Origin of the sequence: Pseudomonas sp. NS1(2017), from assembly GCF_002269425.1 — a bacterium.
In the GTDB taxonomy this organism is placed as follows: Bacteria; Pseudomonadota; Gammaproteobacteria; order Pseudomonadales; family Pseudomonadaceae; genus Aquipseudomonas; species Aquipseudomonas reactans.
Window position 1 is genome coordinate 5732739 of sequence record NZ_CP022960.1, and the last position, 56081, is coordinate 5788819.

Genomic DNA, 56081 nt, shown 5'->3' on the forward strand with positions numbered 1-56081 from the left:
AGGTCGAGTTCCTTGCCCTGGATGCGCAGCATGATGCGCCCGTCCTGGGGCAGCCGACGTTCGGCGATGTCCAGCCGCGCCATGATCTTCACTCGCGAAATCACCGCCGCCGACGAACTGGCCGGCGGCGCTTCAGCATCGTGCAACACGCCGTCGATGCGGTAACGCACCTTGAGCTGGTTTTCGAAGGGTTCGATATGGATATCCGAGGCGCGCTGCTCCACGGCGCGTTGCAGGATCAAGTTCACCAGCCGGATCACCGGCGCCTCGGAGGCCATGTCCTTGAGGTGTTCGATGTCTTCCTGGGCGCCGCCCTGCTCATCGAGGTTCTCGATCAGGGTGCCCATGGCCGAGCGGCCCTGGCCGTAGTAGCGCTCGATCAGGGTGTCGACTTCATTGCGCGGGCCGATCGCCAGCCACACCGGCACCTGGCACGCATAGGCCAGGGCCTCGAACGGATACCGTTGCGCCGGGTTGGCCGCCAGCACCCGCAGGCCGTTCTGGTGCCAGCCCATAGGCACCACTTGATAGTGACGCATGAAGCGTTCGGTCAGTGCAGGCAAAGGATCGAGCAGCGGCGGCGCGGCGTCGGCCAGCAACAGCGGCGCGTCGAGCAACGCCGCCCAGGCACGCGCCAGTTCAACTTCGGAGATCAGGCCCAGACGCGTCAGCAGACTCAACAGATCGTCCGTGGACAGGCGTCGGGCGCGCTCCAGGTCCACCGTTTTCAGCCCGGCATGCTGCATCAGCCACGCACACACCTGCTCGGTGTGCGGGATCTGCATCTGGCAGGCATCGATAGGCGCTGACGACATAATGTTCAGGTATCTAGTGTTGCGAGAAAGTATGGCTATTTGAAACTACGGAAACATGCCATTAGTTAGCCATAACCCAGGGAAAAGTAAGCCGGGGTTATCGACTGGAAGTTATAGACCTAGTTCCTGAAACAGGGGAATAAAATAAACACAACCGCCAAGACACTTGCGCCAGAGCCTTAGCAGCTAATAGCCATCATCCCACTAGTTGCAATTAGCCACTTAGGCGCTTTCACGCGCAATCAAACGGCATTCCAATAAATTCAAACGCGTTACTTCGTCTTCTACAGGCAGCACACCCAAACTTTCAAGCACACGCGTAGCGGCCAACACACCTATTTCCAATGCGGGTGGTTTGATCGTACTCAGGCTCGGCAACAGCATTTCGGCGAACGGGTAATCGCCGAAACCGAGTACCGCGCACTGCTCGGGGATCTTCAGCCCGGCCCGCTGCCCAGCCAGCAGACCACCGGCCGCCAGGTTGTCATTGGCGAAAAATATCGCATCCGGCGGCGTCGCGTGACTCATCAGCGCTTCCATCGCCTGTTTGCCTGCGTCGAAAGGCGCGCGATCCGCGTCGGGAGCGAAGACCCAGGGCTGCACACCCAACGCGCTCAAGGTCGCGGCAAAGCCCTCACCCCGCTCCATGGCGCTGAAGTCCCCTGCGGCGCTGTTCTGCACGAAAGCAATGCGCCGATAACCCTGCCCATGCAGATAGCGCGCGGCGGTGACGCCCACTTCGTAGTGGGAAAAACCGATCTGTAAGGGCGCGCGCTCGGGCACGTAGTCCCAGGTCTCCACCACCGGGATATCCGCGTCGGTGATCATCTTTTCAGTCGCCGCGCTGTGGAAGCGGCTGGTCAGCACCAGCGCCGCCGGCGACCAGCCAAGGAACGCACGCACCGCGCTCTCTTCCTGCTCGGCGCTGAAGTAACTCGACGCCAACAACAGTTGATAGCCATGCCGGCTGAGGGTGTCGCTGAAGCCCTGGATGGTATTGGCAAAGATCGGCCCCGAGATGTTCGGGATCACCATCGCCACAATGCGCCCACGCGCCGACGCCAGCCCGCCGGCCACCAGGTTGGGCACGTAACCCAGCTCGGCCACCACCTCGGCGATGCGCTCGCGGCGTTCGGGTGACACCTGTTCCGGCTGGTTGAAGTAACGCGACACGGTAATCGCCGACACGCCGGCCTGGCGGGCCACGGTATTCAAGGTGACACGCCCGGCGCCACGGCGTTTGCGCGGTTTGTCTTCGCTCACGGGATGATCCTGTTAAAAACCAAAAAGAATATAGGACTAATTTTTCAGTATTTGACGTTCTAAACCAGACCTACCAATAATGCCGATGTTAGCGCTAACAAAGCGCGTTGTCTGCTACTCGCTCGAGCGAATGCCAAAGACATTTCACAGGCGCTGACGGTCGCAAGAACCGCAGCGGCTCAGGGCAATCTTTTCGAGCGGGCACAGCATGCACACCTTCCAACGCAGCACTTTTCTGATACTGGCCGGGTTGACCGCCCTGCCCGCCCCCAGTGCCTTTGCGGCCGATGCGCAGGAGCCGACACTCAAATCCGTGACCGTCACCGCCACCCGCCGCGAAGAATCGCTGCAAAAAGTCCCGGTGGCCGTCTCGGTCCTCGACGGCGAACAGCTGGAGCGCGATAACCGCAACGGCGTGGCGAGCATCGCGCAGCAGGTGCCGTCGCTGAACTTCCGCACCGGCGCCTCCAACAAGGACACCTCGCTGTTCGTGCGCGGCGTGGGCACCATTTCCACCTCTCCTGGCGTCGAGCCGACGGTGGCCACGGTGATCGACGGCGTGGTCTACGCCCGCCCCGGCCAGGCCACCCTCGACCTGCTCGACCTGGAACGCATCGAGGTACTGCGCGGCCCCCAAGGCACGCTGTTCGGCAAGAACGCCTCGGCCGGTGTGCTGAACATCACCAGCAAGGCGCCCACCGCCGAGACTCATGGCTATATCGATCAGTCGTACTACAGCGGCAACGAAAGCCGTACCCGGTTCGGCATCGGCGGCAGCCTGGTGCCGGATGTGCTCAAGGGTTCGATCAGTACGCTGTTCGGCAGCTACGACGGTAATGTCGACAACCAGCACAATGGCCAGGAGGTCAACGGCTACAACCACAAGGGCATTCGCGGCAAGTTGGAATTCACCCCCAACGACGACCTGAAACTGACCCTGATCGCCGACTACATGCAGTCCCACGACGACGCGCCGAACGGCGTGGTCAGCAAGTCCCTGACTCCGGCGTTCAGCAACGCGCTGAGCCCGGTGCGGGCCTCCAGCGACAACCGCGACATCAACACCGATACCCGCAGTCATGTGGAAGACACCAACAAGGGCCTGTCCGCCCAGTTGGACTGGAACCTCGGCGACTACACCCTGACGTCGATCACCGCCTGGCGCGGTTGGGACAACACCCAATACCAGGACGGCGACCGCCTTGGCACGGTGACCGCCGCGTTCCCCGGTACCGCCGACAAAGGCCAGTTGGAGTTCAACCAGTACTCCCAGGAACTGCGCCTGGCCTCGCCCAAAGGTGAGTTCTTGGAGTATGTCGGCGGCCTGTTCTACATGCATGGCAAGGACGAAGAAACCTACCAGCGCACCCTCACCACCACCACGCGCACCGACCGTGGCATCGCCGACTACAGCACCACCAACGACAGCTACGCGGTGTTCGGCGAGACGACGCTGAACTTCACCTCACGCTTTCGTGGCATCGCCGGCCTGCGCTACACCCACGATGACCTGAAATACGATCACCGCCGCGTCTCCACTTCTGCCACCACGGTCAGTGGGATTCAGCCGGCCACGTCCAGTTCCGGTTCCGTGGACGAAGACGGTTGGTCCGGTCGCCTGGGCGTGCAGTACGACATCAGCGACAGCGTCACCAGCTACCTGACCTATTCGCGCGGCTACAAAGGCCCGGCCTACAACGTGTTCTTCAATATGCAGCCGCGTGACACCGACGCGCTCAAGCCGGAAACCTCCAACACCTGGGAAGCCGGGATCAAGGCCAGTGCCTGGAACAACCGCCTGACCACCAACCTGGCGGTGTTCCACAGCAATTACGACAACTACCAGGCCAACTTTTTCGACACCGTCGCCGGGCAAGTGGTGACGCGCCTGATCAACGCCGGCAGCGTCAGCACCGAAGGCGTCGAGCTGGATTACGCCTTGCAGGCCACCCAGCAACTCAAGCTGTCCGGTGCCCTGGCCTACACCCGCGCGCGCATCGACGAATTCGCCTGCCCGGCCGGTGCCGCCGCGACCTGCAACGTGAATGGCAAGCCGCTGCCGTTCAGTCCGGACTGGAAAAGCTACGTGCGCGCCGACTACACCATCCCACTGGATAACGGCCTGGACATCGAACTGGGCACCGACTACAGCTGGCAGAGCGAAGTGCAGTACGACATCAGCCAGAACCTCGACACCAAACAAGGTGCCTACGGCATCTGGAACGCCAGCGTGGCCCTGGCCGACTACAGCAATGGCTGGCGCGTCGCATTCCTGGCGAAGAACCTCGCCGACAAATCCTACTCACCGCTGCTGGCCAGCGGCGGCAACTACATCTACCGCGCCGTGCCCCGTGACGATGAACGTTACTTCGGCGTGCAACTGCGCAAGGATTTCTAAGCATGAGCCGTCAACTGACACTCGGCGCCTTCCTCATGGCCACCGGGCACCACGTCGCCGCGTGGCGCCACCCGGACGTGCCGGCCAATGCCGGGCTGGATTTTGCCCAGTACAAGCACTTGGCACGGGTGGCTGAAGCGGCCAAGTTCGATACGCTGTTCGTGGCGGATAGCATTGCGGCAGCCACGGGTGAAATCGCCAGCCATATGGCGCGTTCGGATCACTTCGAACCGCTGACTTTGCTTTCGGCGTTGAGTGCGGTGACGGACCACATCGGCCTGATCGCCACGGCGACCACCACCTATAACGAGCCCTACCACGTGGCGCGCAAATTCGCCTCGCTGGATCACCTGTCCGGCGGCCGTGCCGGCTGGAACCTGGTGACCTCGGATGCCGCCGCTGAAGCGCAGAATTTCGGCCGCGATGAACACCTCGGCCACGCCGAGCGCTACAGCCGCGCCAGGGAGTTTCATCACGTCGTGACCGGGTTGTGGGACAGCTGGGAAGACGATGCCTTCGTGCGGGACAAGGCCAGCGGAAACTACTACGACCCGGCGAAACGGCATGTGCTGGACCATGTCGGCGAACACTTTCGCGTCAAAGGCCCGCTGAACGTGGCGCGCTCGCCCCAGGGCCAACCGGTGATCGTGCAGGCGGGCTCATCGGAAACCGGCCGTGAACTAGCCGCGCAAACCGCCGAGGTGGTGTTTACCGCGCAAACGTCGCTGGAGAACGCCCAGGCGTTTTATGCGGATCTCAAGGGCCGCCTTGAGAGATACGGGCGTGAGCCGGATTCGCTGAAAATCATGCCAGGGGTGTTTGTGGTGGTCGGCCAGACCGAGGTCGAAGCCCAGGCGAAATTCGAGGCGTTCCAGGACCTGGTCGAGCCCGAAGTGGGCGTCGCCCTGTTGGGCCGCATGCTGGGTAATTTCGACTTGTCCGGCTATCCGTTGGACGGGCCGTTGCCAGCGTTGCCGCTGACCGACAGCGGGCAACGCAGCCGTCAGCAATTGCTGAGTGACCTGGCCCACCGCGAACAACTGACCCTCGCTCAGTTGGGCCGACGGATTGCCGGGGGGCGCGGGCATTACAGCCTGATCGGCACGCCCGCGCAGATCGCCGATGAGCTGCAACGCTGGTTCGAAAACGGCGCTGCCGATGGCTTCAACATCCTGGTGCCGCACCTGCCGGGTGGGCTGGAGGATTTCGCCCAAGGGGTCGTGCCGGAGTTGCAACGGCGCGGCCTGTTCCGTACCGAATACACCGGCACTACCTTGCGTGAAAACCTCGGTTTGGCGCGCCCCGAAAACCGCTTCAAAAAGGACGATGCATGAAGATTCCGGCGCTGTTAGTGGCCCTGCTGGCCGTCACTCAAACCGCACTGGCGGCCGATCCCGCGACCCTGCGCATCGGCTACCAGAAAGGCTCCATAGCCCTGGTGCTCGCCAAGGAACATAGCCTGCTGGAAAAACGCTTCCCGCACACCGAAGTGAAGTGGATCGAATTCCCCGCCGGCCCGCAGATGCTGGAAGCACTGAACGTTGGCGCACTGGACGTGGGCTCGACCGGCGACATCCCGCCACTGTTCGCCCAGGCGGCGGGTGCGGACCTGGTCTACATCGGCGCCGAACCGCCCAAGCCCAGCGCCGAAACCATCCTGGTGCGCAACGATAGCCCGCTGCATTCAGTGGCGGACCTGAAGGGCAAGAAAGTCGCCTTCCAGAAGGGTTCCAGTTCCCACAACCTGATCCTGCGCGCCCTGAACAAGGCCGGGCTTAGCTACAAGGATATCCAGCCGGTGTACCTGCCCCCTGCCGACGCGCGCGCGGCGTTCGAACAAGGCAGCGTGGATGCCTGGGCCATCTGGGAGCCCTATTCATCCCTGGCATTGAGCCAAAGCCCCAGCCATGTGCTGGCCAATGGCGAAGGCCTGGGTTTGTCGGGGCCGGTGTATACCGCGCGGCGCGACTATGCGAAGGCCAATGGCGCGTTTGTACATGACCTGCTGGATGAGCTCAGTGCTGCCGAGTCGCTCACCCGCAGCCAGCGTGAAGACAGTTTGAACGTGCTGACGGGGTTTATGGGACTGCCTGCCGAGGTGATCGCGCGGTACATGGATAACCGCCCGCCTTCGCCGATTTTGCCGATTGACGACACGATCATCGCGGCGCAGCAGGCGACGGCGGATCTGTTCTATCAGAACCACCTGCTGCCCAAGGCAATCGACGTGCGCAAAGCCGCTTCCCTGTAGGAGCCGGCTTGCCGGCGAAAACCCCACAGGCAGCGCGTCCATTCCTGTTTCCCGCGTTATCGTTGGCGACCTTCGCCGGCAAGCCGGCTCCTACAAGGGTTTATCTGTGCCTCGCGTGCTCTTTTCCACGAGGCACATGGGTGTACCGGCGACCGGCTCCTGCATCACTTGCACCTGCACATCAAACACCTGCCTCATCAACTCGGCATTGATCACCGCCCCCGGCGCACCATCAGCCACCAACTTGCCGCCGTGCATTACCGCCAAATGGTCGGCGTAGCGGCAAGCCTGGTTGATGTCGTGCAGCACCGTGATCACAGTCTTGCCTTCGGCGGCCAGTTCACCCATCAAGTCCATGAGTTCGACTTGATGGCTGATGTCAAGGTAAGTGGTGGGTTCATCCAGCAACACCACCGGCGCATTCTGCGCCAACACCATCGCCAGCCAAGCCCGTTGGCGCTGGCCGCCGGACAGATCGGCCAATGCGCGATCAGCCAACACGTCCAGCTCCAGGCGCTGCATGGCTTGGGTCACGTGGGATTGATCACTGCCGCTCAAGCGTCCCCACAGCGAGTTATGCGGGCTGCGGCCATAGGCGACCAACTGGCGCACGCTGACACCTTCCGGCACCGGCAGCACCTGCGGCAAGAACGCGATCTGCCGCGCCAACTCGCGGGCGGACAGGCTGGCGTAGGCCTGGCCATCCAGGGTCAACTCGCCCTGGGTCGGCTTGAGGATGCGCGCGAAGGCCTTGAGCAAGGTCGACTTGCCGCAGCCATTGGGACCGATCAAGGCGGTCACCTTCCCGGTCGGCGGCGCAAAGGACAGGCCTTGCACGATGCGCGTGGTGCCGTAGCCAATGTCGAGCTGCCGTGCGTGAAGAATACTCATGTGATCAGCCCTTGAACCGTGCCAGCAACCAAAGAAAATACGGCGCGCCAATCACCGCCGTGAGCACCCCGGCGGGGATTTCGCTGGGCGCGATGAACGTGCGCCCCAACGTGTCGGCCAGCACCAGTAACAGCGCGCCAATCAGCATTGCCGCCGGCAGCAGGTACTGGTGATGCCCGCCCACCAACCGCCGCGCCATGTGCGGCGCGACCAGGCCGATAAAACCGATCGGCCCGATTACCCCCACGCCCAGGCTGGTCAGCAGCACCGCGCAGGCCATCGCCAGCCAGCGTGTGCGACTGAGTGGCGTGCCGAGGCTATGGGCCGCTTCATCGCCGAGGGCAATCAGGTTCAGCGGTTTGGCCAGGCACAACCCGACGGGAATCAGCAGCAGGAACGGCAACACCAGCGCCACATGGTGCCAGTTGCGGCTCCATAGGCTGCCGGTGAGGGCGAGCAAGGCGGTGTTGATATCCAGCGGATGGGACAGGATCAGAAACTCGGTGACGCTGGACAGCGTCACCGCAATCGCCACCCCGGACAACGCAAAACGCACCCCGGAAAAACTTACCCCGGTGTTGTACAGCGCCAGCAGCAACGCGCCGCCGGCCCCGCCCAGGCAGGCCACCAGCGGCAGCCACACGATCGGCAAATGCGGCCAACTGATGATCGCCACGGTCAGCGCCAGCCCGGCGCCTTGGGTCACGCCGAGGATTTCCGGTGAGGCCAGCGGGTTGCGGATCACGCCCTGCACAATCGCCCCGGCCAGGCCGAAGGCTGCACCTGCGAGAATCGCGATCAGGCTGCGTGGCAGGCGGTGATTCCAGACTTCGAAGTCGAGGGCGTCGTGGGCCAGCAGGCGGTCCAGCACGGTGTCTGGGGTGAGCCACACAGTGCCGGCGCTGAGGCTGATCAACGTCGCCAGCAGCAACAGGCCGAGCAGCAGCCATAAGCGCAAGGGTGGCCGGGTCATAGGGCGCGCCTGGCAAGAAAAAGGAAGAACGGTGCGCCAATCAACGCAGTGACCACACCCGCCGGGGTCTCCACCGGAAACGCCACGGCACGGCTGAGCAGGTCCGCGCCTAGCACGATCACCGCGCCCAATGCCGCGCTCAGCGGGATCAGCCAGCGGTAGTCATTACCAAGGAATTGGCGAAGGATATTCGGTGCGATCAGCCCGACAAACCCGATCGGCCCCACCGCGCAGACGCTCGCGCCCACCAGCAACAGGCTGGCGATGAACACCTGCAAACGCAGGCTGGCAATGCCCACGCCCAGGGAGCGTGCGGCGTCTTCGCCGAGGTTGATCAGGTTCAAACGCGGCGCGCACCACAGCGCCCACAGGCCGCCGATCAAGGTGCACGGCCACAGCAGTTGCACCTGCGCAGCGCCGACATTGGCCAGGGAACCGGCCAGCCAGTTGAGCACGCTTTGCGCCTGGGCCTCGACCAGAATCACCGTGAGCCGGGTCAATGCCGCGCACAACGCGGCCACGGCCACACCGGCCAATACCAGGCGTCCCTGGGCGGTGGTCGGCGACCAGGCGCCGCCGAGGCTGAACACCGTGACCCAAGCCAGCGCGCCACCCAGGCAGGTCATCAACAAGGCACCGCCAGCAAACGGCGGCGCGACCAATCCAGTGGAAAACAACGCCAGCCCCAACGCCGCACCCGCCGTCACACCAAACAAGGATGGCGAGGCCAGGCGGTTGCGGGTAATGCCCTGCATCAACGCACCGGCCAGGCCCAGGCAAGCACCGACCAACGCGGCACACAGCGCCCGTGGCACGCGCAACTGGGCGACGATGTAGGCCATATTGCCGCCCACGCTGCCTTGGTGAACCAGGCCATTCCACGCATCCGCCGCCGTGATCGTGAACGGTGACCAGCTATAGAGCGACAGCCAGAACAACCCGGCACCCAGCAGCACAATGCTTGCCGCCGCGAGACTTCGCCCCATGTTTATTGGCTCAGTACGGCTTTACCGCCCTTGAGAATTGCCAGTGCGTCTTCGGCGATCTGCTCCGAGGCCAGCACACCGCGATTGCGCGCCCAGCTGTCGCCGTCCACTTCAGCCACCTGTTTATTACGCACCGCGCCTAGCACTTGCCACAGCGGCTGCTTGCTCCAGTTGTCGACGATGCTGGGGCGACGGTAATGGCCGACCAGCAACCAACCGGGGTCGAGGGCGAGCAGTTGCTCCAGGCTGACAAACTCGGTGGGCGCCGCATTGGCGCGTACCGAGGGGACTTTCAGGCCAATGGCTTCGAGCACGCTGCCGGCGTAGGAGTCCGGGCCGTGCACGGAGAAGCTGTCTTCACGGGCGACGCCAAACAACACGCTGGCGCCGGCAGGGATCTGTTGCGCGACGGCCTTGAGGTTCTCGCGGTTCTTCTGGATTCGCGCTTCCATCTGCGCGCTCTTGCCCAGCGCCTTGCCGATCAACTCGGCGGATTTCAGGCTGCCCTGATAATCCTCGCCGCGCGATGGCAGCAACAGGGTCGGCGCGATGCTCGCCAGGTCGTTGTACAACGCTTGGTGACGGTTGAGGTCGGCGACGATCAGGTCCGGCTTGAGCCGGGCGATTTCCTCGATACTCGGCTGCGAGCGCAGGCCCACGGACTTCCACTGGCCGATGGCCTGGCGCACACGGGGCAACACGCGGTTGGCATCACCATCATCGGCGGCGCCGACGGGCGTTACCTCGACGGCGGCCAGGCTATCGAGAAAGGAGAATTCCAGCACCACCACACGCTTGGGCGCATCGGGCAGATGCACCGCGTGCTGGCCGTCGTTGAGGTCGATGGGGGCGGCGCTCAGCAGGCTTGAAGACAACGCCAGGACGCAGGCGGCAAGGGTGGGGATGGAGCGCAGCATTCGCATGACAAGGACCTCGGCGTTAAAACACCCCAGCTAGACAGGCCGGGGAAAACGGCGGGTACTATTCCATATCGGGGCGGCGTGATCAAAAAACATTCTCATTTATACCCCGCCTGTCACCTCCCACTGTAGGAGCGAGCTTGCTCGCGAAGAACCCAAGAACAACGCGTTCATCCAGGATGCCCGCGGCATCGTTGGCGTTTTCGCGGGCAAGCCCGCTCCTACAGGTTAGAAGTCGACGGTGGCCGACAGCAGGTAGGTACGCGGCGTCGACAAGGTCAGCCCCGGCTCGCTATCGTCCGACGCACCCGCCGAACTCCAGTAGCGCTTATCGGCGACGTTCTCCACATTCGCCCGCAAGGTGATGTGTTTATCGTCCACCTTGAACCCGTACCGCGCCCCCACGTCGAGGCGGTTCCAGGCGTCGATTTCCTTGACGTTGGACTGGTCCAGGTACTGCGAGCTGGAATAGATCCCACGGCTGGTCAGGGTTAGGCCTTCGAGGCCCGGCACATCCCATTCAGCGCCCAGGTTGACGTTGTACTTAGGCGTGGCCGGGGCGCGGTTGCCGTCCCAGGTGCCGTTGGAGGTGTCTTTCAGCTCACTGTCGATGTACATCACCCCACCAAGCAGGCGGAAGCCCTTGAGCGGTTCGCCGAACACGCTCAGTTCTACGCCTGAGTTCTCGCGCTTGCCGTTAGGCCCGAAGAGCCGCGTCGTGGCGTTGGTTTCGTAGGCTGGCTGCTTGATGCGGAACACCGCGGCGGTCACGGCGAACGCGCCAGCGTCGTATTTGGCGCCCACTTCCACCTGGCGACTGATGAACGGCGGGAAGATCTCGTCTTCGTTTCGCGAGGTGGACGGCGCGATCTTGCCCTGGCTCAGGCCTTCCATATAGTTGGCGTACAGCGACAATTTGTCGGTGGCCTTGAACAGCAGGCCGCCGGACGGCGAGACTTTTTCTTCGTCGTAGGCCGTGTCGCCTTTGACTCCGTCGCTCCAGTCATCGACCTTCACGCGCTGCCAGCGGGCACCGAGGGTGAGCAACAGGCGGTCGTCGAAGAAGCCCAGGGTGTCGGACAAGGCGACGCCGGTAAATTTGTTTTCGGTATAGACCTTGGGATCAAACCGCGTCGGCCGTGAAGGCGTCGGAGTTTGCACGGGATTGTAGAGGTTGCTTGAGGGTGACGTATAACGCGCTCCGCCGTTGGTGAAGTCCATGTCGAAGTAGCTGGCGGCCAGGTTGACCTCATGGCTCACCGGCCCGGTATGGAACCAGTTGCGCACGCCAGCGGTGTAGGTGCGCACGTTTTCATCGCGAGTGAAGTCGCGAGGCGACACTGCGAAATCACCGGCCGCATTGCTGACGGATACCGCGTGACGCAGGAAATCGTGGTTGCTTTTACGCGCGCCCACGCCGCCGTAGAGCATCACGTTGTCGCTGAGGTCGTACTCGGCATTGACCGTGCCGAAGGTGTCGTTGGTGCGGGCCTTGCTCCAGGATTGCGCATAGTTGCGGCGCACGTCATTGGCGCTGGGCACCGGCGCTGCGGCCGCCACCTGTACGCGCTCTTGCGGCGCATCGGTGTCGCGCTCGGTGTGGCCGATGTCGGTGGAAAGGCGCAAGCGTTCGCCACGGAAATCCAGGCCCAGCACGGCCATTTCGCGGTCGACGCTCTGGTGATCCCACTCGGTGTCGCCGGACTGCTTCACACCATTGAAGCGGATGCCGTACTGGTTGTCTTCGCCAAAGCGCCGGCCAATGTCCACCGCGCCGCCGGCCTGGCTGTCGGACGCCCAGTTGCCGGTAAACGAGTTGATGTCCTTGTCGGTGGCGCGCTTGGGCACCACGTTGATCCCGCCGCCCACGCTGCCACGCGGCGAGATGCCGTTGATCAACTGGCTCGGGCCCTTGAGGATGTCGACGCGGTCGGCCATTTCCATGTCGATGGTGTAGGTCGGCAGCACGCCATACAGGCCGTTGTAGGCCACGTCACTGTTGAACAGGCTGAAGCCGCGAATGGTGAATTGCTCGTAGCGCCCACCGGCCGGGTTGGTGGCGCGCACCGAGGGGTCGGCGGCGATCAGGTCGCCTAGGGTGCGGGCCTGTTGGTTCTTCACCGCGTCCGCAGTGTAGGTGGTGATACTGAACGGGGTTTCCATGAAGTCCCGCGTGCCGAGCATGCCCTGGGCCGTGCGGCGCGCTACCTGGCCGCCGGCGTAGGTGTCGCCGTCATACAGGCCGGTGGTGCCGAGGATCGACGTCGGGGCCAACTCCAGTGTGCTGCCCTCCGGCACCGGCACCAGCATGTACGCCTGCGCGCCCATCGGTTGCAGTTTCAGGCCAGAGCCTTGCAGCAAGCGCGCAAAGCCCTCCTCCACCCCATATTCGCCGGACAAGCCGCTGCTACTGCGCCCGCTGACCAACGCCGGGTCCACAGACAGATTGACGCCCGCCAACCCGGCAAAGCGGGTGAGCGCCGCACTCAGGCTGCCGGCGGGCACCTGGTAGCTGCGGCGGGTGGCGGTGTCTTCGGCGTAGCTGACGGCGGCGAAGAACGGGCTGGCGCTGAGGCTCAGCAGCAGGCTGAGTTTCAGCAAGGGGCGGACGACGGGCATTGGCGGAAGCTCTCAATAGTGTTCACTTGCCTGGAATGACAGGCGAGATGAAAAAAAGGGACAGGCTCCGCCAATTTTTTCGCTTACCACACTGCGATCGTTGAATCCGTCCTCGGCTCGGTGCCGCCGCACAATACACCACTGACCGGGTCGCGCAGGATGATCTGCCCGCGCCCGTAGTCAGTGAGGTCGCTGGCGATCTGCACCTGATGTCCGCGCCGTGCCAAGGCGTTGGCCAAGTCGCGGGAGGCGCCCTGTTCGATGCCCACGTTCATATCGCCCAGCCATTGCCAGCGCGGCGCATCCAGCGCCGCTTGCGGGTTGAGGCCGAAATCCACCAGGTTCATCACCATCTGCACGTGGCCCTGGGGCTGCATGTAGCCGCCCATCACACCGAACGGGCCAAGGGCCTGGCCGTCCTTGGTGAGAAAACCGGGGATGATGGTGTGGAAGGTTTTCTTGCCCGGCGCCAGGCAGTTGGCGTGCGTCGGGTCGAGGCTGAACTCCTGCCCACGGTTCTGCAGGGCGATGCCGCTGTCGGGCAGCACCACGCCGGAGCCGAAGCCGTGGTAGTTGCTCTGGATAAACGAAACCATATTGCCTTCGGCGTCGGCCGTGGCCAGGTACACGGTGCCGCTGGCGTGAGGGTCGCCGGGTTTGGGCGGCTGGGCCTGCTCGCCGATCTGCCCACGGCGACGCGCGCTGTAGTCATCGCTGAGCAGGTCAGCGACGGCCACGCGCATGTGCAGCGGGTCGGTAATGTAGTGCAGGCCGTCGCTGTAGGCGAGTTTCATTGCCTCCAATTGGCGGTGCCAGGTCTGCTGGCTGTCGCGGTGATCGAAGCTGAAACCTTCGAGGATTTTCAGCGCCATCAACGCCACCAGGCCTTGGCCGCTGGGTGGGATCTCCCACACGTCTACACCCCGGTAGTTGACGTGGATCGGCTCCACCCACTGCGCACGGTAATCCTGGAGATCGCTGGCGCGCAGGTAGCCGCCGCTGGCCTTGGAGTGCGTATCCAGGCGCTCGGCCAGGGCACCGCGATACAGGCTTTCGCAACGGGTGTTCGCCAGTTCTTCGAGGGTACGGGCCTGGGACGGGTTGCGAAACATCTCCCCGGCCCGTGGCGCGCGGCCGTCGATCAGGAAGGTGTCGAACCAGGCGTCCAAGGCCAGGTCACGGTGGGGGGCAAACTCATCCAGCGCGGCCTGCCACAGATGGGCGATCACCGGCGACAACGGGAAACCGTCACGCGCCAGGCGAATGGCCGGTTGCAGCAACTCGGCGAACGGCAATTTGCCGAAGCGTTGCGACAGCTCGGCCCAGGCCGACGGGCAGCCTGGCACGGTGACGGGTGTCCAGCCGTACAGCGGCATCTGGTCATGCCCCGCCGCCTTGACCGCCTCGATGCTCAAGGCAGCCGGCGCATGGCCGTTACCATTCAAACCGTGCAACTGGCCCTTGCTCCAAACCAGGGCAAACGCATCGCCGCCAAGGCCACAGCCGGTGGGTTCCACCACCGTCAAAGCGGCCGCCGTGGCAATGGCGGCGTCGATGGCGTTACCGCCCTTTTGCATGACCTCGATACCGGCCTGGGCGGCCAAGGGCTGGGACGCCGCGACCATTCCGCGTTGGGCAAACACGCTCTGGCGCTGCGAGGGATAAGGGTACTCGTGAGCAGAAAATTTCAACATGGCAGAGGCTCTTCAAAAAGGTCATAACACGCGACTGAGAAAGGCTCGGGTACGGGGATGGCTGGGGTGGCTGAAAATCTGTTCCGGTGGCCCTTGTTCGATGAGTTCGCCCTGGTCGAGCACCACCACGCGGTCCGCCACTTCACGGGCAAAGCCCATTTCGTGGGTGACCACCACCATGGTCATACCCTCCTCGGCCAGCTCCTTCATCACCTGCAGCACTTCGCCGACGGTTTCCGGGTCTAGGGCGCTGGTGGGTTCGTCGAACAGCATGGCCTGGGGTTTCATCGCCAGGGCACGGGCGATGGCCACCCGTTGCTGCTGGCCGCCGGAGAGCATCGACGGGTAGTGGTTGGCTTTGTCCGCCAGGCCGACCCGAGCGAGTAATCCACGGGCCTGTTCCAAGGCTTCGGCGCGTGGCGTACCGAGTACCTGGATCGGCGCTTCGATGATGTTTTCCAACGCGGTCATGTGGGGGAACAGGTTGAAGCGCTGGAACACCATGCCGATGTCGCGGCGCTGGCGGGCAATGTTGCGCTCCGAGTCGCGTACCAGGCTGCCGTCGCTGCGCTCGCGATAGCCCATGGCGCGGCCGTTGACGCGGATGCGCCCGCCCTGGATGTCTTCCAGCAGGTTGATGCAGCGGATAAAGGTGGTCTTGCCCGAACCCGAGGCGCCGATCAGCACCACCACTTCACCGCGCCGTACTTGCAGGGAAATCCCCTTGAGGATCTGCAGCGTGCCAAACGACTTGTGGATATCCAGCGCTTCGATGATCAGTTCTTCACTGTGGTGCGCCATGATTATCGTCCCCTCAGCAGTTTCAAAGTGCTGCGCCCGAACATGCGGCTGGACGCCGGTGGCGGCGCGGAAGGTCGGTCGGACTGGCCGAAGCGTGCCTCCAGCCAACGCTGGAAGAAGCCCCAGAGCGTGGTGAGCATCAGGAAGTAGATCGCCACTACCAGGTACAGCTCGAACACGCGGAACGTGGCCGAGGTGACCATCTGCGTGCTGAGCAGTAATTCCTGCACGCCGATCACGCTGACCAGGGTGGTGTTCTTGAGCATCACGTTGAACTCGTTGCCCAGCGGCGGCACGATCACGCGGAACGCCTGGGGTAGCACGATGCGTCGCATCAGCTTGGCAAAGCCCATGCCCAGGGAGCGCCCGGCTTCGTATTGACCCTTGTCGACCGCGCCGATGCCGGCGCGGATGATTTCGGCCATGTAGGCGCCTTCGTTAAGGCCCAGGGCGATGATCGCCGCCTGGATATTGCCGGGCACGACCAGGCCGAACAGGTCGATGTCCTCAAAGCGGAAAATCCCGCCCGCCGCCAGCGCGGTGTAGAGAAACACGATCTGCACCAGTAACGGCGTGCCGCGCATCAACCACACGTAAAAGCGTACCGGCAGGTGCAGCAGCGGGTTCTTTGACAGGCGCAACAGCGCCGCCGCCAAGCCCAGTACGCAGCCCAGCAACATCGCCGACACCGCGATCAGGCAAGTCAGCCACAGCCCGGTGAGGTACACCCCGCTGGGCTGCAACAGGTACTGCCAGAACACATCCCAATTGAAGTTCATTGCGGGCAACCTCAGTCGAGAGTGTCACTGCTGACATGCCATTTGTTCAGCAACGCCACATAGCTGCCATCGCTGCGCATGTCGCTGATCACTTGCTGCACGGCGGCGGTGAGTTGCGGGTCGTCCTTGCGCATGCCCAGGCCGGTGAGGATGCGGCTGAAGGCCGGCACGCCTTCCTCGAACAGGTCCGGGGCCATCGCGGCGTAGTAGCCGGCGGTTTCCACCGTGGTGCCATACGCGTCGACCTGGCTGATGCGCAGGGCCTGGAAGGCGTCGGTGTCGGTGTTGTACACCACCAGCTTCATCGGCGGTTTGCCGGCCTTGGTCAGGCTGTCGTTTTGCGCGTCCAGCAGGGTCTTGATGGTAGAACCGTTTAGCACCGCAACCTTGTGCCCGGACAAGTCATCCAGGGCCTTGATGCCTTTGGGATTGCCCTTGGGCACCACCACCGACTGGCTGGAATACATGTAGTTGACGATGTCGATCACCTGGCGCCGCTCGGGCTTGTCGAACAGCTGGTCGACGATCATGTCGCACTGCTGCGCAAGCAACGCCGGCACCAGGCTGGAGAACGGAATCACCCGCCACTGCACCTGCTTGTCGCCCAGGCGCTTGGCGATCTCGAGCCCGAGGTCGACGGTGAGCCCGCGCGGTTTCTGCGCTTCATCGAAGGACACCAGGGGCGGCGAATCCATCCCCGAGCAGTAGACGAGTTTATCGACGCTCTTCAGGCGCTCCGGCACCTGGGGCGCGGCAATGGCCCATTGGGTACAGAGGCCGAGGGAGACAGCCACCAGCAAGGCGCGGCGTTTATGCATGACCAGACACTCCAGTTCGTTGGTTAACGGGGCAGGACTCAAAGTCAACACACAGCAGGTCTTTCTTATTGTTCGGTTTGCAGGAATTGGATCAGCGCAGGCACGGTCCCCTCGATGTGCTCGCGCACCACCGCCTCGGCGCGGGCCGCGTCACCGGAACGGATGGCATCGAGGATCACCGCGTGTTCCTGGCGGGCGCTGAGGGGTTTTTCGCCGTGCTGCAACCACAGGCGCATGGGCGCTTCCACCAGCGAGTACAAGGCGGAGATCTGTTTCATCAAACGCGGGCGGCCACTGAGGCTGCACAGGTATTCGTGGAAGGCGCGGTGGCGGCTGACCCAGGCGGCACTTTCGTCGCGGTAGTCGTCCATCTCGTCGAGCAGGCGCTCCAGTGCGGCCAGTTGGCGTTCGCCGATGCGTGCGACTGCCACGCGCACCGCCAGGCCTTCGAGGGCACTGCGCATCTCGAACACTTCGTGCAATTCATCGATATCCAAGCCGCTGACCACTGCGCCCCGGTTGGGCCGGAGGGTTACCAAACCCTGGGCATCCAGACGGCGGAAGGCTTCGCGCACCGGCATGCGGCTCATGCCGATTTCGCTGGCGATGTCTTCGGCAATCAGCCGGTCGCCCTTGCGGTAGCGACCACCGCAAATGGCGTCGAGCAGGAAGTTGTAGGCCTCCTCCTCGGCGGTGAGCGGCTGGCGGTCAACATAAGCGGGGGCAAATTGCATCGGCAGCACCTTTTGAATTTTTGTATCCAATTATCCATAAATGCAAAAAGGCAGGATGTGTGCCAACTGACCTGGCGATGAGCCAAGTGATTGATTCGGATGAAGTCGCGGAAAAATGTCGGTAGTTGAGCGAAAACTATACGTAGGGTGTTGCTACCAAATGGCTCACAAAACGCCCCATCTGTGGGCGGAAGTAACGGGGCTCCCGTGTTGATCAACCTCTACAAATGGCAGATACAAGAAGCCCGGCGCTGGGCCGGGCTTCAATGTAACAACGTCAGGGGCTAACGATGCTTGTTCTTGTGTTTATGCTTGTTGTTACTTTTGTGCTTCTTACCATCTGATCGATGATTGCTCTCATCATCCGCCAGGTTATTCCCCAGCGCGCCGCCAGCAGCCCCCCCTACACCGGCGCCGATAGTCGACCCAGTTGTGCCTCCGAGACGATTACCAATGAGCGAGCCGCCGGCTGAGCCGATACCGCCACCTAGCGCAGCTTCCGCTCTGTTGCCTCGTTGAGCGCCGACAGCACTGCCGGCAGCACCACCAACGCCTGCGCCTACCGCTGCGCCTGTTGAGCCACCGAGCTGTTGACCTACGATATTGCCAAGTGCACCACCAACGCCGCCTCCAAGAGCGGCTGTGCCATCTCCGGCGGCCATCGCTCCTTGCGAAATGAGGGCGCCCAAAACCAGGGCGGGTAGTGTCATTTTCATTCTGTGAACCTCTATGGGTTGTCAGCAGGCGCTCACGGTTAAAACACGCCTGAAATTTGGATGAGAACATTAGGCCGAAGTTCTATACCGGCTGTTCCCAGGGGCGAATGGTTGTAACAAGGTATGCCGTGATGGGGCGAGGGGGGACGCTTAACACCAAATGGCCCTGCGAAACTCACTAGCCAGAAGCATTCTTGTCAGTACCCAATATCTTGGGAGCTTCAGCGAGGTAGCATCACGCAATGGTCGAAAATCCTGTGGGGTGAATGTGGTTTTTTCCGGGCATGAAAAAGCCCAACCTGCAAAGATTGGGCTAAGACATTGAAAAATATGGTCGGGACGGAGTGATTCGAACACTCGACCCCTAGCACCCCATGCTAGTGCGCTACCGGACTGCGCTACGCCCCGACTAGGCGTGTTACTGGGTTTGCTTCTTGACAAAGCGATCCGGAATATACCGCAAGCTTTTGAAATGTGGAAGTATTTTAAAAGCTTGAATCACTTCTTCAACACCACCAGCACATCTTCAAGCTCGGCGATCATCTGGCGGATCATTTGTTTGTATTGGGTGGTGTCATCTTTGGCTTCATCGCCGGACATACGCTGGCGTGCGCCGCTGATGGTGAACCCCTGGTCGTACAGCAAAGCACGGATCTGTCGGATCATCAGCACATCCTGGCGCTGATAATACCGACGGTTCCCGGTGCGTTTGACGGGGTTGAGTTGAGGAAACTCCTGCTCCCAATAGCGCAGCACATGCGGTTTTACCGCACAGAGCTCGCTGACTTCACCAATGGTGAAGTAGCGTTTGCCTGGGATGACGGGTAGCTCGTCGTTATGACTTGGTTCCAGCATAAGCCTCAACTCGGGCCTTCAACTTCTGCCCTGGACGAAAGGTGACCACACGGCGAGCCGTGATCGGGATTTCTTCTCCCGTTTTTGGATTGCGGCCAGGCCGCTGGCGTTTGTCCCGCAGGTCAAAGTTGCCGAAACCAGACAATTTGACCTGCTCGTTGTCTTCCAGAGCGTGTCTGATCTCTTCAAAAAACAGCTCGACCAATTCCTTGGCCTCGCGCTTGTTCAGACCCAACTCTTCGTACAGACGTTCCGCCATCTCAGCTTTCGTCAAAGCCCCCATACGTCACTTCCTTAACGTGGCGTTCAACCTTTGTTCGAGCGAGGTGAGGATATTTTGTGTCGTGGTATTCACCTCATCGTCATTAAGAGTGCGCGATGGATGCTGCCAGGTCAAGCCAACTGCAAGGCTTTTTCTATGCGGATCAATACCTTTACCCTGATAGACGTCAAATAGCCTGAGGTCTGTCAGCCATTCCCCTGCATTTTCACGGATTACATCTAGAACGGCAGTGGCGGCCACTTCACGGTCGGCGATCAGCGCCAGGTCACGGCGCACTTCAGGGAAGCGCGACAACTCGCTGAATTTAGGCATTTTGCCCGAAGCCACTTCAGCCAGAACCAGTTCAAATACGAAGACCGGACGGTCGAGACCGAGGGTTTTCGACAGCTCAGGGTGAATGGCGCCGACGAAACCTACCAGGCGGCCTTCACGCTCGATGCGCGCAGTCTGGCCCGGATGCAACGCTGGATGGCTGCCCGGCAGGAAGGTGAACGCATCCAGCGCACCGGCAAAGCCCAGCACCGCCTCCACGTCAGCCTTGACGTCGAAGAAGTCCACAGCGTCGCGACCCTGTGCCCAGCCTTCAGGCAGACGGCTGCCGCAAACCACACCGGCCAGCATCGGTTCTTGCTTCAGGCCATCCAGCTGACCGACGAAGCGCAGGCCGCTTTCGAACATGCGCACACGGTCTTGCTGACGGTTCAGGTTATGGGAAAGGGCTTTCACCAAGCCTGGCCACAGCGACGAACGCATGGCGGCCATGTCGTTGGAGATCGGGTTGGCCAGCAACAGTGGCTCGACGCCTGGGCTGAACAGCTCGAACTGCTTAGGATCGATGAAGCTGTAGGTCACCGCTTCCTGATAACCACGGGCAACCAGCAGGCGACGCAGCTCCGGCAGGTGCGCACGCGCTTCGGCCTTCGGCTGTGGCGCCAGGCGCGCTTGCGGGTAACGAACCGGCAGGCGGTTGTAACCGTAGAGACGCGCCAGTTCTTCGATGAGGTCGACTTCCAGGCTGATATCGAAGCGATGGCTTGGTACTTCAACCTGCCACTGCCCTTCCCCACTGGTGGAAATAGCCAGGCCAAGGGCCGACAACAGTTGCTCGATTTCAGCCGGTTCGATGACCAGGCCGAGCATCTGCTCAACACTTTTGGCACGCAGGGTGATCGGTGCAACGGACGGCAGGAACTGTTCGTTGACGGTTTCGGTGATCGGGCCGGCTTCGCCACCGGTGATTTCCAGCAGCAGGCCAGTGGCGCGCTCCATGGCTTCACGGGCGAGGTTCCAGTCCACACCACGCTCGTAGCGGTGTGAGGCATCGGTGTGCAGGCCGTAGGAACGGGCCTTGCCGGCGATGGCGATCTGGTCGAAGAACGCACTCTCAAGGAACACGTCGCGGGTGGTCGCGGACACGCCGCTGTGCTCGCCACCCATCACGCCAGCAATCGCCAGGGCGCGGGAGTGGTCGGCGATGACCAGGGTGTCGGCACGCAGGCTGACTTCCTGACCGTCGAGCAGCACCAGCTTCTCGCCTTCTTCGGCCATACGTACGCGAATGCCGCCGTTGATTTCGGCGAGGTCGAACGCGTGCAGCGGTTGGCCCAGCTCCAGCATCACGTAGTTGGTGATATCGACGGCAGCATCGATGCTGCGCACATCGGCACGGCGCAGGCGCTCAACCATCCACAGCGGCGTAGGCTTGGAAAGGTCAACGTTGCGGATCACACGGCCCAGGTAACGCGGGCATGCGTTTGGCGCCAGCACGTCGATCGGGCGTACTTCGTCGTGCACTGCTGGCACGGCAGCAACCACAGGACGGGTGACCGGGGCGTTGTACAACGCGCCGACTTCACGAGCCAAACCAGCCAACGACAGGCAGTCACCACGGTTCGGGGTCAGGTCGACCTCGATGCTGGCATCTTCCAGTTCCAGGTAAACGCGGATGTCCTGGCCCACCGGCGCGTCGGCCGGCAGCTCCATCAAGCCATCGTTGCCCTCACCGACTTGCAGCTCGGCCTGGGAGCACAGCATGCCGTTGGACTCAACGCCACGCAGCTTGGCCTTCTTGATCTTGAAGTCGCCCGGCAACTCGGCACCGATCATGGCGAACGGGATCTTCAGGCCCGGGCGCACATTTGGCGCTCCGCACACGACCTGGAAGGTTTCCGCGCCATTGCTGACCTGGCACACGCGCAATTTGTCGGCATCGGGGTGTTGTTCGGTGCTTAGCACCTCGCCCACGACCACACCGCTGAAAACACCGGCGGCGGGGGTAACGCTATCGACCTCAAGACCGGCCATCGACAGACGCGCAACCAGCGCGTCGCGATCTACCTGCGGGCTTACCCAGCCACGCAGCCATTGTTCACTGAATTTCATCCTGCTCTCCTAAAGATTCGTTACGACTAGCGAAATTGCGCGAGGAACCGCAAGTCGTTGTCGAAGAACAGACGCAAGTCGTTCACGCCGTAACGCAGCATGGCCAGACGTTCAACGCCCATGCCGAAGGCAAAGCCCGAGAACTCTTCCGGATCGATGCCGGACATGCGCAGCACGTTAGGGTGAACCATGCCGCAGCCCATCACTTCCAGCCAGCCGGTCTGCTTGCAGACGCGGCAGCCTTTGCCGCTGCACATCACGCATTCCATGTCTACTTCAGCGGATGGCTCGGTGAACGGGAAAAACGATGGACGGAAACGTACCGCCAGCTCTTTCTCGAAGAACACGCGAAGGAACTCTTCGATGGTGCCCTTGAGGTCGGCGAAGTTGATATCGCGATCAACCAGCAGGCCTTCGACCTGGTGGAACATCGGCGAGTGGGTGATATCGGAGTCGCTACGGTACACACGGCCTGGGCAGACAATGCGGATCGGTGGCTTGTTCGCTTCCATGGTGCGGACCTGTACCGGAGAGGTATGGGTGCGCAACAGCATGTTCGCGTTGAAATAGAAGGTGTCGTGCATCGACCGGGCCGGGTGATGGCCTGGGATGTTGAGCGCCTCGAAGTTGTGATAATCGTCTTCGACCTCGGGGCCTTCGGCAATGCCGTAGCCAATGTGGGTGAAGAACTGCTCGATACGTTCCAGAGTCCGGGTGATCGGGTGCAGACCGCCCGAGGCCTGGCCGCGACCAGGCAAGGTTACATCAATGGACTCGGCGGCGAGTTTGGCCGCGAGATCGGCCTCCTCCATGGTCGCCTTGCGCGCATTGAGTACCTCTGTGACACGCTCCTTGGCGACGTTGATCAGCGCACCGACTTGCGGACGCTCTTCAGCCGGCAAATTCCCCAGGGTCTTCATCACCTGAGTCAATTCACCTTTCTTGCCAAGGTAGTGAACCCGGATTTGCTCCAGGGCATTTACATCTTCAGCGCTTTGCACAGCCTCAAGGGCTTGGGCGACGAGCGCGTCCAGGTTTTCCATGTACAGACTCCAGATACAAAATAGGGGAAGAGCTTGAAGGCTCTTCCCCTATTTAAGACGTTTACCACCTTGGGCTACAGACGTAACCCAGGGTGATTGTCGGGGGTACTTAAGCCAGAGTGGCTTTAGCTTTCTCGACAATCGCAGCAAACACCGCTTTTTCGTTCACTGCCAGTTCGGCCAGAACCTTACGGTCGATCTCGATGGAAGCTTTTTTCAGGCCAGCGATGAAACGGCTGTAGGACAGACCGTTAACACGTGCGCCAGCGTTGATACGAGCGATCCACAGAGCGCGGAACTGACGTTTTTTCTGACGACGGTCGCGGTAGGCGTATTGGCCTGCCTTGATTACCGCTTGCTTGGCAACACGGAATACGCGTGAACGCGCGCCGTAGTAGCCTTTAGCAAGTTTCAGAATTTTTTTGTGACGTTTACGGGCAATGACGCCACGCTTTACACGAGCCATGAGTTACTTCCTCTATTCTTGATCCAAAAATTAACGAAGGCGCAGCATGCGCTCGACTTTTGCCACGTCAGACGGATGCAGCAAGCTGCTACCGCGCAGTTGACGCTTACGCTTGGTCGACATTTTGGTCAGGATGTGGCTCTTGAAAGCGTGCTTGTGCTTGATACCGTTAGCAGTTTTCAGAAACCGCTTAGCAGCACCACTTTTAGTCTTCATCTTTGGCATGTTCGGATACTCCGCATTCAGTTGATAAACATAATCAGAAGGCCTGCCGTGCCCTGTTGATTACTTCTTCTTTTTCGGGGCGATGACCATGATCAGCTGGCGTCCTTCCATCTTAGGATGCTGTTCAACGGAACCGTACTCCAGCAGGTCAGCTTCAACCCGCTTGAGGAGTTCCATGCCCAGCTCCTGGTGGGCCATCTCACGGCCGCGGAATCGCAAGGATACCTTGGCCCTGTCCCCATCACTCAGGAAACGTACCAGGTTGCGCAGTTTTACCTGGTAATCCCCTTCCTCCGTCCCTGGACGAAACTTGATTTCTTTTACTTGAATCTGCTTCTGGTTCTTCTTCGCCGCAGCAATCTGCTTCTTCTTTTCGAAGATCGACTTGCCGTAGTCCATCACCCGGCAAACAGGCGGGACTGCGTCGGCGGAGATTTCCACCAGGTCCAATTTGGACTCTTCAGCGATACGAAGCGCTTCATCAATCGAGACGATGCCAATCTGCTCGCCGTCAGCGCCAATTAACCGAACCTCGCGTGCCGAGATATTCTCGTTGATCGGGGCTTTCGGTGCAGCTCGTTTATCTTGTCTCATTTCACGCTTAATAATAATTACTCCGAATCTGGGCGACCACGCCGGGAAACCGCTTGCGCGAGGAACTCAGCGAACTGGGCGACGGGCATCGAGCCCAGGTCAGCACCTTCACGAGTACGCACAGCGACAGTCTGCATCTCGACTTCCCGATCTCCGATAACCAAAAGATAGGGAACCTTGAGCAAAGTATGCTCGCGGATTTTAAAGCCGATCTTTTCATTTCTCAAGTCGGACTTGGCACGAAACCCGCTTTCGTTGAGAGTTTTTTCAACTTCGGCGGCAAAATCTGCCTGTTTATCAGTGATATTCATGATCACTGCCTGGGTCGGAGCCAGCCACGCAGGGAATGCACCCTCGTAGTGCTCGATCAGGATCCCGACGAACCGTTCGAACGAACCGAGGATCGCCCGGTGCAGCATAACCGGGTGTTTACGGCTGTTGTCTTCGGACACGTATTCGGCGCCCAGACGGATCGGCAGGTTAAAATCGAGCTGCAGGGTACCACACTGCCAGACGCGGCCAAGGCAATCTTTCAGCGAGAACTCGATCTTCGGACCGTAGAACGCGCCTTCGCCCGGCTGCAGATCGTACGCAAGGCCCGCACTGTCGAGCGCAGCGGCCAGTGCAGCTTCGGCGCGATCCCACAGCTCGTCGGAACCGACGCGTTTTTCCGGACGAGTGGACAGCTTCATCTCGACTTCGGTAAAGCCGAAATCGCGATAAACATCCATGGTCAGCTTGATGAACGCGGCGGATTCGGCCTGCATCTGCTCTTCGGTGCAGAAGATGTGGGCGTCATCCTGGGTAAAACCACGCACACGCATGATGCCGTGCAGCGCACCCGATGGCTCGTTACGGTGGCAGGCACCGAACTCGGCCAGGCGCATCGGCAACTCGCGGTAGCTCTTCAGGCCTTGGTTGAACACCTGCACGTGGCACGGGCAGTTCATCGGCTTGATGGCGTAGTCGCGGTTTTCCGACTGGGTGGTGAACATGTTGTCGGCGTAGTTGGCCCAGTGCCCGGATTTCTCCCAGAGACTACGGTCAACAACCTGGGGCGTCTTGATTTCCAGGTAGCCGTTCTCACGCTGAACCTTGCGCATGTACTGCTCGAGCACCTGGTACAGGGTCCAGCCGTTCGGGTGCCAGAACACCATGCCCGGCGCTTCTTCCTGGAGATGGAACAGGTTCAGGCGCTTGCCGATCTTGCGGTGGTCGCGTTTCTCGGCTTCTTCGATGCGCTGGATGTAGGCCGCCAGCTGCTTCTTGTCAGCCCAGGCGGTGCCATAGATCCGTTGCAGTTGCTCGTTCTTCGCGTCGCCACGCCAGTAGGCGCCGGACAGCTTGGTCAGCTTGAACGACTTGAGGAAGCGCGTGTTCGGCACGTGCGGACCACGGCACATGTCGACGTATTCTTCGTGGTAGTACAGGCCCATGGCCTGCTCTTCCGGCATATCTTCCACCAGGCGCAGCTTGTAGTCTTCGCCACGGGCGGTGAACACGTCGATCACTTCGGCGCGCGGCGTGACCTTCTTGATCACGTCGTAATCTTTTTCGATCAGCTGGTGCATGCGCTGTTCGATCGCAGCCAGGTCGTCCGGAGTAAAAGGACGCTCATAAGCGATGTCGTAATAAAAGCCTTCGTCAATGACCGGACCGATCACCATTTTTGCGGTTGGATACAGTTGCTTGACCGCGTGGCCAATCAAGTGCGCGCAAGAGTGGCGAATGATCTCCAGCCCCTCTTGATCCTTGGGCGTGATGATTTGCAGGCTGGCATCGCCGGTGATCAGGTCGCTGGCATCAACGAGCTTGCCGTCGACCTTGCCGGCCACGGTGGCCTTGGCCAGGCCTGCACCAATGGATGCAGCGACTTCGGCTACGGAAACCGGATGATCGAATGAACGTTGACTGCCGTCGGGAAGAGTAATAGTTGGCATGGCGCCTCCTCTCCTAGTGGTGACCCCTACCAAAGGTCACGTGGGTTGGGATGAGCCAGTACAAGATCCAATACCAGGCCGTTCAATAATGAACGCCTGCCTTACAGCGGCAGGAGCCTTTCGGCCAACCGATAATCGAACCAGAGTGACTGGAGTGAGCTAAAAAGAACATGGCAAGGCGGCAATGGGCGCGCCTGGAAATAGCCAGGCGGAAGATGCTAGCACAGATGAACGGTCATCGTGCCGCCCCTGTCTTGCGCAAATACAAATTCCGCCCTTTATAGCTGCAAAAGTGAACTTGGGCTGTACGCCAGCCCTCAAACCCTCCGAGAATCGCCGTTCGTCCTCGACCCAAAGGAGCATCCTCATGATGCGTTTTACCTCTACCCTCGCTCTCGCCGCTTCCCTGACCCTCCTTTCCCTTGGCGCACAGGCAGCAGCCCCGTCGAACTGGCCAGCCGGTGCCCGCGACAGTTTCGTCAGCGACTGCAGCGCCGCCGCCAGCCAGAACGTAGACGTCAAAACCGCCAAAGCCCATTGCGAATGTGGCGCTGACAAGATCAACGCCGAATTGAGCACTGCGGAAATCAAGGAACTGATGACCAATCAGAACGCCAGCCCGGAGCTTAAAAACAAAGCAGTCGCGGCTATTTCGTCCTGCAAGGTCGTGAAGAAAAAGTAAGATTTGCGGCTGATCACACAACTGTTTTGCCGGAAAAATGGCCCGAAAACTGCCATTTCTCACAAATTACACAGGTTTTACGGCTTTTTTTACCAGCTGATATTTCGAGCTTAAGCCCCGTAAATCGGGGCTTTCAGCCGACCAACGCACTAAACGCAACGCTATTGATTAGCAAACAATGCCTTGGGGGGGCTCCCAAGCCGAACATTTCGACTATGATAGCCCGGTGTGCCCAGTTGGCCTGAGCAGCACAGCACTACTGAAAATATATGTTTCTTGGAGATACACCATGTCTAATCGCCAAACCGGCACCGTTAAATGGTTCAACGATGAAAAAGGCTTCGGCTTCATCACTCCTCAAGGTGGCGGTGACGACCTGTTCGTACACTTCAAAGCTATCGAAAGCGACGGTTTCAAAAGCCTGAAAGAAGGCCAAACCGTTTCCTTCGTGGCTGAGAAAGGCCAAAAGGGTATGCAAGCTGCACAGGTTCGCGGCGAGTAATTCTCCGCTGAGCTAAAAAAACCCCGTCCATGTGACGGGGTTTTTTATGGGCGTTGCAAAAGCCTGGAGCGACTTAGCCGCAATTGACCCGCGTGATCACCAGGTTGTCGTCGGTGTTCAGGTTCAGGCGGTCGGAGCGGTACTCCAGGGTGATCATGTCGTTAGGCTTGAGGATGCGTGCGTTCTGCGCACCGGCACGAGTACGCGCCTGTTCCAGCAACTGGGGCGAAGCTTTCTGGCCGATAGTGAATTCGGCGGCCTTCGACTCACAGCGGCTATGACCGGCATTGGCCACGGCGGCGTCTTTGGCTGGCTCAGAGGCACCCGGGGTGCTGCAACCCGCCAACGCGAGTGCTGCCAACAAAGTACCGAATGATGCGAGCTTCCAAGGCATGAAGCCTCCTATGATAAAAAATGGACAGAGATCGTGCGACAGCGATTGGGCGGATTGGTTTCAAGACGTAAACCGCCGCAGGGCAAGTCTGCCTGACTCTCGACAGGCATTCGCCCGGTCAATCGTGACCAGATATGAACGAAATCAGTAGATATCGATGTAGTCAAATTCCGGCGTCGGCCAATTCTGTTTCAGCGCATTGAAAATCTGGGTCACCCAGACTTCGTCACTGGCAGCCACATTGCCGACGTATCCTGAGCCTTTTGCCCAGGTCTCCAGGCGAAACAGCAGCCCGTCGATCTCTACACCGCCTACAAGCTTCCCAGAGGAGATGTACGCGATTCCAGCCTTGGTCACCCGCAGCTGGGTATGTTCGTCGTCGCTGGCACTGGCGAGCAGTTGGCGCACATTCGCCAATGTCAGGTTCTCGGGGTTGTTCAAATCGATCTGCACGTGGTGTCCCCGGCAATTAAACAGGCCGACAGTGTCGCACAGCGCCGCCGTCATTCCGAATCGCCTCATGCCTAAGTATCAGTGCCAAACGCGATACAAAATGGTTAACTGGCCCGGCAAGCACCGCGTTCCAGCGCACTGCCCAGTACTTCCAGCCTCGCGAGACCGTCATGACCACCGTAACGCTCCAAGCCGACATCAAAGCCAAGTGGCCCCAAGGGCAAAGCTCATACAGCCCCGGCAGCCCAGAGGAATTGGCAATCATCGGTATCGACCTGCTGGTCAAGGAACTGGGCACGAAGGCGGCGCAAGCGTTCATCGGCCAGATATTCGAGAAATACCCGGCCGATCACATGGGGGCACACGACCCCGAGCGCGAATAAGAACCGGTCGGCGAACGCCGACCGGTAGAACCATTACTTCAGACGCGCCAGACGCTCGGTCAGCAGATCGAAAAAGCCCTGGGCGTCGCCGTTCTCAACCCAGAACACATTCTTTTCCTGCTTCAGGCCGTCGTACCAATCGACGATGGTCTGGCCGAAGGTCGGGCCTTCACGGCTATCGACCACCATATTGGCCTGACGACCACTGAACAGCGAAGGCTTGAGCAGGTAAGCAATGACGGTAGCGTCATGCACCGGGCCACCTGGAATACCGTAGTGCTCCATGTCGCCCTTGACGTATTCGTTAAGAATATCGCCCACCACCTTGCTCGCGTTGTTCTTGATGTCGGCGATCTTTTTCAGGCGTGCCTCGCTGGTCAACACCTTGTGGGTCACGTCCAGCGGCAGGTAGGTCAGCTTGACGCCACTCTTGAGCACAATCTCGGCAGCCACCGGGTCGGCGAACAGGTTGAATTCCGCCACCGGAGTGATATTGCCGCCATTGAAGTGCGCACCACCCATCACCACCACTTCCTTGATGCCTTGGGTGATTTCCGGCGCCTGGGTCAGTGCCAGCGCAAGGTTGGTCTGCGGGCCGAGCATGGCGAGGGTGATGCTGTGCGGCTTGGCGGTGCTCAGGGTCTTGATCAGGTAGTCAACGGCATTGCCGTCCGCCAGGCCCTTCTTGGGCTCATGCACGGTGACGCCGGAAATACCTTCCTTGCCGTGGATGTTCTCGGCGTAGATCGGCTTGCGTAGCAGCGGCGCTGGCGCACCGGCGTACACTGGGATTTCCTCGCGCCCTGCCCACTCGCGGGCCAGGCGCGCGTTGCGGGAGGTCTTGTCCAGGCGCACGTTGCCGGCGACGGTGGTCAGCGCGCGGATATTCAGCTCATCCGGGGAGGCCATGGCGAACAGCAAGGCCACCACGTCATCGGCGCCGGGGTCGGTGTCGATGATCAGGTCGATCTTTTCCGCCGCCTGGGCGCTTGCAGCAGTGAGTGCGGACAAAAGCAAAACACTCCGGAACAGGTTTTTCAGGGTTGGGAGACCACGTTGCATAAAACACTCCTTGTCGTTGGGAACGCTAGAACGTTACGCCGGATACCAGCGCGATATTGCAGTAAGGCTGGCATTCGCCAGTGCGCACCACGGCGCGCGCCTTGCGGCTGAGCTGCTTGAATTCTTCATGGCTGACCAGGCGTCGCTCACCGAGGGCAGCCTGTTCTGTGAGTGTGTTGAGTTCAGCCAGCGCCGGCGGTTGTTTGATCAGGATTTCTTCGGCAAGCACATGGCTTTCCACCTGCATTTCACTGAGCACGATGCGCAAGGTGCTGATGAAATCCGGGATGCCCTGGGTCAACGCCAAGTCAATCAGCTCGACGCCAGGTGGCACCGGCAGGCCGGCATCACCGATCACCAGAATGTCGCCGTGCCCAAGTGAGGCGATCACACGCGACAGGGCAATATTGAGCAGAGGTGTCTTTTTCATGAGGGCACAAAACCTTGTACGTCGTGCAGCGTTGGAATAGAGGGTTGCGCGCCGGCACGGGTGACCGACAACGCCGCCGCGACCTGGCCAAAACGGATGGCCTCTGCCTCGCTCTTGCCGTTGGCCAGTGCTGCGGCGAAACCGCCGACGAAGGTGTCGCCTGCAGCCGTGGTGTCGACCGCCTTGACCTTTGGCGCTTGCAGATGCTCAAAGCGCTGGCCGTCGGTAAACAACGCGCCCTGAGATCCCAGGGTGATGATCACTTTACCGGCACCCGCCTGGATCAGTTGGGTCGCCGCCACCTTGGCGCTGTCAATCGAGTCGACCATCACGCCGCTCAGTGCGGTGGCTTCACTTTCATTGGGGATCAGGTAGTCGATCGAGGTATACCACTCAGCCGGCAATGGACCGCTGGCCGGAGCCGGGTTGAGGATCACCGTCTTGCCCAGCTCGCGGCCGCGCTTGAGGGTGTAGCCCACTGTATTCATCGGCACTTCCAGCTGGCAGACGATCACGTCAGCCGCCTGCAGCACCGCGTCGAACGCCTGCAACGAGGCAGGTGTCAATTCGCCATTGCTGCCCGCCACGATCACAATCGCGTTCTGGCTGCTGTCATCGACCACGATCAACGCCACGCCACTGGAGCCCTCCACGGTGCTGACGGCCTGGCAATCAATGCCCTCCACCAGCAATGCGTCACGCAATTGAGTGCCATAGGCATCGGTGCCGACGCAGCCGATCATCGAAACATCCGCGCCCAGTCGCGCCGAAGCGACGGCCTGGTTCGCGCCCTTTCCGCCAGGCACGGTGGAAAATGTCTGCCCGATGAGTGTTTCACCGGCGCGCGGCAACCGGCTGGCGCGGGTCACCAGGTCCATGTTCAAGCTGCCTACTACCACTACTTTTGCTGGCATACATCAGTACTCATCAATTCGGTTCAGCGGTATTGGGCGAATGTACCGGCGACGGGCGCCGTCGACTCACGCAATACAATGCTCGGCGTCACGATGCGCTGATCGATCGGCATGTGGGGTGTCGCAATTCTTCGCAGTAACAGCTCGGCTGCCGTTTCGCCCAGTTGCACGATCGACTGCCCGACCGTCGTCAACGCCGGGTAGACGTAACGGCCCATTTGAATGTCATCGAAACCGATCACTGACAGCTCGCCCGGCACGCGGATATTGCGCTCGGCGGCTGCGCGCAGCACGCCGAACCCAATCATGTCGTTGCTGGCAAAAATCGCGCTCGGCGGGTTGTGCGTCAACAATTGCACGGCAGCGGCATACCCGCCTGTACTGGTGAAATCGCTTTCCTGGGTGCGATTGTCCGCCACTGCCACGCCAGCCTCATGCAGCGCGCGGTGATACCCCGCCAGACGCATCTGCGCGACACGGGTATGGGCCGGGCCGCCGATACAGGCGATGTCTCGGTGGCCCAGTTCGAGCAAGTGTCGGGTCGCCAGGTAGGCGCCCTCCTCGTGGTCGATACGCACCAGGTCCACGTCAATGCCATCCAGCGCCCGGTCGACGATCACCATGGGCGTACGCACCGCGCTCAAGCCGGCGGCAAGACCGCTGTCGTCGCCGCCCACCGAGGTCACGATCAAGCCGTCGATGCGTTTTTCCAGTAACACGCGCAAATAGTTGCGCTGCTTTTCAGCGTTGTCGTCGGAGTTGCACAGGATCACGCAATAACCGTTACGCTCGCAGTAATCCTCGATGCCCCGGGCCAACTCCGCAAAATACGGGTTGAGGCTGTTGGGCACCAGCAAACCGATGGTGGCTGTGGTCTTGGCCTTGAGCGAACGCGCGACGGCGCTGGGCACGTAGTCGAGCTGCTTAATCGCCGCTTCGACCTTGATACGTACCGGTTCGCTGACCGGGCGCGTCTTGTTCACCACATGGGAGACCGTGGTGTAGGAAATACCTGCAAGCGCTGCCACATCCTTGATCGTTGCCATGGTTCAGCCCCGCCGACTGGCGCGCTGGCTGCGGTAGGTATCGAGGACTACGGCAATCACGATCACGGCACCGGTAATGATGCGCTTCGTGGGCTCCGTGGCACCGATCTGCGCCAGGCCAGCGGCCAATACCGAAATAATCAACACACCAAAAAAGGTACTGATCACTGAACCGCGCCCACCCATCAGGCTGGTACCGCCGATCACCACCGCCGCAATCACTTGCAGCTCCAGGCCGGAGCCGGCGTTCGGGTCAGCCGCTTCCAGGCGCGAAATCTGGAACAGCGCGGCCACACCGGCCAGCAGGCCCATGAGGCTGAACACCAGGATTTTGTAAGGCTTAGGGTTGATCCCAGCCAGGCGTACGGCCTCTTCGTTGGTGCCGATACCGATCAGGTAACGACCAAACACCGTACGCGTCAATACAAGCTGCGCAGCGATGATCACCAGCAAGGCAATGATAAACGACGGCGAAATGCCAAAGGCAATCGGGTTGGACAGCCAGGCAAATGAATCACCGATGTAGGCAGTGCGCGAGCCGGTCATCTGGTAAGCCACGCCACGGGCCATCTCCAGCACGCCGAGGGACACGATAAACGACGGAATGCGCCAGGCCACGGTGATCGAGCCGGTGATAGTGCCGGCCAATGCCGCACAGCCCATGCCGAGCACGGCGGCGGGCAACACACTCCAGCCCCAGCCCAGAATCGCCACGCTGACGGCAGACGCCGCCAGGGCCAGTACAGAACCTACCGACAGGTCGATACCGCCGATGATCAGGATGAAGGTCATGCCTACCGCCAGCACCATCAGGTCTGGAATCTGGTTGGCCAGCGTGCTGAAGGTGTCATAGGACAGGAAGTGGTCACTGAGTACCGAGAACAGCGCAATCATCGCCAGCAAGGCGCCCGCCAGGCCCAGGTAAGTACCCAGGCCGTAGAAGTTGCCGCCAGTCTTGCCGGGGGAAGTTGTGGTTTTCATGGGGTATCCCTAAGCGCTGCGTCATTGAGCAGCGCATCACGTTTTTGATAGCCGGCAAAGGCGGCGGCGAGCAATTCGTCCTGAGTCCAACTGTCGCGCTCGAAGGTCTCGATCAAGCGCCCGGCGGACAACACACCGATGCGGTCGCAAATCAGCATGAGTTCACGCAGGTCACTGGACACCACCACCAGCGCTTTGCCCTGGCGCGTCAATTCGCCCAGCAAGGCATAAATATCGAACTTGGCACCGACGTCGATGCCACGGGTCGGCTCATCAAACAGCATCACCGAACAATCGCGCTCCAACCAGCGGCCAATCACCACCTTCTGCTGGTTACCACCGGACAGCTCGGAGACCAACTGCGCCGGGCTGGAACTGCGGATGCGCATGGCGTCGATCTGGCGTTTGGCCAAGGCGGTTTCGTTGCGGCTGTTGACCACGCCACCGCCGGAAATTTCCGGCATGTTGCCCAGCGCGATATTGGCGCTGATCGATTGAGTCAGCAGCAGGCCTTCGCCCTTGCGGTCCTCGGTGATCAGGGCAATGCCGTGGCCCACCGCATCCACCGGCGAGCGAATGCTAACCACCTGGGCCGGCGAGCCAAGCGCCACGGTACCGCTGTCCGCCAGGTCGGCACCGAAGATCAGGCGCAACAATTCAGTACGACCGGCACCGATCAGGCCGGAGATGCCGTAGATCTCGCCCGCACGCACTTCGAAGGACACGTCGCGGACTTTGTCCGAGCGTGTCAGGCCTTTCACCGTAAGCGCCGGGCCGCCAATGGTGCGCGGGCCCAGGTCGATGTGTTCGCCCAGCTCGCGACCGACCATCAAGGTGACCAATTGCTCGCTGTTGTAGTTGGCCATCGGCTCGACACAGACCAGCTTGCCGTCGCGCAATACCGCAATGCGTTGGGCCACACGGGCCAGCTCTTCCAGCCGGTGTGAAATGTAGATGATCGCCACGCCCCGGGCCTGCAGGCGGGTGATTTGTTCAAACAGCATCTCGACTTCACGGGCAGTGAGCATCGCCGTGGGTTCGTCGAGGATCAGTACGTGGCAGTCGCCAATCAGGTTACGGGCGATCTCGACCATCTGCTGATGGCCAATACCCAGGCTGCCGACCAGTGTATCCGGGTCGATAGCATCCAGGCCGACCTGGGCCATGGCCTCGATCGCAGCCTTGCGCAGTTGCTTGCGGCTGATCCAGCCACAGTGGCTGGGCAGGTTATCCAGGAACAGGTTTTCGGCGACGGTCAGCGTCGGCAGCAGGTTGAGTTCCTGCATGACCATGCGCACGCCCAGCTCTTCGGCCTGGGTGCGGCTGCCGGGGCGATAGTCCTGCCCATTGAACTGCATGTGCCCGGTGGTCGGCGTGACCAGCCCGCCGATGATCTTCGACAAGGTGCTTTTGCCTGCGCCGTTCTCACCGGTCAGCGCCAGCACTTCCCCACGATTGAGCGTCAGGGTGATGTCGGACAGAACCGGCTGGGCATAGGTCTTGCCGATACCGCTGACCGAGAGGACAGCGTTCGGGGCGGAAGATGACATAGGAAAATCTCCAGGCGCCCGCTCAGGGCGAGCGGGCGCTGTTGGGTACTGCCGGGATTACTTCTTGAGGACGAGTTCGACCGGGGTTTCGATCACGCCATCTTTGGCATCGACTTTCTCACCCTTGACCAGCTTGAGCGCGTTCTGGATACCGAACACAGCTTGCTGGGCAGCGGCCTGGTCAGCGGTGGCGAGTACGCGGCCGTCTTGCAGCATCGGCTTGATGGCTTCGATGTTGTCGTAGCCCACCACCAGCACCTTGCCGGCCTTGCCTGCCGCACGCACGGCGGAGACGGCGCCGAGGGCCATGTTGTCGTTACCGGCCAACAGCGCCTTGAGGTCCGGATATTCACTCAACATGGCGGAAGCGACCTTCTGACCCTGGTCGATTTCCCAGTTGCCGGATTGGGTAGAGACGATCTTCATGCCGGCAGCGTCCATCGCATCCTTGTAGCCTGCGGTACGCTGCTGGGCGTTGGTGGTCGTCGGCACGCCTTCGATGATGCCGACCTTGTCACCCGACGCCAGTTGCTTGGCCAGGTAGTCGCCCACCAGCTTGGAGCCTTTGCGGTTGTCCGGGCCTACGAATGGAATATCGAGGTTTTTGCTTTTGAGCACGTCCGGGTCCAGGCGGTTGTCGATGTTGACGACCTTGATACCCGCATCCGAAGCCTTCTTCAGCACGGTGACCAGCGCCTTGGAATCGGCGGGTGCGATCACGATGGCGTTGACCTTGGCAAGGATCATCTGGTTGACGATATCGATCTGCGCGCTGGTGTCGGTTTCGTTCTTGATCCCGTTGGTGATCATGTCGAAATCGGCGGCGTGTTCTTTCTGGTAAGTCTTGGCACCGTCTTGCATGGTGACAAAGAACTCGTTAGCGAGGGATTTCATGACCAGGCCAACCTTGGGTTTGGCGGCGTCATCAGCGAATGCAGAGGAGAGAGGCAGGGCAGCGGATGCGGCGGCAAGCACAGCGACAGCAAGAAGACGTCCAGCGAATGGCAGCTTCATGGGTTCACTCCGATCTTATGATTATTGTGAGCAACGCTTGCACCGAAGGGCACTTCGGCAGCCTTCCCACCCGGGTGGCTGATACGAGCTGTCACGATACTCCAGGAGCGTCCCGTGAAACATCTCGCAAACGTTTGCGTTATTCAAACTATGAGAACCTTGTCGAGATTTGTCAACGGTTGTAAACGGCCTTTCATCCACGCCTCCCTCACACCTGACAATCGATGCGTTTAAACATTGCACACTGCCGATCGTTCTCTAAAACGACAGGCTGGGGCGCATCATCCATGCAACCCCCAAAGCCTGGCGGTCAGCATTTTCGGACAACCGAACGCAATACAGTCCGATGTTCGGAAAGCCGGACGCCCACATGATCAACAAGTGCAAAGATTCATTATTAATTGTTATAAATCAATATCTTAAATTGTTTTATCGCCCACGCTGAGCCTGGTACAAATCCTGCTCTACTCCATCACCTCGTGGCATTCAGAATCGCCCGGGTGTTCTAGATGAACCTGCTACAGCACTCATCAAAAACCAGAGAGAAAAATAATGAAATCTGCACTGAAAAACTTTGTTCCGGGCGCGTTAGCCCTTCTGCTGCTGTTCCCCGTTGCCGCTCAGGCAAAGGAAGTTGAATCCAAGACCAAACTGTCCAACGTGGTGATCCTCGCCACCGGCGGCACCATTGCCGGCGCTGGCGCCAGCGCGGCCAACAGTGCCACCTACCAGGCGGCCAAGGTCGGCATCGAGCAATTGATCGCCGGTGTTCCTGAGCTTAGCCAGATCGCCAATGTACGCGGCGAACAAGTTATGCAAATTGCGTCCGAAAGCATCAACAATGAAAACCTGCTGCAACTGGGGCGCCGCGTTGCCGAACTGGCTGACAGCAAGGACGTGGACGGCATCGTGATCACCCACGGTACCGACACCCTGGAAGAAACTGCCTACTTCCTGAACCTGGTGGAAAAAACCGACAAGCCAATCGTGGTGGTCGGCTCCATGCGCCCAGGCACCGCCATGTCGGCAGACGGCATGCTCAACCTGTACAACGCCGTGGCCGTGGCCGGTAGCAAAGATGCACGCGGCAAAGGCGTGCTGGTCACCATGAACGACGAGATCCAGTCGGGTCGTGACGTCAGCAAGATGATCAACATCAAGACCGAAGCATTCAAGAGCCCATGGGGCCCGCTGGGCATGGTCGTTGAAGGCAAATCCTACTGGTTCCGCTTGCCTGCCAAGCGTCACACCATGGATTCGGAATTTGATATCAAGAACATCAAGAGCCTGCCTGACGTTGAAATCGCCTATGGCTATGGCAACGTGAGCGACACTGCGGTGAAGGCCCTGGCCCAAGCTGGCGCGAAAGCCATCATCCATGCCGGTACCGGTAATGGCTCGGTGTCTTCCAAAGTGGTCCCTGCCCTGCAGGAACTGCGCAAGCAAGGCGTTCAGATCATCCGTTCTTCCCACGTGAATGCCGGTGGTTTCGTTCTGCGTAATGCCGAACAACCTGACGACAAGTACGACTGGGTGGCCGCACATGACCTGAACCCACAAAAAGCCCGCATCCTCGCGATGGTCGCCCTGACCAAGACCCAGGACAGCAAAGAGCTGCAACGGATGTTCTGGGAATACTGATTCCTGCCGTCCTCTGTAGGAGCGAGCTTGCTCGCGAAGGTCGTTAACACTGACGCTGTCTGTCTGGATTGACCCATCGCCCTCAAGCTTCTCGCGAGCAAGCTTGCTCCTACAAACCCCTTCTACCGCCCTACACGAAATTGCCTGAATTGCTGTCAGACGGACTTCTTGAAGTTTAAGCAGTTGCGAAATCGCCTACAGTTAAATACTGTATGTGCGTACAGCTTACTAAGGAATACTCCGTGGCAAAGTCCTCTTCCGCAACGCCAACCCCGCCCGATGCCTATGAACGTCTGGCCATCCGCGTGCAAAAGATCATCAATTCGACCCATGCCCAGAAAGCCAAGGCAGCCTTGATCTTCCGTTTGCCGGAAGAGCCTGAGGATGAGTGGGCGCGTTTGCTGGAGGAAATCGCGGAGAACGATAACGTCACCCTCGCCTATAGGGACGACGGCGGTGTGCAGATTTTCTGGGTTGTACCGAAGGAAGATTGATTCAATGAGTGTCCGTTTTATCGCTGTGTGCTGCCTGTTTTTTACTTTCACCGCCCACGCTCAGGCCCCCCGAACGTTCAGCGAAGCCAAGAAAGTCGCCTGGAAGCTCTACGCCCCACAATCCACCGAGTTCTATTGCGGCTGCAAGTACACCGGCAACCGGGTGGATTTGAAAGCCTGCGGCTACATCCCACGCAAAAACGCCAACCGCGCCGCACGCATTGAGTGGGAGCATATCGTTCCGGCCTGGCAGATCGGCCATCAGCGCCAGTGCTGGCAAGACGGCGGGCGCAAGAACTGTACGCGCCACGACGACGTGTTCAAGCGCGCCGAAGCCGACTTGCACAACCTGGTGCCGAGCATCGGCGAGGTCAATGGGGACCGCAACAACTTCAGTTTTGGTTGGTTGCCGGTGCAAAGCGGGCAATACGGCTCTTGCCTGACCCAGGTGGACTTCAAGGCCAAGAAGGTCATGCCGCGCCCGTCCATCCGGGGCATGATTGCGCGCACATATTTCTACATGAGCAAGCAGTACGGCTTGCGCCTGTCAAAACAGGATCGCCAGCTGTACGAAGCCTGGAACAAGACCTACCCGGTACAGGCCTGGGAGCGGCAACGCAACCAGACCGTGGCGTGCGTGATGGGGCGCGGCAATGAGTTTGTCGGCCCGGTGAACCTGAAAGCCTGCGGTTGAATGTGGGCGGGGCGCCCGCCCACACGCCCCTTACTGGGCGGCGTTGTGCTCAATGATTTCTGACACAGTGTCGGTTTTCTTGGCGCGAGCCATTTTCTCGTTGAGCAGGGTCTGCTTGGCCTCGGCTTCCGCCCTGGTTGCGAAAGGCCCCAGCAGGACTTCGTCCTTGCCATCCGCTTTCACGATGTAAAAATTGAAACCGTGCTCCAGCAGCCAGGCCGTGAGGTCGGTGATCGCCTGCAACTTGTGGTCAGGCGGACCTACCCGCAGGTCCCATTCCTGGGCGGCAATCGCGCCGGTCTGCGGCTGGCTTTCGCTGACGGCTGGCTTAGGCTTGGGCGCATCAACGCTCTTGCCTTCACCGCAACCGGCCAATGCCAACACCGCAATTGCCATCGCTACTTTACGCACTGCCCTGCTCCTTCAAAGATAAAGAGGCGACTTTATCATTCACTGTCTATTCTGGCCGTCATAAACGTTGGCTTAAACAATGCGAATCATGTATCGCAGACCTGTATGATGCCGCCATGGGAATTAATGTCGCCTCTATGCGTCCTAAAAGAGGCAGTCACAGGGAAGCGCTTAGCAGTAAGCTACACACATCCGACACCTGCCCTGTCTGAAACATGTGTCCTTAAAAGTAATCAAGGAGAAGTCCATGCTTATACTCACCCGCAAAGTTGGTGAAAGCATAAACATCGGTGATGACATCACGATCACCATCCTGGGCGTAAGCGGCCAGCAAGTACGAATCGGCATCAACGCACCCAAGGATGTTGCCGTGCATCGCGAGGAAATCTACCAGCGCATCCAGGCTGGCCTGACTGCCCCGGACAAAAACCAGACGCCTTGACGCGCCCTCAGTAGCCAGCCTTTTCGTTCACGGTAATGGCTGGCGAAAACGTCTTCGGACTGCTCTGATCGTTGTTGCGTGATTGACGTCGCCAATGTGTTCATCTTCGTGGAAAGATGAAACTGTCTTCACGCGTGGAACTTGTCGTTTCATTCACGACCGAATTTCCTGACTGATACCCAGCCATCCGTGTGCACTCAGGAGCGCTGGACCTGGCGCTGCTGCTTGTAAGTTGTGCGGGCACGCGGACTGTTGATGCGGCGCCGCTCGCTATCAGATCGCCGGTATTTACAGCGCCACAACACGACCTATGCTTGGGCGTGCATGATCAGCAAAAGGCCCTGAAGCAAGATGGATACCCTGAGTAAATCCCAGATCGAATCCGCACTGGCAGCGCGGCTGCCCAGCTATCAGGTGACCTGCACATTGCACGCCGACGGCACCCTTTCGGCGGTGCTCAGCGGCCCGGACACCGACCACTTCGCAATTACCGGGATCGTGCGCGCGCATTATCACGGCGCCGAAGCCATCGCCCGACTGGCCAATGAAATCCTCAGGGAGATGGTGTTGTCACGCCAAGGCATGCGCAATGAGCGGATGCAGCCGCCCGATGCGGCCCGCCTGGAAGAAGGCCGAGACCGGTAGCGAGCTCGGCCTTTTTTATCAGTCCACCCCGCTCCGCAAGCACAGCAAACCGTCCGCGTCGCGCTGTACCTTTAACGGCTCATATCCGTCAATCGAGGGATGCGCGGTGACCATCGGCGTGTGATGCGTCGACGTCACGACCATCACATCCGCCCCTGCCGCCTCACCTGCATGAATGCCCACCGTCGCGTCTTCAAACACCAGGCAATCCTGCACAGGCACGCCCAGGCGTTGGGCCCCCAGCACGTAACAGTCGGGGTTTGGCTTGCCGACGGCAACGTCTTCGGCCGTGACCAACACCGCGGGCGGTGCAATACCCGCCGCCTGTAGACGACGTAATGCCAACGCCCTGGGGGCCGACGTAACCACCGCCCATTGATCGCCCGGCAAGCTATTCAGGAACCTGAGAGCACCGGGAATCGCGACAACGCCTTCCACATCACTGATCTCAGCCTCGGTAATCCACTGCGCCTCGACCTCGGGATCGACACCGGGCAACGCCTGGCGCCTGATGGTGTCGATCGCGCGGGCACCGTGGATGGTCTTCAAGAACGCCGGCACATCCAAACCATGGCGTTGCGCCCAGATGCTCCATACGCGCTCGGCGGCGGCAATGGAGTTGAGCAAGGTGCCATCCATATCAAACAGAAAGGCACGGTAACGGCGGTTGAATACGGCTGAACCTCGGTTGGACACTGCGTGGCTTCCTCTTGGGTTGTAACAAATGACGTGCCCGATGCAATCTACGGATCACCTCGCTGCTTGTAAACGCTAGGAACCTGGATTGCATTACAGGTTTGTAATCAAGCTGTAAGTCTTGCCGGCACCCTCACTTCATACATTGGAGTCGTCAGTCACCCACATCGGATGACGCCACTTCCTACTGATGAAAAGGGTCCACCCATGAAACCTGCAAGCAAACTCTGCCTGATCGCCGCCAGCCTGATGCTGCTGGGCACTGGCACCGCCATGGCCGGTACCGTCGCGCCGGTCAAAGCCAATAACGTGGTGCTGGTGCACGGTTCCTGGGCGGACGGTTCGAGCTGGTCCGAGGTGATTACCCGGCTCCAGGCCGCCGGGCTGCACGTCACTGCCGTGCAGAACCCACTGACCTCGGTGGCCGACGATGTCGCCGCCACCAACCGTGTGCTGGATCAACAAGACGGCCCGACCGTGTTGGTCGGCCATTCCTACGCAGGCACCGTAGTCAGCGACGCCGGGGTCAATCCGAAAGTCAGCTCCCTGGTCTACGTGGCCGCTCGGGCCCCAGATGCGAACGAAGACTTCGTCGCCCTCTCGGCCAAGTACCCGACCATGCCAGTGCGCGCCGGCGTCGAAGATCACGACGGCTACCTGACCTTGAGCCAGGACGCTTTCCTCAAGTACTTCGCCGCCGATGTGCCGCACGCCAAGGCCATGGCGCTGTACGCCGTGCAGCAACCCATCACCAAGACGCTGTTCAGCGGCCGCACCGTCAATGCCGCCTGGCACACCAAGCCGTCCTGGTACGCGGTGTCGGCGAACGACCAGACCATCAACCCGGACCTGGAGCGCTTCCTCGCCAAGCGCATGAATGCCACCACTGTCGAGCTGCCATCGAGCCACTTGTCACTGGTGTCCCACGCCAAGGAAATCACCGACCTGATCCTCGAAGCCTCGGGCCGCCAGCCCTGAACCTGCATTACAAACTTGTCATCATCCTGTTGGTTGGCTGTTGGGCGCCCCTGGTTACTGTGAAGTCACTGCCATGACCTGGCAGCCAACCCTTTAAGAGAGATACCACCATGAAACTGTTTATCCTCGGCTTTGCCGCTTTGCTCGCTACCGGTTCCGTGTTTGCCGCCGAACCCGTGATCCATGACAAAACCGGCTTTTTCGTCCACCTGGACGTCGCTAAAGTGCTGTCGAGCACCGATACCTACGGCCAATGTGGCATCGTCCCGGCACGCCTTAATTACCTCGACAGCCAGGGCCGCGAACATGTATTGGACTACCAGGTGCAAGGCATCGGTTGCGCCAGTGATAATTGATCGGGCTACACTTGCGCCACGCATTGAAACAGGGCACTTCCCATGAACATCCTCGTAGTCGAAGACGAACCCAAGGCCGGCAACTACTTGCTCAATGGCCTGCAGGAGCTGGGCTATTCCGTGAGTCTCGCCCGCGATGGCGTGGACGGCCTGCACCAGGCCCTGGAAACGCCGTTCGACGTGATCGTGCTGGATGTGATGATGCCGAAAATGGACGGCTGGGAAGTGCTACGCCGCCTGCGCAAGGAAGTCGACACACCGGTACTTTTTCTGACGGCTCGCGATGATATTGCCGACCGTATCAAAGGCCTTGAACTGGGCGCCGACGATTACCTGATCAAGCCGTTTTCCTTCGCCGAACTGGTGGCACGCTTGCGTACGCTGACCCGTCGCGGCCCGAGCCGGGACGAGGAACAGTTGCAGATCGCCGACCTGCAAATCGACGTACTGAAGCGCCGCGTTACCCGCGCCGGCACGCGCATTACCCTGACCAATAAAGAGTTCGCCCTGCTGCATCTGTTTGCAACCCACCAGGACCAGGTGCTGTCGCGCTCGCTGATCGCATCACGGGTATGGGACATGAACTTCGACAGCGACACCAACGTAGTAGACGTCGCCGTGCGCCGCCTGCGCTTGAAAATCGACGACCCGTTCCAGCTCAAGCTGATCCACAGCGTGCGCGGCATCGGCTACCGCTTCGATACCCAGCCATGAACCAACGTCGCCATTACTCACTGACCCTGCGCCTGGCGCTGATCTTTGCACTGCTCGCCTTCGCCTTGCTGACAACCCTGGGCGTGGCGCTGTACCGCGAGCTGGAGCGTGAGTTGATCAAGCGGGACGATGCGGCATTGATTTCCCGCGTCGACCAACTGCGCAACTTGCTCAATGACAGCAACACGGTCGACCTGATCAGAACCAAGCCGGAGCTGTTCCAGAACATGCTGGGCAACCGTGAATCGATACTTAGCATCGCCGCACCTGGGCAAACACCCTTGCTGACGGTCAATCCCGGTAATATCGACCTGCCTTCCGTTCCCCCGGTGCCCAAGAACCACGAGCTGACGTTTGCTGACGTGCACCACTTCCCCAGCATTAACGGTGTGCCGTTCGCGACCGTGGCCGCGTCCATCGACTCCGGCGACCTGGGCAGCCTGCAGGTCACCACGGGGCGCCTGATGACTGAGCGCACCGCCATGCTCGCCAGCTATCGCTTGAGCGTTTATATCCTGGCGAGCATCGCCGCAATCATTCTGGCGGTGGCCGGTTATCTACTGGTGCATCGTGGACTCGTACCGTTGCGCCGCCTGGCCCGGCACGCCCAAGGCATCGGCGTCGGCAATCTCGCCGAACGCCTCGACAGCCACGGCGCGCCAAAAGAACTGCTCCCGATGATTGACGCGTTCAACACCATGCTGGAGCGGCTGGCCAAGGGCTTTGTACAGCTGGGCCAGGTGTCCACCGACATGGCCCACGAACTGCGCACGCCCATCAACAACCTGCTGGGAGAAACCCAGGTCGCTCTGCAACAAAACCGCAGCATCGAGAGCTATCAGCAACTGCTGGCGTCCAATGTCGAAGAGCTTGAACGCCTGGCGCGGATGCTCGACAACATGCTGTTCCTGGCGCGCACCGACCCGGCCAGCGCCTTGCGCCAGCGTCAGGAACTCAATGCCGCAGATGAAGTGGAACGCATCGCCGACTACTTCGAAGGCTTGGCGGCGGATAGGGATATCAGCATTCGCGCTGAAGGTGACGGGGTGATCTGGGCGGAGCCGATGCTACTGCGCAGGGCCCTGGCGAACCTGTGTGCCAACGCCATCAAATATGGTGCGCCGAGCACCGAGTTGGTGATACGGGCGATTCCCGATGCCGGGGGCATTCACCTGAAGGTCAGCAACCGCGGTGAGACCATCGCTACCGAGCATCTGCCGCGACTGTTCGAACGCTTTTACCGGGTGGATGAATCAAGGGAACGGTCGGCGCAATCCAATGGGCTAGGCTTGTCCATTGTGGCGACCATCATGCAGTTGCACAACGGCCAATACAGCGTGAGCAGTGAGGCCGGGGTGACGTGTTTTGATTTGTTCTTTCCGAAGCGGGAGGAATGAGCAGCATGTACCCGGTGTTATTTTGCAAAGGTTTGCCTCTTACCATCGGACTTAGACCCAACTAATCTTGCTTCCGAAGCGGCTCAAGGCAGAGCCGGCAACAGCGCAAAGGGAGGTTCGGGAATGGAAATACGATTAGGTCTACTGGAAAAGGGGCTGGCTGAAATGAACGAGAAGCTGATCACCGTTTCGGGCAAGGCAGACGCCATGGATAAGCACTTCGCGTCCAAGGCAGACCTGGCAACCACTGAACTGAACCTCATCAAGTGGTACGTGGCAACCGCATTTGCAATGACTGGCCTGGCTTGCGCCATCACCTTCGGGCTCACCCGACTGTTTGCGCTGTGAGAAAAGCTGGGCCGGTCAACTGACCTGCCCACCCGCTTCCCTTACATCCGCCAGTGTTCGCCACGCCGTCAATACAGCCACGTGCAATCCCGCAACCGTCGTACCCAGCGCCATCGAAGGCCGCTGTGTACCCGCCACCTGCTCCGGCAGAAACGGTACGTGGATAAACCCACTGCGCACTCCCGACCCCGCAAGCGCATGCTGCAATAGATAAAACACCTGATTACACACAAATGTCCCCGCCGTCTGCGATACGGAGGCTGCGATCCCCACTTCACGCACAGCCTTGACTATCGCCTTGATCGGCAGCGTCGTGAAGTAGGCCGCCGGGCCATCAGCGATGACCGCCGTATCGACAGGCTGCTCGCCCAGGTTATCGGGAATGCGCGCATCATTGACATTGATCGCCACCCGTTCGATAGAGATATCGCTACGGCCCGGCCCCAGGCCAGTAGCGATCACCATCGCCGGGCGCAACTCTTCGACCAGCCCGATCAGGCACTCGCCAACAGAGGCAAATGCGCAAGGCAATTGACGCGCAACTATCTGCACATCGGGCTCCAACTGAACACCGTCCAGTTGGCGCACAGCCTCCCAGGACGGATTAACCAAGTCTTGATCAAAGGGTTCAAAACCCATCAGCAACACGGTTTGCATCTTGGCCTCACATCAACAGGTAGAGCAGCACAATATTGACCACCAACATCATCAATGCCGTGGGCAGTTGAGCCTTGATCACCGCGTTCTTGTCTGGCAGCTCCAGCAACGCTGCAGGCACAATATTAAAGTTGGCGGCCATCGGCGTCATCAGTGTGCCGCAGTAGCCGGAGAACATGCCAATCGCCGCCATTACGGCTGGATTCCCGCCGTAGATACCCACCAGCACCGGCACGCCGACACCGCCGGTCATCACTGGGAAAGCCGCGAAGCCGTTACCCATGATCACCGTGAACAGGGCCATGCCCAGCACATAAACCATCACCGCCACCAACTTGAAATCCAGGTTGATGTAGGTGGTGGTGACATGCGCAACGGCCGTACCGACCCCGGCTTCGTTAAACAGCAAGCCGAGCATCGCCAGCATTTGCGGAAGCACCATCGCCCAGCCGAGGGCTTCGGTGAGACGGCGGGATTCGCGCAAGGCTTGCACCGGTGTATCGCGGGTCAGCCAGCAAGCCAGGCCGAGTGCGATCAAGCAGCCGATACCGAGGGATACAAAGGTGGTGTTTTTCGGATCCAGCAGTGGCACGCCGCCAATCTCGGTGTGCTTGAGCAACACCGAGCCAATGACCGTGGTCAATGGAATGGCGAGCGCAGGAATGAACAGCTTGTGACCCAGCCGGCCCGCACTGGCGCGAGAGGCCTTGTCATGCAACTCGGCATGCTTGCCACGGCCAACGCCACCCATACCGGCAATCAATGCCATGACCACAATGCCGGCGCCGATGACCACCGACGGCAGGCGCTCGCCTATCAAGAACGGAATAGCGAACAACAACCAGAACAGCGCACTGGACCAACGCTTGGGATGGCTCCGGTCCATCAAAATCATGCCCGCAGTGATCAGCAGCAGAACGCCGGCAAGCCAGTACAAGTATTGAATGGAAATGATCATTGCACGGGCTCCACTGGCGTAGCGGCGGGCGTCATCTCACGGGTAAGCCTTCGATCAAACCGATGCAGACGGATCGCATGAATAATGAAAGCGCAGATCGCTGTAGGAATACCCCATACCGCAATATGCAGAGGCTCCACATCAATCCCCGAGCCGAGCAGGAAGGTGTGCATCAACGCGATTGCGCCGAAAGCGACAAAGATGTCTTCACCAAAAAACAGGCCGACGTTGTCAGTCGCGGCACACATGGCCAACACCTTGTGACGCAGCTTGTCCGGTAACTTGCCGTAGCGTTTTTCCGCCGCACCTTCGGCCATCGGCGCCAGCAGCGGGCGCACCATCTGCGGGTGTCCGCCAAGGCTGGTCAAGCCCATGGCAGCAGTGGATTCGCGTACAAACAGATAGATGATCAGCAAGCGCCCTACCGTGGCGCGCTCGAACCGCGCGATCCAGTTCTGCGCATGCAGGCGCAGTCCGTGACGCTCCAGCAGGCCAATGACCGCCAGAGGCAACAAGAGGATCAATTGCAAGGCGCGGGTCTGAAGGAAGCCATCGCCCATGGTGGCGAGGATTTTTTCCAGTGGGAAATGGGCGGCAAGCCCTGTGGCGATAGCGGCGGCGGTGACCACCAACAAAGGGTTGAAGCGCAAGACAAAGCCAACCACGATCACAAGTACGCCGATCAACGGCCATAAGTTCACAACAGTTTGCATGGCGTGAGGTCCTTAAGTGCGCGCTGCGGCGCCATTACAGCAGGATGTGAACAAAGGGTTCACAGCAAGAGGTGGCGTGCAGTCGGCTCGGTTTTTTATTGTTGACCCGAAAGGTCGAGCGTCAGTGGCGGCAACTTTGCTGCCTGGGGGCGGGAGGTGTCCAACAAGAAAAATTGTTGCTGCGAACCAATAATTTTTGTGGGTGGTGAGAGTTTTGCAAAAGTTTGCAAATCGCAGGCAACAAAAAAGGGCCCACCTTTCGGTGAGCCCTTCTAGACCGCCCAGCAGAGCGGATTTTGTTTGGTAGGCGCGATTGGACTCGAACCAACGACCCCCACCATGTCAAGGTGGTGCTCTAACCAACTGAGCTACGTGCCTGCTGTGAGGCGGCATTCTACGGAATTCCGGAGGGGTGTCAACATCTTTTTTGCAGCTAACCCTATGAATATGCGAATTTTTTATTTGCGCGGAGCACACCCGTGGATTTCGGGTGGCTGGCAGGCAATTTTCAACTCAGGTAGGATCGACGCACTCGTAAAAAATATAAAACAGAGGTTCCAGGATGGCGAACACCCCCTACCCCCAGTCGTATTACGCTGCGTCCGCGAATGCCGTTCCGCCTCGCCCGGTGCTGCAAGGTGAGGTCGAAACCGATGTGTGCGTGATTGGCGCTGGCTACACCGGCCTCTCCAGCGCACTGTTCCTGCTGGAGAACGGTTTTCGCGTGACGGTGCTGGAAGCCGCCAAGGTGGGGTTCGGCGCCTCGGGCCGCAACGGCGGGCAGATCGTCAACAGCTACAGCCGTGATATCGATGTGATCGAGCGCAGCGTCGGGCCCAAGCAGGCGCAACTCCTGGGACAGATGGCGTTTGAAGGCGGCAAGATCATTCGCGAGCGGGTGGCCAAGTATCAGATCCAGTGCGACCTGAAGGATGGCGGCGTATTCGCCGCACTCAACAGCAAACACATGGGCCACCTAGAGTCGCAGAAGCGCCTGTGGGAGCGCTACGGCCATACACAGCTGGAGCTGCTGGACGAGCGCCGCATCCGTGAAGTGGTGGCCTGTGACAACTATGTGGGTGGCTTGCTAGACATGAGCGGAGGCCACATCCATCCGCTCAACCTAGCACTCGGCGAAGCGGCGGCCGTGGAATCTCTGGGCGGCACGATCTACGAACAATCGGCAGCCGTACGAATCGAGCGCGGCGCCAACCCGGTGGTGCATACCGCCGAGGGCAAGGTCAGGGCCAAGTTCATTATCGTTGCAGGCAATGCCTACCTGGGCAATCTGGTGCCGGAGCTGGCAGCCAAGTCGATGCCCTGCGGCACGCAAGTGATCACTACCGCCCCGCTGGGTGACGAACTGGCAAAAACTCTGCTGCCGCAGGATTACTGCGTAGAAGACTGCAACTATCTGCTCGACTACTACCGCCTCACCCGCGATAAGCGCCTGATCTTCGGTGGTGGCGTGGTGTATGGCGCGCGCGACCCGGCGAACATCGAAGCGATCATCCGTCCAAAGATGCTCAAGGCCTTCCCGCAACTCAAGGACGTGAAGATCGATTACGCCTGGACCGGCAATTTCCTGCTGACTCTGTCGCGATTGCCGCAGGTGGGACGCCTGGGCGATAACATCTACTATTCACAGGGCTGCAGTGGCCATGGCGTGACGTACACGCACCTGGCTGGCAAGGTACTGGCGGAGGCACTCAGAGGCCAGGCAGAGCGTTTTGACGCGTTTGCCGACCTGCCGCACTACCCTTTCCCGGGCGGGCAACTGTTGCGTACGCCGTTTGCAGCGCTGGGCGCCTGGTATTACGGCCTACGCGACAAATTAGGATTCTGACTCGAAAGCTGTAGGAGCCCACATGCGGGCTCCTACAGATCGCGCGCATCAAATCGCAGACACAAAAAAACCCGGTCTTTCGACCAGGGTCTTTGCTATCGGATCAAAGTAGCCAGAGGCTTGCTTTGTGCTTCAAGGCGTTCAGTGGGCCTTGAGGCAGATATGGCGCAGCGGACGGGACTCGAACCCGCGACCCCCGGCGTGACAGGCCGGTATTCTAACCGACTGAACTACCGCTGCGTATCGCTTGACTGATTGAGTGAAACCCTCAACCGCCTTTAAACATCTGATCGATCAACCTGGGTTGTTCAATCTCAAGCCCGACGAATCAGACCTGGAAAATATGGCGCAGCGGACGGGACTCGAACCCGCGACCCCCGGCGTGACAGGCCGGTATTCTAACCGACTGAACTACCGCTGCGCGTCGGTGCAACCTTTAACGTTGCGTCTTGCCCTGGGGCAAAACTCTCAAGAAGTGGTGGGTGATGACGGGATCGAACCGCCGACCCTCTGCTTGTAAGGCAGATGCTCTCCCAGCTGAGCTAATCACCCTTTGCTTCGTTGAGGCCGCGAAATTTACGCAGGTATCGGACCTAAGTCAATAGCCTGCTTGAAGTTTTTCTGAAAAAGACAAAATTGCTTCAAGACGGCTACCCGCCCTACTCGCTGTAAATCATCTTCTTGCTCATGCCACCGTCCACGACAAACTCTTGCCCGGTGACAAAGCCCGCCTGGCGCGACAACAGCCACGCTACCATCGCCGCCACATCTTCTACGGTGCCTACCCTGCCCGCCGGATGCTGCGCATGATCAGCATCACTCAATGGCTCGGCCCGACGTGCAGCCGGATCACGCGCATCGATCCAGCCAGGACTGACCGCATTGACCCGCACTTCCGGCCCCAGGCTCATCGCCAAGGCATGCGTGAGGGCCAGCAGACCACCTTTGCTCGCCGCGTAGGCTTCGGTGTCCGGTTCCGACTGGCGGGCGCGGGTCGAGGCCAAATTGACGATGGCACCGCCATGGGCACGCAGGTAAGGCGCACAGTGCTTGGCCAACAACATCGGCCCACTGAGGTTCACCGCAAGCACCCGGTTCCAGTACGCCAGGTCGAGGCTTTCCAGGGTGATATTGCGCGGGTCAGCCACCGCCGCATTACAGACCAACGCGTCCAGGCGCCCGAACTGCCCCAATACCTCGGCAACACCTTGGGCCACTTGCTTCTCGTCGGCCACGTCCATGCTGATGAACCAGGCGTTTTCACCCAGCACCTTGGACACCTTGGAACCGCGCTCGCGGTCCAGGTCAGTCAACACCACTTGCCAGCCTTCGCTGATCAGCCATGCGGCAATCCCGAGACCAATGCCTCGCGCGGCACCTGTGACCAGCGCAACGCGCCCATTAGTGGCAGCCGCCGCTTCCATGGACCACTCGATCACAAGGCCGCCAGCCCGCGAGCCAAGTCAGCCTGCAAGTCAGCCACGTCTTCCAGGCCAACCGCAATGCGGATCAGGCTGTCACGGATACCCGCCGCTTCACGCTCCTGCGGCGCCAGGCGCCCGTGGGAAGTGGTACTCGGATGGGTAATGGTGGTCTTGCTATCACCCAGGTTGGCGGTGATGGAAATCAGGCGAGTCGCATCGATAAAGCGCCAGGCGCCCTCTTTGCCGCCCTTGACCTCAAAGCTCACCACAGCGCCGAAACCACGCTGCTGGCGCTGGGCCAATTCGTGTTGCGGGTGACTCTTGAGGCCGGCGTAGTGCACCTTCTCGATACCGTCCTGCTGCTCCAGCCACTCGGCCAAAGCCTGGGCGTTGGCACAGTGGGCCTTCATCCGCAGGTTAAGGGTCTCAAGACCCTTGAGGAAGATCCACGCGTTGAACGGGCTCAAGGTCGGGCCCGCCGTGCGCAGGAAGCCGACGACTTCCTTCATCTGCTCGCTGCGACCTGCAACCACACCGCCCATGCAACGGCCCTGGCCGTCGATGAACTTGGTCGCCGAGTGCACGACGATGTCCGCACCCAGCTTCAACGGCTGTTGCAGCGCCGGGGTGCAGAAGCAGTTGTCCACGACCAGCATCGCACCTTTGGCATGCGCCACTTCAGACAACGCAGCGATGTCCACCAACTCAGCCAACGGGTTGGACGGCGACTCGACGAACAACAACTTGGTGTTGGCCTTGATCGCCGCATCCCAGCCGAAAAGATCCGCCAAGGGCACGTAGTCAACTTCGATACCAAAGCGCTTGAAATACTTCTCGAACAGGCTGATGGTCGAACCAAACACACTGCGCGACACCAACACATGGTCGCCAGCACTGCACAGGCTCATCACCACCGCCAGGATCGCCGCCATACCAGTGGCCGTCGCTACCGCCTGCTCAGCACCTTCCAGTGCCGCAATACGCTCTTCGAACGCGCGCACCGTCGGGTTGGTATAACGCGAGTACACGTTACCCGGCACTTCGCCAGCAAAGCGCGCAGCGGCGTCGGCTGCGGTGCGGAACACATAGCTGGAAGTGAAGAACATCGGGTCACCGTGCTCACCTTCCGGGGTGCGGTGCTGGCCGGCGCGCACAGCCAGGGTATCGAAAGCTACGCCATCGAGGTCGCTGTCCAACCGACCGGCATCCCATTCCTGACTCATGCTGCGACTCCTTACTCAATTCTTTATTTAAGATACAAAACCGGCCCCTCAGGGCCGGTTGTCACTCAGTTGTTGTACAGGTCGATGATCGCGCTGACCGCCTGGGTCTTGATCTTCGACGAGTCGTTACGCGCCTGCTCGATCTTGTTCAGGTAAGCCTCATCGACATCACCAGTCACATACTTGCCGTCGAACACGGCGCAGTCGAACTGGTCGATCTTGATTTTGCCACCACCCACCGCCTCGATCAGGTCCGGCAGATCCTGGTAGATCAGCCAATCAGCGCCGATCAGGTCGGCCACGTCCTGGGTCGAACGGTTGTGAGCGATCAGTTCATGGGCGCTCGGCATGTCGATGCCGTAGACGTTCGGGTAACGCACGGCAGGCGCTGCGGAACAGAAGTACACATTCTTCGCACCGGCTTCGCGGGCCATCTGGATGATCTGCTTGCAGGTAGTACCGCGCACGATGGAGTCATCCACCAGCATCACGTTCTTGCCGCGGAACTCTAACTCGATGGCGTTGAGCTTCTGGCGCACCGACTTCTTGCGCGCAGCCTGGCCCGGCATGATGAAGGTACGGCCAATGTAGCGGTTCTTCACAAAGCCTTCGCGGAACTTGACGCCCAAGTGGTTGGCCAACTCCAGCGCAGCGGTGCGGCTGGTGTCCGGAATCGGGATCACCACGTCGATGTCGTGCTCTGGGCGCTCGCGCAGGATCTTCTCGGCCAGCTTCTCGCCCATGCGCAGACGCGCCTTGTACACCGAAACGCCGTCGATGATCGAATCCGGACGCGCCAGGTAGACGTGTTCGAAGATGCACGGGGTGAGTTTCGGCGCCACGGCGCACTGACGGGTGTGCAACTTGCCGTCTTCGGTGATGTACACCGCTTCGCCCGGCGCGAGGTCGCGAATCAGGGTGAAACCCAGCACGTCCAGGGACACGCTTTCGGAAGCGATCATGTATTCGACGCCTTCGTCGGTGTGACGTTGGCCGAACACGATCGGACGGATGCCATGCGGGTCACGGAAGCCGACGATGCCATAACCGGTGACCATGGCCACGACGGCATAGCCACCCACGCAACGGTTGTGCACGTCGGTGACGGCGGCGAACACGTCTTCTTCGGTCGGCTGCAGCTTGCCGCGCTGGGCCAGCTCGTGGGCGAACACGTTGAGCAGCACTTCCGAGTCGGAGCTGGTGTTGACGTGGCGCAGGTCAGATTCGTAAATCTCCTTGGCCAACTGTTCAACGTTGGTCAGGTTACCGTTATGCGCCAGGGTGATGCCGTAAGGCGAGTTGACGTAAAACGGTTGAGCTTCAGCCGACGTCGAGCTACCGGCGGTCGGGTAACGCACATGACCAATGCCCATGTGCCCGACCAGGCGCTGCATGTGACGCTGATGGAACACGTCACGCACCAGACCATTGTCCTTGCGCAGGAATAACCGGCCGTCGTGGCTGGTCACAATACCGGCAGCGTCCTGGCCGCGGTGCTGGAGGACGGTTAGCGCGTCATACAGCGCCTGATTGACGTTCGACTTACCGACGATACCGACGATGCCACACATGCGACGCAACCCCTACTTAATGAATCTTGACTGAACACAGCTTACTGAGGCGTTTTGGCCGGTAAGAGATGTTCCTTGAACGGAAGATCAGCGGGTACGCTGATTCCGCTGGCCAGCCACTGACTGCTCCACCCCAAAATGAGGTTCTTGGACCAATCTGCAACCAATAGAAATTTTGGCACGAGTACCGACTCCTGCCACCACGAATCCTGCTGTACCGGCCCCAGGCTCAACAGCCCGACCGCCACGACCACCAGCAACGCGCCACGCGCAGCACCGAAGGCCATGCCGAGAAATCGATCGGTCCCGGAGAGGCCGGTGACACGTATCAACTCGCCGATAAGATAATTGACCATTGCTCCCACCAGCAGCGTGGCGATGAACATGATGGCGCAGCCCGCGATGACGCGAGCCGAAGGTGTCTCGATGTATCCGGCCAGGTAGACCGACAATGAACCGCCGAACATCCAGGCTACGACTCCTGCGATGATCCAGGTCAGCAACGACAGTGCTTCTTTTACGAAGCCGCGGCTTAGACTGATCAAAGCGGAGATGGCGACGATTGCGACGATCGCCCAATCAACCCAGGTAAATGGCACAGTTCAGCCTACGGACAGATGAGGCGGCGCATTTTAGCAGAGCGTCGGGCTGTCGGTAAGCTGTGATTACGACTGCTTTGCAAATCAATAGTTTGGGATGAGCGAAGCCCATTTCAACCCCACCACAAAACCAATGCGGGAGGGGACTTGCTCGCGAATGCGGTGGACCAGCAACCAAAAAGTCAACTAATCCATCGCATTCGCGAGCAAGCCCGCTCCCACATTTAAACCGCATTACCAACCGGAGCTGGCAGTTATTCAGCCGCGCTCAGGCTGGAAACGAGTCACAAAACCCTTGAGGTTCTGCTGGCGATCCAGCAGGTCTCGCAGGCGATCCGCCTCGGCGCGCTCGATCAACGGTCCGATGAACACGCGGTTCTTGCCGTCGGCGCTGCGGATATAGGCGTTATAGCCCTGGCTGCGCAGCTTCTTCTGCAAAGCGTCAGCGCCTTCGCGGTTGCCCAGGCTGGCCACTTGAATCGACCAACTGATCGGCAGGCCATTCGGATCAATGCGACTCTGCCCCACATCCGGCTTGCCTGGCGCAGCCGGTTGCGGCGCTACCGGCTTCGGTGCGGGCGCAGGCGCGGCAGGCTTGGCCGCTACTGTCGGCGCAGGCGCCGGCTTGACCACCGGCACGCTCGGCTGAACCGGCATCGACGGGGCTTGCTGGGCCGCAACCTCAGCATCGCTCGGCACCGGTTCTTCTTCCGGCAAGGCCTGAGGCTCAGGCACCACCACCGGTTCAACCTGTACTTGCGGCACCGACGGCGCCTGCGGGGCAGCCGGCGCTTCGACGACCACTTGACGCTCTTCGTCCTGACGCGAGAACAGCATCGGCAGGAAAATCACCGCCAACGCCACCAGCACCAGGGCGCCGACCATTCGCTGCTTGTATGCGCTATCCAGTAATGCCATGTGCAGCTTCCTCCGTGGAGCGCCGGGCCAACCACTCGAGCGCCTCGGCAACACAATAAAATGACCCGAACAACAGAATCTCATCATCGGGGGTGGCAAGGGCGCACTGTGCTTCAAGGGCAGCGATCACGCTTGCATACGACGCCACCGGCGCACCAAGGTTCTGCAAGGCCACTTCCAGCTCGGCGGCAGGTCGGCTGCGCGAAGTATCCAGAGGGGCTACCGCCCAGGCCTCGACATTGCCCAGCAAGGGTGCAACCACACCGTCCAGATCCTTATCGGCCAGCAAGCCAAAGACTGCAAGGCGACGACCGACCGGCGGCGTACGCGACAGGCGTTGCGCCAGGTACTCGGCCGCATGGGGGTTATGCCCCACGTCCAGCAACAGGTTCAGGCGCTTGCCTTGCCATTGGAACTCACGACGGTCCAATCGTCCGACTACACGTGTCGCCAGCAAGGTGGCGGCAATCTGCTCAGCATTCCACGGCAGATCCAGCAGCAGATAGGCCTGCAACGCGAGCGCGGCGTTTTCCATTGGCAGGTTCAGCAGCGGCAGGTCGCGCAACGCTACAGCCTGGCCACGAGCATCATGCCCGTGCCATTGCCAGTGCTGCGCACCGATTTCCAGATTGAAGTCGCGACCGCGCAGGAAAAACGGGCAATCCAGCTCGCGCACCTTGTCGAGCAAGGTGTGCGGCGGATCCAGGTCACCGCACAACGCAGGCTTGCCCTGGCGGAAGATCCCGGCTTTTTCATAGGCCACGGATTCGCGCGTATTACCCAGGTAGTCGGCGTGGTCCACACCAATACTGGTGACCAACGCAAGGTCGGCATCCACCACATTGACCGTGTCCAGGCGCCCGCCCAGGCCGACCTCCAGCACCACCACATCGAGTTGCGCACGCTCGAACAGCCAGAACGCCGCCAGGGTGCCCATTTCGAAGTAGGTCAGGGAAATCTCGCCCCGGCCAGTATCGAGTGCAGCGAAGGCTTCGCAGAGTTGCTCATCAGTGGCTTCGACGCCATTGAGCTGCACCCGCTCGTTGTAACGCAGCAGGTGCGGGGAATTGTAGACGCCGACTTTCAGCCCTTGGGCCTGCAGCAGCGCCGCGACAAAGGCACAGGTAGAGCCCTTGCCGTTGGTGCCGGTCACCGTGATCACGCGCGGCGCCGGCCGGCCCAACCCGAGGCGGGCCGCTACCTGTTGCGAGCGCTCCAGACCCATGTCGATGGCGGACGGATGCAACTGCTCAAGGTAGGCGAGCCATTCGCCCAGGGTACGTTGGGTCATAGGTTTGCAGGCACCGGCGGCACGACAATCGGTTCAACTTTAGGCGCGACGTACACAGGGGTCGGCAGGCTCATCATTTGTGCCAGCAGGTTGCCCAGGCGTGGACGCAACTCACCGCGCGGGATGATCAGGTCGATCGCACCGTGCTCCAGCAGGAACTCGCTGCGCTGGAAGCCTTCCGGCAGTTTTTCACGTACGGTTTGCTCGA

General features: G+C 60.3%; 59 protein-coding genes and 5 tRNA genes (2 of these 64 cut by a window edge). 17 read left to right on the forward strand and 47 right to left on the reverse strand.

The genetic code is table 11. The features are described 5' to 3' along the window. Positions 1 to 785 carry the start of a type II secretion system ATPase GspE gene (gspE, locus tag CI807_RS26725; protein ID WP_371858019.1) on the reverse strand. 877 nt of this gene lie to the left of the window's left edge, so the window shows 785 of its 1662 coding nt (coding positions 1-785); the start codon lies at positions 783 to 785; its stop codon lies beyond the left edge, outside the window. 252 nt (positions 786 to 1037) lie between these two features. After that, complete coding sequence (locus CI807_RS26730) at positions 1038 to 2078, reverse strand: LacI family DNA-binding transcriptional regulator (RefSeq protein WP_095016911.1); 1041 nt, start codon at positions 2076 to 2078, stop codon at positions 1038 to 1040. 208 nt (positions 2079 to 2286) lie between these two features. On the opposite strand from CI807_RS26730, the gene CI807_RS26735 reads away from it, so the two are divergent. Genes CI807_RS26735 through CI807_RS26745 form a run of 3 tightly spaced genes read left to right on the forward strand, consistent with a single transcriptional unit; the run spans position 2287 to position 6727 of the window. Then, the gene (locus CI807_RS26735; protein ID WP_095016912.1) at positions 2287 to 4476 is read left to right on the forward strand and encodes a TonB-dependent receptor; all 2190 of its coding nucleotides are present in this window, start codon (positions 2287 to 2289) and stop codon (positions 4474 to 4476) included. 2 nt (positions 4477 to 4478) lie between these two features. After that, positions 4479 to 5810 carry an LLM class flavin-dependent oxidoreductase gene (locus tag CI807_RS26740; RefSeq protein ID WP_095016913.1) on the forward strand — a complete coding sequence of 444 codons (1332 nt, stop codon included), beginning with the start codon at positions 4479 to 4481 and terminating at the stop codon, positions 5808 to 5810. Next, on the forward strand, positions 5807 to 6727 hold the full coding sequence (locus CI807_RS26745; RefSeq protein WP_095016914.1) for a sulfonate ABC transporter substrate-binding protein: 921 nt from the start codon (positions 5807 to 5809) through the stop codon (positions 6725 to 6727). The genes CI807_RS26740 and CI807_RS26745 overlap by 4 nt, the downstream gene beginning before the upstream one ends. Before the next feature lie 90 nt (positions 6728 to 6817). Here CI807_RS26745 and fecE read toward each other — a convergent pair whose 3' ends face one another. The 20 genes from fecE to thrS form a co-directional block, all read right to left on the reverse strand. Beyond that, positions 6818 to 7618, reverse strand: coding sequence for a Fe(3+) dicitrate ABC transporter ATP-binding protein FecE (fecE, locus tag CI807_RS26750; protein WP_095016915.1), 801 nt, complete (start codon positions 7616 to 7618; stop codon positions 6818 to 6820). Between the two features lie 4 nt (positions 7619 to 7622). Further along, positions 7623 to 8591: an iron chelate uptake ABC transporter family permease subunit gene (locus CI807_RS26755; protein ID WP_095016916.1), complete on the reverse strand. Its 969-nt coding sequence runs from the start codon at positions 8589 to 8591 to the stop codon at positions 7623 to 7625. Continuing rightward, complete coding sequence (gene fecC, locus CI807_RS26760; protein ID WP_095016917.1) at positions 8588 to 9577, reverse strand: iron-dicitrate ABC transporter permease FecC; 990 nt, start codon at positions 9575 to 9577, stop codon at positions 8588 to 8590. The genes CI807_RS26755 and fecC overlap by 4 nt, the downstream gene beginning before the upstream one ends. A 2-nt stretch (positions 9578 to 9579) precedes the next feature. Continuing rightward, on the reverse strand, positions 9580 to 10494 hold the full coding sequence (locus CI807_RS26765) for a Fe(3+) dicitrate ABC transporter substrate-binding protein (protein ID WP_371858020.1): 915 nt from the start codon (positions 10492 to 10494) through the stop codon (positions 9580 to 9582). 231 nt (positions 10495 to 10725) lie between these two features. Continuing rightward, positions 10726 to 13116: a TonB-dependent receptor gene (locus CI807_RS26770; RefSeq protein ID WP_095016919.1), complete on the reverse strand. Its 2391-nt coding sequence runs from the start codon at positions 13114 to 13116 to the stop codon at positions 10726 to 10728. A gap of 83 nt (positions 13117 to 13199) precedes the next feature. Further along, positions 13200 to 14810, reverse strand: coding sequence for a gamma-glutamyltransferase family protein (locus CI807_RS26775; protein WP_095016920.1), 1611 nt, complete (start codon positions 14808 to 14810; stop codon positions 13200 to 13202). Positions 14811 to 14831: 21 nt separating this feature from the next. Further along, a complete protein-coding gene (locus tag CI807_RS26780; RefSeq protein WP_033901714.1) occupies positions 14832 to 15611 on the reverse strand; it encodes an amino acid ABC transporter ATP-binding protein in 780 nt (259 codons plus the stop codon). A gap of 2 nt (positions 15612 to 15613) precedes the next feature. Next, complete coding sequence (locus tag CI807_RS26785) at positions 15614 to 16390, reverse strand: amino acid ABC transporter permease (RefSeq protein ID WP_010209179.1); 777 nt, start codon at positions 16388 to 16390, stop codon at positions 15614 to 15616. Between the two features lie 11 nt (positions 16391 to 16401). Beyond that, positions 16402 to 17208, reverse strand: a complete 807-nt coding sequence (locus CI807_RS26790; protein WP_095016921.1) for an ABC transporter substrate-binding protein — start codon at positions 17206 to 17208, stop codon at positions 16402 to 16404. 65 nt (positions 17209 to 17273) lie between these two features. Next, the gene (locus tag CI807_RS26795; protein ID WP_095016922.1) at positions 17274 to 17942 is read right to left on the reverse strand and encodes a GntR family transcriptional regulator; all 669 of its coding nucleotides are present in this window, start codon (positions 17940 to 17942) and stop codon (positions 17274 to 17276) included. A 284-nt stretch (positions 17943 to 18226) separates the two neighbouring features. After that, positions 18227 to 18658: a hypothetical protein gene (locus tag CI807_RS31940; RefSeq protein ID WP_095016923.1), complete on the reverse strand. Its 432-nt coding sequence runs from the start codon at positions 18656 to 18658 to the stop codon at positions 18227 to 18229. A 331-nt stretch (positions 18659 to 18989) separates the two neighbouring features. Beyond that, positions 18990 to 19066: transfer RNA gene (locus CI807_RS26805), tRNA-Pro, on the reverse strand. A gap of 90 nt (positions 19067 to 19156) precedes the next feature. Next, on the reverse strand, positions 19157 to 19513 hold the full coding sequence (locus CI807_RS26810) for a MerR family transcriptional regulator (protein ID WP_010209127.1): 357 nt from the start codon (positions 19511 to 19513) through the stop codon (positions 19157 to 19159). Next, positions 19494 to 19796 (reverse strand): integration host factor subunit alpha, encoded by a 303-nt coding sequence (gene ihfA / locus CI807_RS26815; RefSeq protein WP_002553164.1) that lies wholly within the window; start codon positions 19794 to 19796, stop codon positions 19494 to 19496. The genes CI807_RS26810 and ihfA overlap by 20 nt, the downstream gene beginning before the upstream one ends. A gap of 3 nt (positions 19797 to 19799) precedes the next feature. Next, complete coding sequence (gene pheT / locus CI807_RS26820) at positions 19800 to 22178, reverse strand: phenylalanine--tRNA ligase subunit beta (RefSeq protein ID WP_095016924.1); 2379 nt, start codon at positions 22176 to 22178, stop codon at positions 19800 to 19802. 26 nt (positions 22179 to 22204) lie between these two features. Continuing rightward, positions 22205 to 23221, reverse strand: a complete 1017-nt coding sequence (gene pheS, locus CI807_RS26825; RefSeq protein ID WP_010209123.1) for a phenylalanine--tRNA ligase subunit alpha — start codon at positions 23219 to 23221, stop codon at positions 22205 to 22207. Positions 23222 to 23330: 109 nt separating this feature from the next. After that, a complete protein-coding gene (rplT, locus tag CI807_RS26830) occupies positions 23331 to 23687 on the reverse strand; it encodes a 50S ribosomal protein L20 (protein WP_003174975.1) in 357 nt (118 codons plus the stop codon). A gap of 30 nt (positions 23688 to 23717) precedes the next feature. Next, positions 23718 to 23912: a 50S ribosomal protein L35 gene (gene rpmI, locus CI807_RS26835; protein ID WP_002553160.1), complete on the reverse strand. Its 195-nt coding sequence runs from the start codon at positions 23910 to 23912 to the stop codon at positions 23718 to 23720. A gap of 60 nt (positions 23913 to 23972) precedes the next feature. Next, entirely contained in the window at positions 23973 to 24524 is a 552-nt protein-coding gene (infC, locus tag CI807_RS26840; RefSeq protein WP_169850653.1) for a translation initiation factor IF-3, read from the reverse strand. Further along, positions 24524 to 26446, reverse strand: coding sequence for a threonine--tRNA ligase (gene thrS, locus CI807_RS26845; RefSeq protein WP_095016925.1), 1923 nt, complete (start codon positions 26444 to 26446; stop codon positions 24524 to 24526). Before thrS ends, infC begins: the two co-directional genes overlap by 1 nt. Positions 26447 to 26813: 367 nt before the next feature. Here thrS and CI807_RS26850 point away from each other — a divergent pair, with 367 nt between their 5' ends. Further along, positions 26814 to 27128 carry a hypothetical protein gene (locus CI807_RS26850; RefSeq protein WP_016978147.1) on the forward strand — a complete coding sequence of 105 codons (315 nt, stop codon included), beginning with the start codon at positions 26814 to 26816 and terminating at the stop codon, positions 27126 to 27128. 289 nt (positions 27129 to 27417) lie between these two features. Beyond that, positions 27418 to 27630, forward strand: a complete 213-nt coding sequence (locus CI807_RS26855; protein WP_003234260.1) for a cold-shock protein — start codon at positions 27418 to 27420, stop codon at positions 27628 to 27630. A gap of 73 nt (positions 27631 to 27703) precedes the next feature. Here CI807_RS26855 and CI807_RS26860 read toward each other — a convergent pair whose 3' ends face one another. After that, positions 27704 to 28024 carry an I78 family peptidase inhibitor gene (locus tag CI807_RS26860; protein WP_016978148.1) on the reverse strand — a complete coding sequence of 107 codons (321 nt, stop codon included), beginning with the start codon at positions 28022 to 28024 and terminating at the stop codon, positions 27704 to 27706. A gap of 144 nt (positions 28025 to 28168) precedes the next feature. Then, entirely contained in the window at positions 28169 to 28477 is a 309-nt protein-coding gene (locus CI807_RS26865) for a hypothetical protein (RefSeq protein ID WP_025999870.1), read from the reverse strand. Between the two features lie 170 nt (positions 28478 to 28647). On the opposite strand from CI807_RS26865, the gene CI807_RS26870 reads away from it, so the two are divergent. Then, positions 28648 to 28860 (forward strand): hypothetical protein, encoded by a 213-nt coding sequence (locus CI807_RS26870; protein WP_095016926.1) that lies wholly within the window; start codon positions 28648 to 28650, stop codon positions 28858 to 28860. Positions 28861 to 28893: 33 nt separating this feature from the next. Here the strand turns inward: CI807_RS26870 and CI807_RS26875 are convergent, their stop codons facing one another. From CI807_RS26875 to CI807_RS26905, 7 genes are read right to left on the reverse strand one after another with little or no spacing between them, the layout of a single operon-like run. Further along, a complete protein-coding gene (locus CI807_RS26875) occupies positions 28894 to 29922 on the reverse strand; it encodes a nucleoside hydrolase (protein ID WP_095016927.1) in 1029 nt (342 codons plus the stop codon). Positions 29923 to 29947: 25 nt separating this feature from the next. Beyond that, entirely contained in the window at positions 29948 to 30352 is a 405-nt protein-coding gene (gene rbsD, locus CI807_RS26880) for a D-ribose pyranase (RefSeq protein WP_095016928.1), read from the reverse strand. Further along, positions 30349 to 31266: a ribokinase gene (gene rbsK / locus CI807_RS26885; protein ID WP_095016929.1), complete on the reverse strand. Its 918-nt coding sequence runs from the start codon at positions 31264 to 31266 to the stop codon at positions 30349 to 30351. Before rbsK ends, rbsD begins: the two co-directional genes overlap by 4 nt. A gap of 23 nt (positions 31267 to 31289) precedes the next feature. Beyond that, the gene (locus CI807_RS26890) at positions 31290 to 32312 is read right to left on the reverse strand and encodes a LacI family DNA-binding transcriptional regulator (protein ID WP_095016930.1); all 1023 of its coding nucleotides are present in this window, start codon (positions 32310 to 32312) and stop codon (positions 31290 to 31292) included. A gap of 3 nt (positions 32313 to 32315) precedes the next feature. Continuing rightward, complete coding sequence (locus CI807_RS26895) at positions 32316 to 33293, reverse strand: ABC transporter permease (protein WP_010209107.1); 978 nt, start codon at positions 33291 to 33293, stop codon at positions 32316 to 32318. After that, a complete protein-coding gene (locus CI807_RS26900; protein ID WP_095016931.1) occupies positions 33290 to 34843 on the reverse strand; it encodes a sugar ABC transporter ATP-binding protein in 1554 nt (517 codons plus the stop codon). Before CI807_RS26900 ends, CI807_RS26895 begins: the two co-directional genes overlap by 4 nt. A gap of 57 nt (positions 34844 to 34900) precedes the next feature. Further along, positions 34901 to 35857, reverse strand: coding sequence for a sugar ABC transporter substrate-binding protein (locus tag CI807_RS26905; RefSeq protein WP_016978157.1), 957 nt, complete (start codon positions 35855 to 35857; stop codon positions 34901 to 34903). Positions 35858 to 36409: 552 nt separating this feature from the next. Between CI807_RS26905 and CI807_RS26910 the strand changes: the two genes are divergently transcribed. From CI807_RS26910 to CI807_RS26920, 3 genes are all read left to right on the forward strand, one after another. Next, complete coding sequence (locus tag CI807_RS26910) at positions 36410 to 37498, forward strand: asparaginase (RefSeq protein WP_016978158.1); 1089 nt, start codon at positions 36410 to 36412, stop codon at positions 37496 to 37498. Positions 37499 to 37740: 242 nt separating this feature from the next. After that, on the forward strand, positions 37741 to 37992 hold the full coding sequence (locus CI807_RS26915; RefSeq protein WP_016978159.1) for a DUF1654 domain-containing protein: 252 nt from the start codon (positions 37741 to 37743) through the stop codon (positions 37990 to 37992). Positions 37993 to 37996: 4 nt separating this feature from the next. Beyond that, a complete protein-coding gene (locus CI807_RS26920) occupies positions 37997 to 38686 on the forward strand; it encodes an endonuclease (RefSeq protein ID WP_016978160.1) in 690 nt (229 codons plus the stop codon). A 30-nt stretch (positions 38687 to 38716) separates the two neighbouring features. On the opposite strand, the gene CI807_RS26925 is transcribed toward CI807_RS26920, so the two are convergent. Beyond that, the gene (locus CI807_RS26925) at positions 38717 to 39082 is read right to left on the reverse strand and encodes an SPOR domain-containing protein (RefSeq protein WP_177409646.1); all 366 of its coding nucleotides are present in this window, start codon (positions 39080 to 39082) and stop codon (positions 38717 to 38719) included. 262 nt (positions 39083 to 39344) lie between these two features. On the opposite strand from CI807_RS26925, the gene csrA reads away from it, so the two are divergent. Together csrA and CI807_RS26935 are read left to right on the forward strand one after the other, a co-directional pair. Then, positions 39345 to 39539 carry a carbon storage regulator CsrA gene (gene csrA, locus CI807_RS26930; protein WP_003192511.1) on the forward strand — a complete coding sequence of 65 codons (195 nt, stop codon included), beginning with the start codon at positions 39345 to 39347 and terminating at the stop codon, positions 39537 to 39539. A 351-nt stretch (positions 39540 to 39890) separates the two neighbouring features. Beyond that, positions 39891 to 40184 (forward strand): hypothetical protein, encoded by a 294-nt coding sequence (locus tag CI807_RS26935; protein WP_095016933.1) that lies wholly within the window; start codon positions 39891 to 39893, stop codon positions 40182 to 40184. Between the two features lie 18 nt (positions 40185 to 40202). Here CI807_RS26935 and CI807_RS26940 read toward each other — a convergent pair whose 3' ends face one another. Next, complete coding sequence (locus tag CI807_RS26940) at positions 40203 to 40880, reverse strand: HAD family hydrolase (RefSeq protein WP_095016934.1); 678 nt, start codon at positions 40878 to 40880, stop codon at positions 40203 to 40205. A gap of 207 nt (positions 40881 to 41087) precedes the next feature. Between CI807_RS26940 and CI807_RS26945 the strand changes: the two genes are divergently transcribed. From CI807_RS26945 to CI807_RS26965, 5 genes are all read left to right on the forward strand, one after another. Continuing rightward, entirely contained in the window at positions 41088 to 41858 is a 771-nt protein-coding gene (locus CI807_RS26945; RefSeq protein ID WP_095016935.1) for an alpha/beta fold hydrolase, read from the forward strand. 110 nt (positions 41859 to 41968) lie between these two features. Continuing rightward, positions 41969 to 42214 carry a DUF2790 domain-containing protein gene (locus CI807_RS26950; RefSeq protein ID WP_038845623.1) on the forward strand — a complete coding sequence of 82 codons (246 nt, stop codon included), beginning with the start codon at positions 41969 to 41971 and terminating at the stop codon, positions 42212 to 42214. Between the two features lie 42 nt (positions 42215 to 42256). Next, positions 42257 to 42928, forward strand: coding sequence for a heavy metal response regulator transcription factor (locus CI807_RS26955; protein ID WP_016978166.1), 672 nt, complete (start codon positions 42257 to 42259; stop codon positions 42926 to 42928). Then, a complete protein-coding gene (locus CI807_RS26960; RefSeq protein ID WP_095016936.1) occupies positions 42925 to 44325 on the forward strand; it encodes a heavy metal sensor histidine kinase in 1401 nt (466 codons plus the stop codon). Before CI807_RS26955 ends, CI807_RS26960 begins: the two co-directional genes overlap by 4 nt. 123 nt (positions 44326 to 44448) lie before the next feature. Next, positions 44449 to 44673, forward strand: a complete 225-nt coding sequence (locus CI807_RS26965; protein ID WP_016978168.1) for a hypothetical protein — start codon at positions 44449 to 44451, stop codon at positions 44671 to 44673. Between the two features lie 15 nt (positions 44674 to 44688). Here CI807_RS26965 and pcp read toward each other — a convergent pair whose 3' ends face one another. The 4 genes from pcp to CI807_RS26985 all read right to left on the reverse strand — a co-directional run bounded on the left by pcp (position 44689) and on the right by CI807_RS26985 (position 47379). Then, positions 44689 to 45330: a pyroglutamyl-peptidase I gene (gene pcp / locus CI807_RS26970; protein WP_095016937.1), complete on the reverse strand. Its 642-nt coding sequence runs from the start codon at positions 45328 to 45330 to the stop codon at positions 44689 to 44691. Positions 45331 to 45337: 7 nt separating this feature from the next. Next, entirely contained in the window at positions 45338 to 46288 is a 951-nt protein-coding gene (locus CI807_RS26975; RefSeq protein WP_095016938.1) for a DUF979 domain-containing protein, read from the reverse strand. Further along, entirely contained in the window at positions 46285 to 47001 is a 717-nt protein-coding gene (locus CI807_RS26980; protein ID WP_095016939.1) for a DUF969 domain-containing protein, read from the reverse strand. The genes CI807_RS26975 and CI807_RS26980 overlap by 4 nt, the downstream gene beginning before the upstream one ends. 301 nt (positions 47002 to 47302) lie before the next feature. Then, positions 47303 to 47379: transfer RNA gene (locus tag CI807_RS26985), tRNA-Val, on the reverse strand. A 184-nt stretch (positions 47380 to 47563) separates the two neighbouring features. Here CI807_RS26985 and CI807_RS26990 point away from each other — a divergent pair. Beyond that, positions 47564 to 48847: an FAD-binding oxidoreductase gene (locus CI807_RS26990; protein ID WP_095016940.1), complete on the forward strand. Its 1284-nt coding sequence runs from the start codon at positions 47564 to 47566 to the stop codon at positions 48845 to 48847. A gap of 163 nt (positions 48848 to 49010) precedes the next feature. Here the strand turns inward: CI807_RS26990 and CI807_RS26995 are convergent. The 10 genes from CI807_RS26995 to accD all read right to left on the reverse strand — a co-directional run. Beyond that, positions 49011 to 49087, reverse strand: a tRNA-Asp gene (locus CI807_RS26995). A gap of 104 nt (positions 49088 to 49191) precedes the next feature. After that, positions 49192 to 49268: transfer RNA gene (locus CI807_RS27000), tRNA-Asp, on the reverse strand. A gap of 55 nt (positions 49269 to 49323) precedes the next feature. After that, positions 49324 to 49399, reverse strand: a tRNA-Val gene (locus CI807_RS27005). 107 nt (positions 49400 to 49506) lie between these two features. Then, a complete protein-coding gene (locus CI807_RS27010; RefSeq protein WP_020372640.1) occupies positions 49507 to 50271 on the reverse strand; it encodes an SDR family oxidoreductase in 765 nt (254 codons plus the stop codon). 11 nt (positions 50272 to 50282) lie between these two features. Next, a complete protein-coding gene (locus CI807_RS27015) occupies positions 50283 to 51494 on the reverse strand; it encodes an O-succinylhomoserine sulfhydrylase (protein ID WP_095016941.1) in 1212 nt (403 codons plus the stop codon). A gap of 65 nt (positions 51495 to 51559) precedes the next feature. Next, positions 51560 to 53065, reverse strand: a complete 1506-nt coding sequence (purF, locus tag CI807_RS27020) for an amidophosphoribosyltransferase (protein ID WP_015884965.1) — start codon at positions 53063 to 53065, stop codon at positions 51560 to 51562. A 41-nt stretch (positions 53066 to 53106) separates the two neighbouring features. After that, the gene (locus tag CI807_RS27025) at positions 53107 to 53664 is read right to left on the reverse strand and encodes a CvpA family protein (protein ID WP_003192538.1); all 558 of its coding nucleotides are present in this window, start codon (positions 53662 to 53664) and stop codon (positions 53107 to 53109) included. A gap of 258 nt (positions 53665 to 53922) precedes the next feature. Further along, positions 53923 to 54582: an SPOR domain-containing protein gene (locus CI807_RS27030; RefSeq protein WP_028617113.1), complete on the reverse strand. Its 660-nt coding sequence runs from the start codon at positions 54580 to 54582 to the stop codon at positions 53923 to 53925. Next, a complete protein-coding gene (gene folC, locus CI807_RS27035) occupies positions 54566 to 55873 on the reverse strand; it encodes a bifunctional tetrahydrofolate synthase/dihydrofolate synthase (protein WP_095016942.1) in 1308 nt (435 codons plus the stop codon). Before folC ends, CI807_RS27030 begins: the two co-directional genes overlap by 17 nt. After that, positions 55870 to 56081 carry the 3' end of an acetyl-CoA carboxylase, carboxyltransferase subunit beta gene (gene accD / locus CI807_RS27040; RefSeq protein ID WP_095016943.1) on the reverse strand. Its footprint extends 709 nt past the window's final position, so only the last 212 of its 921 coding nucleotides appear in the window; its start codon lies off the right edge, out of view; the stop codon is at positions 55870 to 55872. Before accD ends, folC begins: the two co-directional genes overlap by 4 nt.

Bases quoted from the DNA above. Each gene is read 5' to 3' on its own strand.
- CI807_RS26925 (WP_177409646.1), bottom strand. From the start codon at position 39,082: ATGGCAATTGCGGTGTTGGCATTGGCCGGTTGCGGTGAAGGCAAGAGC.
- CI807_RS26775 (WP_095016920.1), bottom strand. From the start codon at position 14,810: ATGTTGAAATTTTCTGCTCACGAGTACCCTTATCCCTCGCAGCGCCAG.
- ihfA (WP_002553164.1), bottom strand. From the start codon at position 19,796: ATGGGGGCTTTGACGAAAGCTGAGATGGCGGAACGTCTGTACGAAGAG.
- CI807_RS26910 (WP_016978158.1), top strand. From the start codon at position 36,410: ATGAAATCTGCACTGAAAAACTTTGTTCCGGGCGCGTTAGCCCTTCTG.
- pheT (WP_095016924.1), bottom strand. From the start codon at position 22,178: ATGAAATTCAGTGAACAATGGCTGCGTGGCTGGGTAAGCCCGCAGGTA.
- rpmI (WP_002553160.1), bottom strand. From the start codon at position 23,912: ATGCCAAAGATGAAGACTAAAAGTGGTGCTGCTAAGCGGTTTCTGAAA.
- CI807_RS26755 (WP_095016916.1), bottom strand. From the start codon at position 8,591: ATGACCCGGCCACCCTTGCGCTTATGGCTGCTGCTCGGCCTGTTGCTG.
- CI807_RS26795 (WP_095016922.1), bottom strand. From the start codon at position 17,942: ATGCAATTTGCCCCCGCTTATGTTGACCGCCAGCCGCTCACCGCCGAG.
- CI807_RS26855 (WP_003234260.1), top strand. From the start codon at position 27,418: ATGTCTAATCGCCAAACCGGCACCGTTAAATGGTTCAACGATGAAAAA.
- CI807_RS27030 (WP_028617113.1), bottom strand. From the start codon at position 54,582: ATGGCATTACTGGATAGCGCATACAAGCAGCGAATGGTCGGCGCCCTG.
- CI807_RS26950 (WP_038845623.1), top strand. From the start codon at position 41,969: ATGAAACTGTTTATCCTCGGCTTTGCCGCTTTGCTCGCTACCGGTTCC.
- CI807_RS26975 (WP_095016938.1), bottom strand. From the start codon at position 46,288: ATGATCATTTCCATTCAATACTTGTACTGGCTTGCCGGCGTTCTGCTG.
- CI807_RS26850 (WP_016978147.1), top strand. From the start codon at position 26,814: ATGATGCGTTTTACCTCTACCCTCGCTCTCGCCGCTTCCCTGACCCTC.
- CI807_RS26935 (WP_095016933.1), top strand. From the start codon at position 39,891: ATGGATACCCTGAGTAAATCCCAGATCGAATCCGCACTGGCAGCGCGG.
- CI807_RS26785 (WP_010209179.1), bottom strand. From the start codon at position 16,390: ATGAACTTCAATTGGGATGTGTTCTGGCAGTACCTGTTGCAGCCCAGC.
- pcp (WP_095016937.1), bottom strand. From the start codon at position 45,330: ATGCAAACCGTGTTGCTGATGGGTTTTGAACCCTTTGATCAAGACTTG.
- CI807_RS26960 (WP_095016936.1), top strand. From the start codon at position 42,925: ATGAACCAACGTCGCCATTACTCACTGACCCTGCGCCTGGCGCTGATC.
- rbsK (WP_095016929.1), bottom strand. From the start codon at position 31,266: ATGCCAGCAAAAGTAGTGGTAGTAGGCAGCTTGAACATGGACCTGGTG.
- CI807_RS26790 (WP_095016921.1), bottom strand. From the start codon at position 17,208: ATGCATAAACGCCGCGCCTTGCTGGTGGCTGTCTCCCTCGGCCTCTGT.
- CI807_RS26770 (WP_095016919.1), bottom strand. From the start codon at position 13,116: ATGCCCGTCGTCCGCCCCTTGCTGAAACTCAGCCTGCTGCTGAGCCTC.
- CI807_RS26810 (WP_010209127.1), bottom strand. From the start codon at position 19,513: ATGCTGGAACCAAGTCATAACGACGAGCTACCCGTCATCCCAGGCAAA.
- CI807_RS26965 (WP_016978168.1), top strand. From the start codon at position 44,449: ATGGAAATACGATTAGGTCTACTGGAAAAGGGGCTGGCTGAAATGAAC.
- csrA (WP_003192511.1), top strand. From the start codon at position 39,345: ATGCTTATACTCACCCGCAAAGTTGGTGAAAGCATAAACATCGGTGAT.
- fecE (WP_095016915.1), bottom strand. From the start codon at position 7,618: ATGAGTATTCTTCACGCACGGCAGCTCGACATTGGCTACGGCACCACG.
- CI807_RS26905 (WP_016978157.1), bottom strand. From the start codon at position 35,857: ATGAAGCTGCCATTCGCTGGACGTCTTCTTGCTGTCGCTGTGCTTGCC.
- CI807_RS26955 (WP_016978166.1), top strand. From the start codon at position 42,257: ATGAACATCCTCGTAGTCGAAGACGAACCCAAGGCCGGCAACTACTTG.
- rbsD (WP_095016928.1), bottom strand. From the start codon at position 30,352: ATGAAAAAGACACCTCTGCTCAATATTGCCCTGTCGCGTGTGATCGCC.
- fecC (WP_095016917.1), bottom strand. From the start codon at position 9,577: ATGGGGCGAAGTCTCGCGGCGGCAAGCATTGTGCTGCTGGGTGCCGGG.
- CI807_RS27015 (WP_095016941.1), bottom strand. From the start codon at position 51,494: ATGAGTCAGGAATGGGATGCCGGTCGGTTGGACAGCGACCTCGATGGC.
- CI807_RS26735 (WP_095016912.1), top strand. From the start codon at position 2,287: ATGCACACCTTCCAACGCAGCACTTTTCTGATACTGGCCGGGTTGACC.
- CI807_RS26990 (WP_095016940.1), top strand. From the start codon at position 47,564: ATGGCGAACACCCCCTACCCCCAGTCGTATTACGCTGCGTCCGCGAAT.
- CI807_RS26745 (WP_095016914.1), top strand. From the start codon at position 5,807: ATGAAGATTCCGGCGCTGTTAGTGGCCCTGCTGGCCGTCACTCAAACC.
- thrS (WP_095016925.1), bottom strand. From the start codon at position 26,446: ATGCCAACTATTACTCTTCCCGACGGCAGTCAACGTTCATTCGATCAT.
- CI807_RS26870 (WP_095016926.1), top strand. From the start codon at position 28,648: ATGACCACCGTAACGCTCCAAGCCGACATCAAAGCCAAGTGGCCCCAA.
- CI807_RS26860 (WP_016978148.1), bottom strand. From the start codon at position 28,024: ATGCCTTGGAAGCTCGCATCATTCGGTACTTTGTTGGCAGCACTCGCG.
- purF (WP_015884965.1), bottom strand. From the start codon at position 53,065: ATGTGTGGCATCGTCGGTATCGTCGGTAAGTCGAACGTCAATCAGGCG.
- rplT (WP_003174975.1), bottom strand. From the start codon at position 23,687: ATGGCTCGTGTAAAGCGTGGCGTCATTGCCCGTAAACGTCACAAAAAA.
- pheS (WP_010209123.1), bottom strand. From the start codon at position 23,221: ATGGAAAACCTGGACGCGCTCGTCGCCCAAGCCCTTGAGGCTGTGCAA.
- CI807_RS26895 (WP_010209107.1), bottom strand. From the start codon at position 33,293: ATGAAAACCACAACTTCCCCCGGCAAGACTGGCGGCAACTTCTACGGC.
- CI807_RS26765 (WP_371858020.1), bottom strand. From the start codon at position 10,494: ATGCTGCGCTCCATCCCCACCCTTGCCGCCTGCGTCCTGGCGTTGTCT.
- CI807_RS26980 (WP_095016939.1), bottom strand. From the start codon at position 47,001: ATGCAAACTGTTGTGAACTTATGGCCGTTGATCGGCGTACTTGTGATC.
- CI807_RS26875 (WP_095016927.1), bottom strand. From the start codon at position 29,922: ATGCAACGTGGTCTCCCAACCCTGAAAAACCTGTTCCGGAGTGTTTTG.
- CI807_RS26780 (WP_033901714.1), bottom strand. From the start codon at position 15,611: ATGGCGCACCACAGTGAAGAACTGATCATCGAAGCGCTGGATATCCAC.
- CI807_RS26740 (WP_095016913.1), top strand. From the start codon at position 4,479: ATGAGCCGTCAACTGACACTCGGCGCCTTCCTCATGGCCACCGGGCAC.
- CI807_RS27010 (WP_020372640.1), bottom strand. From the start codon at position 50,271: ATGGAAGCGGCGGCTGCCACTAATGGGCGCGTTGCGCTGGTCACAGGT.
- CI807_RS31940 (WP_095016923.1), bottom strand. From the start codon at position 18,658: ATGAAAATGACACTACCCGCCCTGGTTTTGGGCGCCCTCATTTCGCAA.
- CI807_RS26890 (WP_095016930.1), bottom strand. From the start codon at position 32,312: ATGGCAACGATCAAGGATGTGGCAGCGCTTGCAGGTATTTCCTACACC.
- CI807_RS26900 (WP_095016931.1), bottom strand. From the start codon at position 34,843: ATGTCATCTTCCGCCCCGAACGCTGTCCTCTCGGTCAGCGGTATCGGC.
- folC (WP_095016942.1), bottom strand. From the start codon at position 55,873: ATGACCCAACGTACCCTGGGCGAATGGCTCGCCTACCTTGAGCAGTTG.
- CI807_RS26920 (WP_016978160.1), top strand. From the start codon at position 37,997: ATGAGTGTCCGTTTTATCGCTGTGTGCTGCCTGTTTTTTACTTTCACC.
- CI807_RS26945 (WP_095016935.1), top strand. From the start codon at position 41,088: ATGAAACCTGCAAGCAAACTCTGCCTGATCGCCGCCAGCCTGATGCTG.